The organism is Gordonia oryzae (assembly GCF_003797185.1).
In the GTDB taxonomy this organism is placed as follows: domain Bacteria; phylum Actinomycetota; class Actinomycetes; order Mycobacteriales; family Mycobacteriaceae; genus Gordonia; species Gordonia oryzae.
The window spans coordinates 115344-172443 of sequence record NZ_RKMH01000011.1; the positions used below are offsets into that span (position 1 = coordinate 115344).

Annotated in this window: 56 protein-coding genes, 1 tRNA gene, 1 other RNA gene and 1 pseudogene (2 of these 59 only partly in view); 23 read left to right on the forward strand and 36 right to left on the reverse strand. The window is 65.7% G+C overall.

Annotated elements, in window-relative coordinates; all coding sequences use genetic code 11:
- Positions 1-59, reverse strand: the 5' portion of a protein-coding gene (locus EF294_RS15200) for an SDR family NAD(P)-dependent oxidoreductase (RefSeq protein ID WP_123931560.1). 745 nt of this gene lie to the left of the window's left edge; the window shows 59 of its 804 coding nt (coding positions 1-59); its start codon is at positions 57-59; its stop codon lies beyond the left edge, outside the window.
- 196 nt (positions 60-255) lie between these two features.
- On the opposite strand from EF294_RS15200, the gene EF294_RS15205 reads away from it, so the two are divergent.
- Positions 256-876 (forward strand): TetR family transcriptional regulator, encoded by a 621-nt coding sequence (locus EF294_RS15205; protein WP_425459441.1) that lies wholly within the window; start codon positions 256-258, stop codon positions 874-876.
- Positions 877-915: 39 nt separating this feature from the next.
- Here EF294_RS15205 and EF294_RS15210 read toward each other — a convergent pair whose 3' ends face one another.
- From EF294_RS15210 to EF294_RS15235, 6 genes are all read right to left on the reverse strand, one after another.
- Positions 916-1314: a hypothetical protein gene (locus tag EF294_RS15210; RefSeq protein WP_246007891.1), complete on the reverse strand. Its 399-nt coding sequence runs from the start codon at positions 1312-1314 to the stop codon at positions 916-918.
- Positions 1315-1351: 37 nt separating this feature from the next.
- On the reverse strand, positions 1352-1957 hold the full coding sequence (locus tag EF294_RS15215) for a LemA family protein (RefSeq protein ID WP_123931564.1): 606 nt from the start codon (positions 1955-1957) through the stop codon (positions 1352-1354).
- Positions 1954-2811: a DUF3137 domain-containing protein gene (locus EF294_RS15220; RefSeq protein ID WP_123931566.1), complete on the reverse strand. Its 858-nt coding sequence runs from the start codon at positions 2809-2811 to the stop codon at positions 1954-1956. Before EF294_RS15220 ends, EF294_RS15215 begins: the two co-directional genes overlap by 4 nt.
- Positions 2812-3450: 639 nt before the next feature.
- Positions 3451-4383 (reverse strand): LLM class F420-dependent oxidoreductase, encoded by a 933-nt coding sequence (locus EF294_RS15225; RefSeq protein WP_123931568.1) that lies wholly within the window; start codon positions 4381-4383, stop codon positions 3451-3453.
- 43 nt (positions 4384-4426) lie between these two features.
- Positions 4427-5413 (reverse strand): isopenicillin N synthase family dioxygenase, encoded by a 987-nt coding sequence (locus tag EF294_RS15230; RefSeq protein ID WP_123931570.1) that lies wholly within the window; start codon positions 5411-5413, stop codon positions 4427-4429.
- Positions 5410-5913, reverse strand: coding sequence for a nucleoside deaminase (locus tag EF294_RS15235; RefSeq protein WP_123931573.1), 504 nt, complete (start codon positions 5911-5913; stop codon positions 5410-5412). The genes EF294_RS15230 and EF294_RS15235 overlap by 4 nt, the downstream gene beginning before the upstream one ends.
- A gap of 9 nt (positions 5914-5922) precedes the next feature.
- Here EF294_RS15235 and EF294_RS15240 point away from each other — a divergent pair, with 9 nt between their 5' ends.
- Complete coding sequence (locus EF294_RS15240) at positions 5923-7569, forward strand: helix-turn-helix domain-containing protein (RefSeq protein WP_123931575.1); 1647 nt, start codon at positions 5923-5925, stop codon at positions 7567-7569.
- A gap of 129 nt (positions 7570-7698) precedes the next feature.
- Here EF294_RS15240 and EF294_RS15245 read toward each other — a convergent pair whose 3' ends face one another.
- Positions 7699-9105, reverse strand: coding sequence for a purine-cytosine permease family protein (locus EF294_RS15245; RefSeq protein WP_123931577.1), 1407 nt, complete (start codon positions 9103-9105; stop codon positions 7699-7701).
- A gap of 46 nt (positions 9106-9151) precedes the next feature.
- Entirely contained in the window at positions 9152-9667 is a 516-nt protein-coding gene (locus tag EF294_RS22210; RefSeq protein ID WP_123931579.1) for an LUD domain-containing protein, read from the reverse strand.
- On the opposite strand from EF294_RS22210, the gene EF294_RS15255 reads away from it, so the two are divergent.
- Complete coding sequence (locus tag EF294_RS15255) at positions 9558-10187, forward strand: TetR/AcrR family transcriptional regulator (protein ID WP_246007893.1); 630 nt, start codon at positions 9558-9560, stop codon at positions 10185-10187. The genes EF294_RS22210 and EF294_RS15255 overlap by 110 nt on opposite strands.
- Positions 10184-12259 (forward strand): neutral/alkaline ceramidase, encoded by a 2076-nt coding sequence (locus tag EF294_RS15260; RefSeq protein ID WP_123931583.1) that lies wholly within the window; start codon positions 10184-10186, stop codon positions 12257-12259. Before EF294_RS15255 ends, EF294_RS15260 begins: the two co-directional genes overlap by 4 nt.
- A gap of 7 nt (positions 12260-12266) precedes the next feature.
- Here the strand turns inward: EF294_RS15260 and EF294_RS15265 are convergent, their stop codons facing one another.
- The 3 genes from EF294_RS15265 to EF294_RS15275 all read right to left on the reverse strand — a co-directional run bounded on the left by EF294_RS15265 (position 12267) and on the right by EF294_RS15275 (position 15901).
- A complete protein-coding gene (locus tag EF294_RS15265; protein ID WP_123931585.1) occupies positions 12267-13868 on the reverse strand; it encodes an MFS transporter in 1602 nt (533 codons plus the stop codon).
- A gap of 76 nt (positions 13869-13944) precedes the next feature.
- Positions 13945-14727 (reverse strand): enoyl-CoA hydratase, encoded by a 783-nt coding sequence (locus EF294_RS15270; RefSeq protein WP_123931587.1) that lies wholly within the window; start codon positions 14725-14727, stop codon positions 13945-13947.
- 67 nt (positions 14728-14794) lie between these two features.
- Positions 14795-15901, reverse strand: a complete 1107-nt coding sequence (locus EF294_RS15275) for an enoyl-CoA hydratase/isomerase family protein (protein WP_123931589.1) — start codon at positions 15899-15901, stop codon at positions 14795-14797.
- A gap of 423 nt (positions 15902-16324) precedes the next feature.
- Here EF294_RS15275 and EF294_RS15280 point away from each other — a divergent pair, with 423 nt between their 5' ends.
- Complete coding sequence (locus EF294_RS15280) at positions 16325-17056, forward strand: glycoside hydrolase family 25 protein (protein ID WP_123931734.1); 732 nt, start codon at positions 16325-16327, stop codon at positions 17054-17056.
- A 14-nt stretch (positions 17057-17070) separates the two neighbouring features.
- Here EF294_RS15280 and EF294_RS15285 read toward each other — a convergent pair whose 3' ends face one another.
- Positions 17071-17955, reverse strand: coding sequence for a LysR family transcriptional regulator (locus EF294_RS15285; RefSeq protein WP_123931591.1), 885 nt, complete (start codon positions 17953-17955; stop codon positions 17071-17073).
- 76 nt (positions 17956-18031) lie between these two features.
- Here EF294_RS15285 and EF294_RS15290 point away from each other — a divergent pair, with 76 nt between their 5' ends.
- The 3 genes from EF294_RS15290 to EF294_RS15300 all read left to right on the forward strand — a co-directional run bounded on the left by EF294_RS15290 (position 18032) and on the right by EF294_RS15300 (position 20536).
- Positions 18032-18439: an SRPBCC family protein gene (locus EF294_RS15290; RefSeq protein ID WP_185091106.1), complete on the forward strand. Its 408-nt coding sequence runs from the start codon at positions 18032-18034 to the stop codon at positions 18437-18439.
- 8 nt (positions 18440-18447) lie between these two features.
- Positions 18448-19470, forward strand: coding sequence for an LLM class flavin-dependent oxidoreductase (locus tag EF294_RS15295; RefSeq protein WP_123931593.1), 1023 nt, complete (start codon positions 18448-18450; stop codon positions 19468-19470).
- An 88-nt stretch (positions 19471-19558) separates the two neighbouring features.
- Positions 19559-20536 (forward strand): EamA family transporter, encoded by a 978-nt coding sequence (locus EF294_RS15300; RefSeq protein WP_123931595.1) that lies wholly within the window; start codon positions 19559-19561, stop codon positions 20534-20536.
- Here EF294_RS15300 and EF294_RS15305 read toward each other — a convergent pair.
- Positions 20475-21530, reverse strand: coding sequence for an alpha/beta hydrolase (locus EF294_RS15305; RefSeq protein ID WP_123931597.1), 1056 nt, complete (start codon positions 21528-21530; stop codon positions 20475-20477). The genes EF294_RS15300 and EF294_RS15305 overlap by 62 nt on opposite strands.
- A gap of 66 nt (positions 21531-21596) precedes the next feature.
- Between EF294_RS15305 and EF294_RS15310 the strand changes: the two genes are divergently transcribed.
- From EF294_RS15310 to EF294_RS15320, 3 genes are all read left to right on the forward strand, one after another.
- On the forward strand, positions 21597-22889 hold the full coding sequence (locus EF294_RS15310; RefSeq protein ID WP_123931599.1) for a MurT ligase domain-containing protein: 1293 nt from the start codon (positions 21597-21599) through the stop codon (positions 22887-22889).
- Positions 22886-23605 (forward strand): type 1 glutamine amidotransferase, encoded by a 720-nt coding sequence (locus EF294_RS15315; RefSeq protein WP_123931601.1) that lies wholly within the window; start codon positions 22886-22888, stop codon positions 23603-23605. Before EF294_RS15310 ends, EF294_RS15315 begins: the two co-directional genes overlap by 4 nt.
- Before the next feature lie 223 nt (positions 23606-23828).
- Positions 23829-24278 (forward strand): GNAT family N-acetyltransferase, encoded by a 450-nt coding sequence (locus tag EF294_RS15320; RefSeq protein ID WP_246007894.1) that lies wholly within the window; start codon positions 23829-23831, stop codon positions 24276-24278.
- Between the two features lie 24 nt (positions 24279-24302).
- Here the strand turns inward: EF294_RS15320 and EF294_RS15325 are convergent, their stop codons facing one another.
- The 7 genes from EF294_RS15325 to EF294_RS15355 form a co-directional block, all read right to left on the reverse strand.
- Positions 24303-25046, reverse strand: a complete 744-nt coding sequence (locus EF294_RS15325) for a uracil-DNA glycosylase (protein ID WP_123931605.1) — start codon at positions 25044-25046, stop codon at positions 24303-24305.
- 21 nt (positions 25047-25067) lie between these two features.
- Positions 25068-25625 (reverse strand): uridine kinase family protein, encoded by a 558-nt coding sequence (locus EF294_RS15330; RefSeq protein WP_123931738.1) that lies wholly within the window; start codon positions 25623-25625, stop codon positions 25068-25070.
- A 2-nt stretch (positions 25626-25627) separates the two neighbouring features.
- Positions 25628-26239, reverse strand: a complete 612-nt coding sequence (gene recR, locus EF294_RS15335; RefSeq protein WP_123931607.1) for a recombination mediator RecR — start codon at positions 26237-26239, stop codon at positions 25628-25630.
- A gap of 14 nt (positions 26240-26253) precedes the next feature.
- Entirely contained in the window at positions 26254-26622 is a 369-nt protein-coding gene (locus EF294_RS15340; RefSeq protein ID WP_006371650.1) for a YbaB/EbfC family nucleoid-associated protein, read from the reverse strand.
- A 152-nt stretch (positions 26623-26774) separates the two neighbouring features.
- A complete protein-coding gene (locus EF294_RS15345) occupies positions 26775-27110 on the reverse strand; it encodes a hypothetical protein (protein WP_123931609.1) in 336 nt (111 codons plus the stop codon).
- A gap of 30 nt (positions 27111-27140) precedes the next feature.
- On the reverse strand, positions 27141-28094 hold the full coding sequence (locus tag EF294_RS15350; RefSeq protein WP_123931611.1) for a pseudouridine synthase: 954 nt from the start codon (positions 28092-28094) through the stop codon (positions 27141-27143).
- Positions 28095-28103: 9 nt separating this feature from the next.
- Complete coding sequence (locus EF294_RS15355) at positions 28104-28580, reverse strand: SRPBCC family protein (RefSeq protein WP_123931613.1); 477 nt, start codon at positions 28578-28580, stop codon at positions 28104-28106.
- 84 nt (positions 28581-28664) lie between these two features.
- Between EF294_RS15355 and EF294_RS15360 the strand changes: the two genes are divergently transcribed.
- Both EF294_RS15360 and EF294_RS15365 read left to right on the forward strand, forming a co-directional pair.
- A complete protein-coding gene (locus EF294_RS15360) occupies positions 28665-30071 on the forward strand; it encodes an FAD-binding oxidoreductase (RefSeq protein ID WP_123931741.1) in 1407 nt (468 codons plus the stop codon).
- Positions 30068-31390 carry a class I SAM-dependent methyltransferase gene (locus EF294_RS15365; RefSeq protein WP_123931615.1) on the forward strand — a complete coding sequence of 441 codons (1323 nt, stop codon included), beginning with the start codon at positions 30068-30070 and terminating at the stop codon, positions 31388-31390. Before EF294_RS15360 ends, EF294_RS15365 begins: the two co-directional genes overlap by 4 nt.
- A gap of 113 nt (positions 31391-31503) precedes the next feature.
- Here EF294_RS15365 and EF294_RS15370 read toward each other — a convergent pair whose 3' ends face one another.
- The 5 genes from EF294_RS15370 to ffs form a co-directional block, all read right to left on the reverse strand.
- On the reverse strand, positions 31504-33810 hold the full coding sequence (locus tag EF294_RS15370; RefSeq protein ID WP_123931617.1) for a DNA polymerase III subunit gamma and tau: 2307 nt from the start codon (positions 33808-33810) through the stop codon (positions 31504-31506).
- Positions 33811-33874: 64 nt separating this feature from the next.
- Positions 33875-35401, reverse strand: a complete 1527-nt coding sequence (locus tag EF294_RS15375; protein WP_185091113.1) for an acyl-CoA synthetase — start codon at positions 35399-35401, stop codon at positions 33875-33877.
- Positions 35402-35564: 163 nt separating this feature from the next.
- Positions 35565-36875: a glycosyltransferase 87 family protein gene (locus EF294_RS15380; RefSeq protein WP_123931621.1), complete on the reverse strand. Its 1311-nt coding sequence runs from the start codon at positions 36873-36875 to the stop codon at positions 35565-35567.
- A gap of 39 nt (positions 36876-36914) precedes the next feature.
- Positions 36915-38192, reverse strand: a complete 1278-nt coding sequence (locus tag EF294_RS15385; RefSeq protein WP_123931623.1) for an aspartate aminotransferase type Ic — start codon at positions 38190-38192, stop codon at positions 36915-36917.
- Between the two features lie 28 nt (positions 38193-38220).
- Positions 38221-38315: signal recognition particle sRNA small type (gene ffs, locus EF294_RS15390), an RNA gene on the reverse strand.
- Between the two features lie 217 nt (positions 38316-38532).
- Here ffs and EF294_RS15395 point away from each other — a divergent pair.
- Positions 38533-39942, forward strand: coding sequence for an amino acid permease (locus tag EF294_RS15395; protein WP_123931625.1), 1410 nt, complete (start codon positions 38533-38535; stop codon positions 39940-39942).
- A gap of 74 nt (positions 39943-40016) precedes the next feature.
- Entirely contained in the window at positions 40017-40238 is a 222-nt protein-coding gene (locus EF294_RS15400) for a transposase (protein WP_123931627.1), read from the forward strand.
- Positions 40239-40996: 758 nt separating this feature from the next.
- Here the strand turns inward: EF294_RS15400 and EF294_RS15405 are convergent.
- Positions 40997-41278 carry a hypothetical protein gene (locus tag EF294_RS15405; RefSeq protein WP_123931629.1) on the reverse strand — a complete coding sequence of 94 codons (282 nt, stop codon included), beginning with the start codon at positions 41276-41278 and terminating at the stop codon, positions 40997-40999.
- A gap of 1603 nt (positions 41279-42881) precedes the next feature.
- Here EF294_RS15405 and EF294_RS22750 point away from each other — a divergent pair.
- Positions 42882-43160: pseudogene (locus EF294_RS22750) on the forward strand (recombinase family protein); the annotation flags it as partial.
- Here EF294_RS22750 and EF294_RS15415 read toward each other — a convergent pair.
- The 5 genes from EF294_RS15415 to EF294_RS15435 form a co-directional block, all read right to left on the reverse strand.
- Positions 43053-43535 carry a hypothetical protein gene (locus EF294_RS15415; protein WP_123931631.1) on the reverse strand — a complete coding sequence of 161 codons (483 nt, stop codon included), beginning with the start codon at positions 43533-43535 and terminating at the stop codon, positions 43053-43055. The pseudogene EF294_RS22750 and the gene EF294_RS15415 sit on opposite strands and share 108 nt — an antisense overlap.
- A 355-nt stretch (positions 43536-43890) precedes the next feature.
- Positions 43891-43979: transfer RNA gene (locus tag EF294_RS15420), tRNA-Ser, on the reverse strand.
- A 96-nt stretch (positions 43980-44075) separates the two neighbouring features.
- Positions 44076-44720 carry a trypsin-like serine protease gene (locus EF294_RS15425; RefSeq protein WP_123931633.1) on the reverse strand — a complete coding sequence of 215 codons (645 nt, stop codon included), beginning with the start codon at positions 44718-44720 and terminating at the stop codon, positions 44076-44078.
- Between the two features lie 304 nt (positions 44721-45024).
- Positions 45025-46101, reverse strand: coding sequence for a DNA polymerase domain-containing protein (locus tag EF294_RS15430; RefSeq protein ID WP_123931635.1), 1077 nt, complete (start codon positions 46099-46101; stop codon positions 45025-45027).
- Between the two features lies 1 nt (position 46102).
- Positions 46103-47155 carry an ATP-dependent DNA ligase gene (locus tag EF294_RS15435; protein WP_123931637.1) on the reverse strand — a complete coding sequence of 351 codons (1053 nt, stop codon included), beginning with the start codon at positions 47153-47155 and terminating at the stop codon, positions 46103-46105.
- 35 nt (positions 47156-47190) lie between these two features.
- Here EF294_RS15435 and gluQRS point away from each other — a divergent pair, with 35 nt between their 5' ends.
- Entirely contained in the window at positions 47191-48123 is a 933-nt protein-coding gene (gene gluQRS / locus EF294_RS15440; protein ID WP_123931639.1) for a tRNA glutamyl-Q(34) synthetase GluQRS, read from the forward strand.
- A 31-nt stretch (positions 48124-48154) separates the two neighbouring features.
- On the opposite strand, the gene EF294_RS15445 is transcribed toward gluQRS, so the two are convergent.
- The 3 genes from EF294_RS15445 to tgt all read right to left on the reverse strand — a co-directional run bounded on the left by EF294_RS15445 (position 48155) and on the right by tgt (position 52054).
- On the reverse strand, positions 48155-49156 hold the full coding sequence (locus EF294_RS15445) for a hemolysin family protein (RefSeq protein WP_123931641.1): 1002 nt from the start codon (positions 49154-49156) through the stop codon (positions 48155-48157).
- Positions 49153-50550, reverse strand: a complete 1398-nt coding sequence (locus tag EF294_RS15450) for a hemolysin family protein (RefSeq protein WP_123931643.1) — start codon at positions 50548-50550, stop codon at positions 49153-49155. Before EF294_RS15450 ends, EF294_RS15445 begins: the two co-directional genes overlap by 4 nt.
- 256 nt (positions 50551-50806) lie before the next feature.
- Positions 50807-52054 carry a tRNA guanosine(34) transglycosylase Tgt gene (gene tgt, locus EF294_RS15455; protein WP_185091107.1) on the reverse strand — a complete coding sequence of 416 codons (1248 nt, stop codon included), beginning with the start codon at positions 52052-52054 and terminating at the stop codon, positions 50807-50809.
- A 144-nt stretch (positions 52055-52198) separates the two neighbouring features.
- Here tgt and EF294_RS15460 point away from each other — a divergent pair, with 144 nt between their 5' ends.
- Positions 52199-52615: a hypothetical protein gene (locus EF294_RS15460; RefSeq protein ID WP_123931743.1), complete on the forward strand. Its 417-nt coding sequence runs from the start codon at positions 52199-52201 to the stop codon at positions 52613-52615.
- Between the two features lie 68 nt (positions 52616-52683).
- Positions 52684-53466: a MerR family transcriptional regulator gene (locus tag EF294_RS15465; protein ID WP_123931647.1), complete on the forward strand. Its 783-nt coding sequence runs from the start codon at positions 52684-52686 to the stop codon at positions 53464-53466.
- A gap of 18 nt (positions 53467-53484) precedes the next feature.
- Here the strand turns inward: EF294_RS15465 and EF294_RS15470 are convergent, their stop codons facing one another.
- Positions 53485-54804 carry a UDP-N-acetylmuramoyl-tripeptide--D-alanyl-D-alanine ligase gene (locus EF294_RS15470; protein WP_123931649.1) on the reverse strand — a complete coding sequence of 440 codons (1320 nt, stop codon included), beginning with the start codon at positions 54802-54804 and terminating at the stop codon, positions 53485-53487.
- 22 nt (positions 54805-54826) lie between these two features.
- On the opposite strand from EF294_RS15470, the gene EF294_RS15475 reads away from it, so the two are divergent.
- The 4 genes from EF294_RS15475 to EF294_RS15490 all read left to right on the forward strand — a co-directional run.
- Positions 54827-55903 (forward strand): D-alanine--D-alanine ligase family protein, encoded by a 1077-nt coding sequence (locus EF294_RS15475; RefSeq protein WP_123931651.1) that lies wholly within the window; start codon positions 54827-54829, stop codon positions 55901-55903.
- Positions 55904-55918: 15 nt separating this feature from the next.
- A complete protein-coding gene (locus EF294_RS15480) occupies positions 55919-56371 on the forward strand; it encodes a response regulator transcription factor (protein ID WP_123931654.1) in 453 nt (150 codons plus the stop codon).
- A gap of 163 nt (positions 56372-56534) precedes the next feature.
- Positions 56535-56927 (forward strand): NADH-quinone oxidoreductase subunit A, encoded by a 393-nt coding sequence (locus EF294_RS15485; protein WP_123931656.1) that lies wholly within the window; start codon positions 56535-56537, stop codon positions 56925-56927.
- Between the two features lie 100 nt (positions 56928-57027).
- A protein-coding gene (locus tag EF294_RS15490) for a NuoB/complex I 20 kDa subunit family protein (protein WP_123931658.1) crosses the window boundary here: on the forward strand, positions 57028-57100 show its beginning. The gene runs 482 nt beyond the window's last position; 73 of the gene's 555 nt are visible here — the first part of the coding sequence; the start codon lies at positions 57028-57030; its stop codon lies off the right edge, out of view.

Consider the following 57100-nt stretch of genomic DNA (forward strand, 5'->3'; position numbering starts at 1 on the left):
AGACCCTGCGCCGCGCCGGTAACCAGCGCCGTTCGGCCTGCCAAGTCACTACTCGTCATCGACGTGCTCCTCCATCTGGGTGGCTGGCCGCACCGGATGGTGAGGCCGATTCCACAAACCATGCCTGTGTCGTGTGGATCACAGTATGGAGCCATCTTGACAGCTGTCAAGACTTTCTTGGACGGTTGTCAAACAATCGCCCGCGATTGTGCGCTGATGTGCATACGACGCGAGTACCGACGTAGGATCTCGGTGGTGACCACCACTACGCGCAGCGAATCGCGCACCAGCATGCGTGGACACGACAAGTTCCAGGCCCGTCGCATCGAACTGGCAACCGCCACCCTCGTCACGCTGGCCGAGTTGGGATATGCCCGCACCAGCTTGCGTGAGATCGCCCAGAACTCCGCATTCTCCCACGGCGTTCTGCACTACTACTTTCGCGATAAGCTCGATCTGATCACCGAGGCCGTCAAGATCTTCGAGGCCATGTGCGTCACCCGCTACGACGACGCGGTGGCATCAGCAACCACCGCATCCGAACTGCGCCACGAGTTTTCCACAATGTTCTTCGCCACGCTGGCCACCGATTCCGCGCAGCACCGTCTCTGGTACGACCTGCGCAACCAGACCCGGTTCGAGTCGTCCCTCCGTGACGAGATCTGCGAGATTGAATCCCTTCGTGCGCAGATGATCTCGAAGGTCGTGGATCGGTACTGCGAGCTTCGCCGAACACCCTCGCAGATGTCGCCGCAACTTGCCTATGTCACGCTCGACGGAATCTTCCAGCGAGGCCTGGACGACCTCCTCAGCGGCACCGACACCTCGATGACAGCAGCGCGCGCTCTCCTCGATGAGGCGTTCGACGCGCTATAGCCACCCGAGCAGGCACACGAGTGAGACGCGTCGGTCGGGTCAACGGCCGCAGCTACGGTGAATGTGCCGCTGCCGCAACACCAGTCGGGATGCACGATGGACGCACCACAAAGTCCAGATGATCGAGATAGCGGCAATTATCAGCAACTCGCTTGTCAGCCACTGTAATCGGCCGCCACCGATGGCATTGGACGGATCCTGGACCATCAGCACAGTCGACATGACACCCGCGGCTGCGACCACGGCCGACGGCCACCCCGCGCGGATCTCGAGGTGGCGCTTCTCCTCGATGACCGCCGCCGCGCGTATCTCGATACCCGACGGCGACGCTTCGTTCTCAAGATCGGCCAGCGCGAGAAAGAGGTCGGGATCGCGACGCACATCGGCCGATCGGCGGTAGGACGACACCCACGCGCACACCGCGATGGCGGCGAGCATGAGTGAAACGTAGACCATTCCCCACACTAACCGACGGTCAGGGCTCCGCACGGTCCGTTCGCAGCAGATCACCGACGTCGGGCACGTCACCTACCGCCGCCGACGTCGGCTCGAAATACTCTGCGCGACCCACATGATGGGCCGCGGCCACCCACGCCGACGGCATCGATTCGATCCTGGTGTTCAGTGCGCGCACGTTGGCGTTGTAGAGCCGACGTGCGGCGGCGATCCGGTCCTCGGTGTCGGCGAGTTCACGCCTCAGCGCGTCGTATCCACGCACCGCCTGCACCTGCGGGTACTGCTCGGCCAGCGCCTGCATCCGGGTCAGCGAGGTGCTCAACAACTCCTCGGCCGCGGCGACCGCAGCGACGTCGGCGTCGTCGCGCGCCGTCAACCGTTGTGCGTCGGTGCGGGCACGCGTGACCGACTCGAGCACACCCTGCTCGAATGATGCCGCCTGACGCACGGCTGCAACGAGATTGGGTACGAGGTCATGGCGGCGCTGCAACTCGACGTCAACCTGCTTCCACGACTCGGCCACGAGGTTGCGCAGTCGGACGAAAGCGTTGAACGCCGACAGGTACCACACTCCGACACCTGCGAGCACGACCACGACCACGATCACCGCGATCCAGGTACTCATGACACGCTCCGCTCACCCGGACTGGCTGACACACCGAAGTCGGTCCAGATGAATCGCGGGATCCCGTCGGCGATCAGCGTCATCGCGGCAAACACCTCCGAGATCTGATGTGGCCGATTGCCCAGGGTCGTCACGCCGACCAGGCTGTCGCCGACGATCTCGAACCTCGTCGCGATCACCGCGCCGCTCGTGCGGCCCAGTGCGGTGAGGCGTTCGATGGTACGTGGCGTGAACACCGCGTGCGCGAAAGCCGGATTTGTCGAGTGAACGAAGAATCTCTCGTTGAAGTCCGCCGATTCGAACAGCACGCGTTCTCCGGTGGTGGTGTCGATGGTGACGCCCATCGTCAGGCGCGGTAGCGCCGCAGGCAACCCGAGGGTGAACACGTTGCGGTAGTGCGTCGTCAGACTCACCCGGTTGTTGTTGAGCCAGGTGTAATGAAAGTACGTCGCCGGATACTCGCCAATGCGACCGGTCATCGCGTCGCGCACCCGCTTACGTCGGGCACGCCCGACGGAGAACGGGGTGAAGTCCCACGGCGGCAAGGGCCATCCGGACTCGGGAAGATAGTGAAAACCATTGGCGGACGCCCACTCCCGAACCCAGCGTCGGCGCACACATTTGATGATCACCCCGGACGGCACGAAGGCCAGAAACGGGGTGCTCGGCAGGAGAACCCACGACAGGGGCCGTCCGTGACCCTGCCACCACCACACGTGAAAAGCGATCAGCGCGAGAAAGGTCAGCGCCGACAACGCATTCAGGAACGAGGTGCGCGACCACCAGGGACCCGAGACGGGCCCACTCGCGCGAGCCCCTTGGCGCCAGTCGTCGATCGCAATCATTGCGAACATAAACGAACATACTAGTCCGGGAGATCCCGTGATCACCGATCGGATCGGCCCGCAGGTCATTCGGTCGGTGGCTTGCACCGCGACGACTCCTGGGCGTGTCTCTCCACTCCGCTGCAATGGATGTGCGAGGCCGATGGTTTCCCGGCAAAGCGGCGGAGGGAGCGATAACGGAGGCATCGTGACCGACAACAACACCGTCAGCGTGCCATCTAACCGCAAAGACGCGCAGGCGAATGGGGAGACACGCCCTAGAACAACCCTAGAAGAGTCCGGCCGTGCGCAGGTCCAGTGCAATGCAGAAGGTGTTGTCGATCCCTGCGATTGTCAAGGACGTCGCGGTGGCGGAGAACTCTGCTGCCGGTGTGGGGCCGGAAGGCTGCGATGTGGGCTATCCGCAAAACCCATACCGACCACACCCCGGATCAACGTGGCATCGTCGAGTAACTCCGTCTCGATAACAGCGACCTGTACGAGGTGTACATGCTCACAGAGCACCTCGGCGATGCGATCCGCGCCACCGGGAGAAGACGGCTGGTGTTGCCGACTGCGGGCACAAGCCTGGGCCCGCGACAGTGGCATACCCGAAATCGCATCTCTGGGAAGAACGTTGGAGCCCACACCCAACCGATCTGCACAGCCCTAATTGACTTGCGGCACAACCTCCTTCGCCACGAGTTCGAGATGATCGAGATCGGCGAGGTCGAGGACCTGGAGGTAGACACGGCTCGCGCCGATGTCCCGGAAGCGACTGATCGTCTCGACGACCTCCTCGGGTGTGCCGGCGGCGCCGTTCGCACGTAGTTCGGCGACGTCGCGACCGATCGCTCGCGCGCGATGTGATAGTTCATCTTCGTCACGGCCACAACACAACACGAGGGCGACCGAGTAGGTCATGGTGTCGGAGTCGCGGCCGACGGTGGTACAGGCCGAACGTACCGTGTCGAATTGTGCGGCCACGGTGTCGAGCGACCGGAACGGGATGTTGAACTCGTCGGCGAAGCGTGCGGCGAGGGCGGGCGTCCGAGTGCGGCCCATCCCCCCGATGATGATCGGCGGCCGCGGCAACTGCGTCGGCTTGGGTAAGGCGGGGGAATTCTGCACCGTGTAGTGCGCGCCATGGTGGTCGAAGCGCTCACCGACGGGTGCCTGCCAGAGTCCGGTGATGATCTCCAAGGATTCCTCGAGCCGGTCGAACCGTTCTCCGAGCGATGGGAACGGGATACCGTAGGCGAGATGCTCCTCTTCGAACCACCCCGCGCCCAGGCCTAATTCGACACGGCCACCACTCATCTGGTCGACCTGTGCGACCGAGACCGCCAACGGTCCGGGGAGCCGGAAGGTCGCTGAGGTGACGAGCGTGCCGAGTCGGATACGGGAGGTGTCGCGGGCAAGCCCGGCCAGCGTCACCCACGCGTCTGTCGGGCCGGGTCGCCCGTCGGCGCCGCCCATAGCGAGGAAGTGATCCGACCGGAAGAACGCATCGAATCCGAGGTCCTCGGTCGCCGTTGCTACGGCGAGCAACTGGTCGTAGTCGGCGCCTTGCTGGGGTTCGGTGAAGATTCGGAAGTCCACGTCGCCAACGTACCTGGCGTCGGATGACCGGTCCGGGGACGCCTCAGCCCAAGGTGATCGCGTCCAACCGCTCCTTGATGAACTCCCCGGCAATGACATCGGGCCGGCCCGATACGCGACCCACCGGCGGCGCCAGCGGCGTCACAACGGCGTCGTGATCAAGCTCGTAGAAGAAGATCAACGACACGAGATCCTCCTCCGGACTCTCCGGCTGCGGCGGCAGCACACGATGGCGTCCGGCCGGCCAGCGTCCACCCGACCAGTACTCGAGGAGGTCACCGATGTTGATCGTCAGTGCCGCCGGATCGTACGGGGCGTCAGCCCAACCACTTTCGTCGCTGTACACCTGTAGACCGCCGGCCCCGGGCTCGCGGTCGAGGACGGTAACCGTACCGAAGTCGGTGTGCGGACCGATCCGGAACTGCCCGGGCTCGGGGTCGCCGACGACCGTCATCGGCGGATAGTGGTTGATGTTCGACGTCCAGGTGGCGTTGCCCGCCAGGTCGCGGAACGGATTGTCGTCGCCGGCTTGTCCGAGCGCCTCGGACAGCAGCGCGAGCAGATCGTCGGAGAGCGACTTCATCTGAGAAGTCCACGCGGTGAACAACTCCCGCAGTCGTGGCGTCTCGGTGGGCCAGACGTCGGGAGCGAACCAGTAATCGTCGACCTCGGGAATCCCGACCGGTGTCTGTGCGCCGGAGTTGTAGGTCTCCTTCAGGTCCGGTGGCGTTTCGGTGCCCTCCGCGTAACCGTTGGCCTCCAGACCGGGGCCGATCCAACCGCGACCACCGACGCCGACCGCATACTGTGCCTTGACCTCGGCGGGCAGGGCGAAGAATTCACGTGCCGCGGCTCGCAACGCCGCCGGAAGGAACGGATCGATCCCGTGTCCGGTCACCAGCAGGAAACCGGCCTTCTGTAGGGATTCGTCGACGGCGGCACACACCTGCGCTGCGGCGTCCCCGCCCTGCCGCCACTGCTGCAGATCGACGGTGAGGATGGGGCTGGCGGTCTGGTCCGCGGTGGTCATGCGATCTCCTCGGCTGGGTCGGACTCGACGTCGGCGACGCCGATGTCCTCGTTCCACAGGTGCACATGGTTCTCGATGAAGCCGCTCATCATCGCGATGCAGCGGTCGTCGTCAACGACAGTGACCTGCACTCCGAGCTCACGCAGCCAGTCCTGACCGCCGGAGAAGTTCGTCGTCTCGCCGATGACCACCGACCCGATCCCGAACTGTCGGATCAACCCGCTGCAATACCAGCAGGGGGCGAGGGTGGTGACCATGATCGTCGAGGAGTAGTCCCGTTGCCGGCCAGCGGCACGGAAGGCGTCGGTCTCGCCGTGCACCGACGGATCGTCGTGCTGCACGCGCCGATTGCGGCCCTGACCGAGCACTGTGCCGTCGGCAGCGAACAGGGCGGCACCGATCGGGATACCGCCCTCGGAGAGACCGGTCTGTGCCTGGTTGTAGGCGACGTCGAGCAGTGATCGCGGGTCGAGCCCAGTGTCGGCAAGGGTGGAGGTCATGCTTCGAGCGTGCCGTCGGGCGCACCCGTACTCAACCGACAATTCGTCAGGACGCGAGTGAGCCTCAACGGGCATATCGTCAGCGTCGTGTCTGAATCCTCGCTACCTGCCGCACCGTCGCTCACCCTGCGGCACATGATCGAGACGCACCTCGCTGCGGCCGGCCCACGTGTACTGACCGCGCACGACCGGCTCGACACGGCCGTCAGCTGGGTACACTCCAGCGAAATCTTCGAGATCGGCCCGTTGCTGACCGGTGGCGAACTCCTGCTCACCACCGGCCTGGGCTTGGCCGGCCTCGATGCGGGTACCCGTCGCCATTACGTGCGTGACCTGGCCGAACGCGGCGTCGCCGGGTTGGCGTTCGAGGTCGGACGCAGCTTCAACGCGGTACCCGAGGAGATGATTCGGGAGGGTTCGGCCGCGCACCTGCCGATCATCGAATTGTCGCGGATCGTGCCGTTCATCGAGGTGTGCCGGACGGCGACTACCGAGATCGTGTCCCAGGAGGTCGGCGACCTGCGGCTGCGCAGTGGACTCGACGCGACCCTGCATGACGACCTCGCCCGCGGCGCCGCGGCCGCGATGATCGAGCACATCGCCGAGGTGACCGGGACGCCGCTGGTCGTGGTGGGTAGTGGCGGCGCCCTGTTGGCGGTCCACGGAGTCGACGACGATCGTGCCGCGTGGCGCGTGGTCGACGGCGCGATCGCCGCGCAACCGATCACCCTGCGCGGCCGCGAGATCGGGCAGGTCTTTGCCGGACCAAGCGCGTCCTCGATACCCGCCGCACGTGTACAGGCGCTGCTCGGTGTCGGCGTCGGACCGTTGGCGGCGGTATTGACCCGATCCGATAGGCGGTCGTCCATCGGCGCACAACTGGTGGCCGAGCTCGTCGACCGTCGGCCGCTTCGTCGCGCGGATCTTCTTGCGCGGCTGTCGACGTCGGGGCTACCGGTGGGCGACAAGTCCGTGCTCGTGCCGGTGGCCGGCCACGCACCCGACACCCGGATGGTCGAAACGGTGTTGTCGGCGGCCACGGATCTCGGCGGACTCGTCCATGCCACCGTCGACGCGACCGTCTTCGGCCTCGTCCTCACCACCGACGCCGGATTCACCGATCCGGCCGAGCAGGTCCGCACGGCGCTGGCCGACGATCCGCGGCGCCTCGGCCGCCTCACCGTCGTCGTCGGGAACCCATGCCCGCTCGCCGACACCAGCGCGGGTCCCGGGCTTGCCCTGACGTTGGCCGACGAACTCCGTATTTGTTCGGAAAGACTCGGCGTGGCCGTCGAATTGCGCTCTGCCGGTAGTACCGCCGCTGACATCAGGGCCGCCCGTGAACTTGTCTGCGACGCCGCGGCGCGCGAGTTGTCGGACGGTCTACGCAGCGAGCTGAGCCGGATCATCGCCCCGCTGGTACGCCAGGATGCGGCGTCGTCCTCGCAACTCGTCCACACCCTCGAGGTCCACCTCACGCACGGATGCAGCGCCACCCGCTCGGCCGAGACCCTCCACATCGGGCGCCAGAGTTTGTATCAGCGCCTAGACCGTATCCGCGCCCTACTCGGCTTCGACCCTACCGCCCCGGCCATGTACGCCTCGATTCTGCTGGCCATCAACGTCTTACATTCCAGGACCGTGGATCAGCGGTGAGTTCCCGCCGACATCCGTGGGTCGAGGAGCTCCCTCCCCGAGCGACCCGCTCCCGATGGTCGAGGTGCAACCGCGAGCGGCGAGCCTGGAGACCGCCGCAGGTAGACGCATGGAACCCTACGCCTCGTGTCAGCCATACTGCTGCAACGACTTCTCGACCTGGGACCGCGCCAGGAGGAGGTAGGCGATGAAAGCGATGACGAAGCCGACGAAGGCACCGATGTCACCGAGTTCGGGTACCGCCCGGACCACGAAGCCGACGAAGCGTTCCTGGTTGCAGAACAACAGGACCGACACGACGAGAGCGATGACGAATGCGGCCAGACCACCCCAGTTGGCGTACTTGCGGTCATAGAGGAGTTCGAGTGACGGCGGCTCGCGTCGCAGGACACGGTCGGCGAAGACCACACCGAGCCAGGGACCGATCCAGTACGCGACCAGCAGCAGGAAGGCTTCATAGGAGGCCGCGGCGTCGGCCAGCGCCCACCAGGCGACGAGGAAACCGGCGACACCGAAGAACACCGACACCAGTGCTCGCTGCGCGCCGACCGGGAGCGTGAATCCCATCGTCACGAAAGCCATTGCCCCCGAGTACACATTGATGGCGTTCGCGGCGATCGCTCCCACCGCGATGGCCAGCAGAGTGAGGTCGGCGATGGCCGAGGGGAAGTTCGCGGTGAATGCGTCCGTGGGATTGTCCGACGTCCGCGCGCCGATTGTCATCGACGCAGCGCCCACAACCATCAACAGCGTGCACGAGAGGAACAGACCGGCCGAGGCGAACAATCCGGTCTGCATCTTCGACACTGTCGGAGGCAGGTAGCGGGTGTAGTCCGCGGCGTAGGGCGTCCAGCCCGCGGTGTAACCGAACGAGGCGCCCACGGCGAGCAGGAATCCCCCCATCGAGAAGCCACCGTCGGCAGATCCCGCCGACACGTCGGACTTGCTGAAGATGATGACCGCGCCGATGAGGAAGACGATCGCGAGGATCGGGGCCGCCAGGCGCTCGAAGCGCTGCACCAGATTGTGGCCGAAGAACGCAAATGCCGTCTGCGCCACCACGATCACGATGAGCCCGGCGAGCGGGGTGATACCGAGTAGGCCCGCCAGGGCAAAGGCCCCGCTGACGCTGTTGGTGGCAAACCACCCAACGCCGCACATCACCGCCATGAACGTCGCCGGCAGGATGTTCCCTTTGTGACCAAAAGCCAAACGGCCCAACACCATCTGCGGTACGCCGTGCAGCGGCCCCTCCGCGGAGAGCAGGAAGTGTGCGACCGCGCCGAGTAGGTTGCCGATCACCACGGCTCCAACGGCCTGCCAGAACGACAGACCGAAGTAGGCGACCGAAATGACGCCGACGAAGATCGTCGCGAACTCCAGGTTCGGCGCCGTCCACGTCCAGAACAGACCGCGAGGTGTGCCATGCCTGGCCTCGAGAGGGATCGGTTCATTGCCGCCGGGCTCGACGGCGAGCACCTTGCCGCCGTACTCGACGGCTGCCGAATCGGCGGAGATGTCGGGTGTAGCTGTCATGGCGATACTGTGCTGCGTGGACCTCCGCCCGGCAACCGACGATCTGTCAGTTGATCGCCGCCCATTGCGGGACAATCCGCCCACGCGGATTCTCAACCCCGATCACGCCGTGCAAGGTCCGCGGCCCGTATGCACCGTCAACAGCGACGATTTCGATGTCACTGGTGGCGCTGGGCGCGCTGATCCAGGTTTGCGGACCGATGGCCGCTCCATCGGCGATCGGCCGGGCGACGGCCTCGGGGACGTCGCTGACGGTCTGCTCGGCCTCGACGATGCAGAGGTGGACGTCGGGCAACAGCGACAACACGCCGCCCCTGCCGGGCGCGTGTCCAACACGACCTGCATGAACCACACGATCTGACGCACTCCCGCAATCCGCGCGACAGATCACCACCCCGTGATGCATAGTTGACCGAACGATCAACTGATCCGGGGGGTTCTCGATGCGCCGAATGACGTTCGACGAGCGTCGTGCGGCGCTGATCGACGCCGCAATCCGGGTCATCGCGCGCGACGGACTCGCGGCGGCGACCACGCGGGCGATCGTCGGTGAGGCCGACATGCCGCAGGGCGCACTGTTCTACATCTTCTCCTCACGCGAGTCACTGATCAGTGCGGTGATCGAGGAGATCACCAGCGCCGAACGGCTCGGCGCGCTCCTCAGTGTGGAGCTCATCGACTCCGACGCCGGACTCGCCGAGGTGCTGACCGCGGCCATGGACTCCTATGTGCGCCTTCTGGAAAGCGATCCGAGGCGAGAGCTCGCACTGCTAGAGGTCGCCACCCACGCGATGCGACACGATCCGGAAGCCGGGCGTCGCCAGTGGGAGGTCTATCGGTCGGCGGTTGCCGACGCCCTGGGCTTCATCGCCGATACCATGTCACTGCGGTGGAGGATGCCCACCGACGAGCTCGCCCACATGGTCACCTCGTCGCTCGACGGATTGACGCTGTCGTGGCTGACAGACCATGACAGCGACGCCGCACGGCGCCATATCGCCGTGTTGGCCAGCACTTTTGCCGCAATGGCGGTACCCATCGACGGTATGGGCAGGATCGGCTCGGAGGGACGAGAACAATGACGAACACCGCGAGAGCATCCGGGGTCAGTCGGCGAGGGCTACTGGCCGGAGCGGCGGTCGGCGCCACAGCATTCGGTCTGGCCGGCGTCGCCGGTACCCCCGGTCCGGCGCAGGCGGCACCACCATCGGGCGGCTACCTCGTCGGCGCCGGGCGCGGTGACATCACCGGAGCCATTGCCGGACAGGGCATGATGGGCTATTCCGACCTTTCCCAGGTCGCCACCGGACTCCTGCAACGGGTGTGGGCACGCGCCTACATCATCGCCGACGCCGCCACCGGCACCAGGATCGTCTTCGTCAACGCCGACCTCGCGTGCATCTTCCAATCCCACCGCACCGGCGTGATGAAGGCGCTGGCACATCGCTTCGGCAACGTCTACACCAATGAGAACGTCAACATCAACGCCACGCACAATCACAACTCGTGCGGCGGTACCGCCTGGGACTACGCATATGTCCTTGCCTCGCTCGGGCATCGGGAAAACTCCTATCGCGCCGAGGTCGACGGAATCGTCGAGGCCATCGTCGCCGCGCACGACAGTCTCGCTCCGGGGACGCTCGAGCTCGGCCACAGCGAGCTACACGACGCCAGCGCCAACCGCTCGCTGCAAGCGTTCGTCCGCAATCCCGCAGCCGATCAAAAGCACTTTCCCGAGCACATCGACCCGCAGGTCACCGCGTTGCGACTGCGTCAGGGCGGCACCGTGATCGGCGAAATCACCTGGTTCGCCACACACGGCACCTCGCTCACCGACGCCAACACACTTATCTCCAGTGACAACAAGGGCTACGCGTCCTATCTGGCCGAGCGCTCCAATCCCGGTGTGGTGGCGGCGTTCCCACAGACCAACGCCGGCGACATGACACCGAACCTGTGGTTGCGCAAGATGCACCCCGGCGGTCCCGCCGCCGACCACCGCACCAACCGGGTGATGATCGGCGACCGCCAATATCGTGCCGCGCAACGTGCTTTCGCTGCCGCACGGCCGTTGACCGGCGCCATCAGCTACGCCTATCGCTTCCTCGATCTCTCCGATATCCGGATCGACGGCCACTACACCCCGGACGGAAAACCCACTCGCACCACCCCGGCGATCATGGGTGCGGCCGCCGCGGCCACCAGCACCGAGGACAACACGCGGAGCCAGTTGAGTTTTCTCCAGGAAGGTGTGACGCTACCGTTCGCGCAGGCCCTCGGCGTCGACACCACCGCGACGCCGCCGGACTGGGCGGTAGCGATCCAGGCACCGAAGTTCGACCTGTTCCCACTCGGCTACCTTCCCCCGCGACCCTGGATACAGCAGGTGCTACCGATCCAGCTGATCCGGATCGGTGACCTCGTCCTGGCTTGCGGGCCTGCCGAATTCACCATCGTCGCCGGGTTGCGCATCCGCCGTATCGTCGCCGACGCACTGCACGTACCACTGGAGAACGTCCTGATGCAGGGCTACGCCAACGGCTACAGCCAGTACGTGACGACGCCGGAAGAGTTCCTGTCGCAACAGTACGAGGGCGGCGAGACACTATTCGGACGCTATACGTTGTGCGCGTACATGCAGGAGTTCGACCGGTTGGCCCGCACGATGGCCGCGGGCAGACGCAGCGACCTCGGACCGACACCATCCGACACCAGCGGACTGCAACCGAATCTCCTCGCACCGGTCCCCGCCGACACCCCGGTCCGCGGCACCACCTTCGGCGCGGTTATCGCCTCGCCCAGAACAACCTACGCTGCCGGGCAATCGGTCTCGGTGTCATTCTCCGGAGCTCATCCGAGCAATCGTGTGCGGCGTGTGCCCGCCGACGGGTCCCGGCCCACCGACGGCTACTACGTGATCGAGCGCTTCGACGGGGGCCGCTGGATCACCGCGGAGGACGACTCCGGGGCGGCAAGCGAACTCAACTGGAAACGCCCCGGCGGTCAGGATGCGGCATCGGTCGTGACCATCACATGGCAAATCCCGCAGGGCACAGCCGGTCGTCATCGCATCCGGTATTTCGGTGACCGCAAGTCCTCGACCGGTCGTCTGCGCCCGATCGTCGGCGTCAGCCCGGCATTCGAGGTGACCTGAGTACCTCTCAGTCGTCGTCGGAAGTCGATACCTCACGCTCGGAGGCGTAGCGGCGCATCGCTTCTCGTTCCTTGGCTGCCTTCGGATAGCACACGGCCACCAACAGCGCCCCGCATCCGACGATGATGGTGGCCACCGCGTTTGCGCGGGCATCACCGTGCACGAAGGCATCACGCGCGGCGGAGATGATCTCATGCGAATACTGTGGATAGCGTTGTGCCAGATCTGCGGCGCTGGCAAAGGATTTGGTGAGCACCGCCTGCGTCTCGCTGCTGACGTGGTCGGCGGCGGGTGAGGCGGAGATCGTCGCCGTCAAGGTCTTGGCGTACCCGGCGGTGAGGATCGCCCCGAGCACCGACTGCATGATCGCACCGCCGAGGTCGCGTTGTAGATCCGAGGTGCTCGATGCCATTCCCGCGCGTGAGACCGGTACCGATCCGGTCAACGAATGCGACGCCGGGGTACCGGCGAATCCGACGCCCACCCCGATCAGGACGTAGGTACCGATCACCGACCAGACGGGCGCGGTATCGTGCCACATGATCAGCGCCAGCACCAGCCCGAGGATGATGAACAGATACCCGATGAGCAGGGTGTAGCGAGATCCGATGGACTCCAAGAGTTTCGCCGACTGCGGCGCGACCACCACCATTGCCGCGGCGGCGGGTAAGGCCATCGCACCCGAGGCGAGAGTGGAGTAGCCGAGCACATTCTGTAGGTACTGCTGTCCGACGAACATCGCGCCCATCAGGGTGCCGAAGATGATGATGCCGCCGACCGCCGCCACCCAGAACGTCGGCCGAGCGGCGATTCGGAAGTCGTAGAGCGGCACCCGGATCCTAAGCTGGCGCCACACGAACACGACGATCGAGACCACCGCGATCGCGGCGAGCACCCACACCGTTGTCCGCATGGTGCTCAGCGGGGCGAAGTTGATCGCCAGCACGGTGGCACCCACCAGCACGATCGACAGGACGCCGCCGAGGTTGTCGACGGCGACGGCGGTGTCACCCCGGTCGGCGGGCACCAGGAACCACGCGCCGGCCAGCGCGAGCACGGCGAGCGGCAACGTCACCAGAAAGACCGATTGCCAAGCGAATTGCTTCAGCAACGCCCCCGACATGACGGGGCCCATCGCCGAGATCGCCGCACCGATCGCCGACCATGCCGCGATCGCTCCGGTGCGGCGGGCACCTGTCCACAGGGCCGTGATAATCGCCAGGGTCGTCGGATAGGCCAGACCGGCCGCGATCCCGCCGAGGACCCGGGCGGCGAACAAGACGTTCGGCCCCACCGCGAACCCCGCGATCAGCGACGCCGGCAACGTCAGCAACATGCCGGCAATGAGCAGCCGCCGTCGGCCGAAACGGTCACCCAGTACACCGAAGTACAGCACCGATGCCGCCAGTCCCAGCGAGTAGCCGACGGCGATCAGATTCAGTTGCGTCGAACCGGCGTCGAGGGCCTTGCCGATCTCGGGTAGTGCAACGTTGGCCACGGTCAGATTGATGTTGGCCACACCGGCCACCAGGATCAGCGCCCCTAGTACCAGGGCCGCCCGTGGCGGACTCGTCCCCTCATCGGCGTCGATGGCATCGGTCGTCGTCACGCGTCGAGCCTACGACGGAGGTGCCCGTTTCACCACGAATTGCCGCAGTCGTCACCCCGGTCGGTGACGCGATGGGTCACCGGTGGGTGAACCGCGGCTCCCGCTTCTCGACGAACGCCGCCATCCCCTCGGTCTGGTCATCGGTGGCGAATGTCGAATAGAACAACGCGCGTTCGGCACGTACACCTTCGGTCAGGCTCGATTCGAAGGCACGATTCACCGCGTCCTTGGCCAACGCTGTCGCGATGGCCGACTTCGTTGCGATGGTCGTCGCCACCTCGAGTGCGGTATCGAGCGCTTTGTCGGTGGGTACCACCCGCGACACCAGACCCATCCGTTCGGCCTCGTCGACCTTCATCTGCCGACCCGTCAGGACCATGTCCATCGCCTTGGCCTTGCCCACCGCGCGGGTCAGGCGCTGCGATCCGCCGATGCCGGGGATGACACCGAGGTTGATCTCGGGCTGCCCGAAGACGGCGTTCTCTCCGGCGATGATCGTGTCGCACAGCATCGCCAGCTCGCACCCGCCACCCAGCGCGTACCCGGTCACGGCGGCGATGATGGGGGTTCGGCTGCGCGACAGCTCATCCCACGCACCGAAGAAGGACTCGCCGACCACCTCGGCATAGGTCTTCGACGACATCTCCTTGATGTCGGCGCCGGCGGCGAACGCCTTCTGCGAGCCGGTCAGCACGATCGCCCCGATACCCGCGTCGGCGTCGAACTCCTTGACCGCGGCGACCACCTCGGTCATCAGTTCCGTGTTGAGCGCGTTGAGTGCCTTGGGACGGTTGAGGGTGATGAGGCCGACGCGGTCGCGGCGCTCGGTCAGGATCGTCTGCGGTTCGGTGGTGCTCATGATGACTCCTTCGTCGATGGCTTCATTTCGTCAGTTGCTTCGGCGGCGAGGCAGATGGTGCGAACAATCATGCGCCGGTCGCGGATTCGCCTCCGAAGGTCAGTTCGACATCATCGGGCAGCGGCGCGAAGAACGCCTCGATCGCGGCGTCGTCGATCGTCTCGGCGGGCCGCCAGGCGGGGTTGCGGTCCTTGTCGATGACCTGAGCCCGGATCCCCTCGGCGAGGTCAGGAAACAGTAACGACCGCAACGACACCCGGTATTCGCGGCGCAACGAGTCGGCCAGTGTCGCGTCGTGCTGCGCCGCACGCAGCGAACGCAACGCCACCCGCAGGGCCAGTGGGCTTTTCGCGGCGATCCGCTCAGCGGTCTTCGTCGCGAAGTCCGAGCCGATGGCGCGGCACCGCGCGATGATCTCGTCGACGTCGTCGGCGGCGAAGGCCTCGGCGATCCACGACCGCTGCTCGAGCAGCCCCGCGGCGGGTGGTTCGATCGAGAACTGGGCGAGCACTTCGGCGGCCGGCCGGCCGGCGAGCGCTACGACGAGGTCGTCGAGTGTCTCGGCGGGCACGTAGTGGTCGGCGAGACCGAGGGCAATCGCCTCGGCGCCGTCGACCGGCGCGGCCGTCAGCGCAAGATAGGTGCCGAACTGGTCGGGGACCTGCGCGAGCAGATGGGTGCCGCCGACGTCGGGCACGAATCCGATGCCGACCTCGGGCATAGCCAGTGTGGTGCGGTCGGTGACGACGCGGGTGTTGCCGTGGGCGGAGATCCCGACGCCGCCACCCATGACAATCCCGTCCATGATCGCGACGTAGGCCTTGGGGTAGTTCGCGACGTACTCGTTGAGGAGGTATTCGTCGTGCCAGAAGCGTCCGGACGGGCTCGCCGCAGCGTCGTGGTCGTCGTGGCCAACGCCTTCGGCGTCAACGCCGCTGAGTTCGACGCCGTCGCGATGGATGGCAACAATGTCGCCCCCGGCGCAGAGGCCTCGCTCACCAGCCCCGGAGATCACCACGGTCTCGATCGCGTCGTCGGTCGCCCACGCATGTAGCGCGTTGTTCATGGTCAGCGCCATCTCGTGGTCGAGTGCGTTGATCGACTTCGGGCGATTGAGCACCAGATGGGCCACCCGCCCCCGGCGTTCCGTGCGGATGGACGCGTCGTCGGCCATCGGTTCCCTTCCCTCACGCTGTCATATGCCAGGCGCTACTCGCCTTTCTGTAATAGTTGCATATCCTAGTTTCTCCCCGCACACAAGGTCCGCGCACACACGTCGGACCAGCATGGGCAACGGGCATTGATGTGCTCCACGTGGGCCCGAGGCCGTGCTCCATGAATCGGCCGATCACTTGATTCCGCCCTTCTCCATCACCCACGACCATCGATGGGCAAGCGCTCCAACCCACCCGGGATGCCCCACCCCCGATCGTCAATGTCTTCAGATCGCCGAATCCACCCGACTCGGTCAAAACCCCTGACGGACTTCACCGTTACGAGGGAGTGCGGCCACGACTGTGTTACAGAAGTGACGGATGAGGTGCAACCCGGCACGGGCATACCTATCCTGGGACACATGATGCGCCGTCGTCTTGTCATGTCCGCCACCGTCGCGACGGTGGTGGGTGTCGCCGGCTCGCTGACCGTGACGCCGGCCGCCGCGGCCCCCTCGGTCGGACCGGACGTGTCGAGTTACCAGCATCCGAACGTGTCGCTGATCAACTGGTTCGCGGTGCGCGCTGCCGGCCAGCAGATCGCCATGGTGAAGGCGACCGAATCCCTCACCTACGTCAATCCGTACTTCGTCCCCGACAGCCTTGCCATGCGTGCCGCCGGCCTCATCCGCGGCACCTATCACTACGCCGACCCCACGCAATCAGCTGCCGCGCAAGCACTTTTCTACGCCGGGGTCGTCCTCGGACAGAACGGAATGCTGGATCTCCCACCGGTTCTCGATTTGGAGAACTCCGGCGGGCTCAATCCGACGGACCTCGCCGGATGGGTGCGCGAGTTCTTCGCCACCCTGGAGGCGCTGACCGGCCGCAAGACGATCCTCTACACCTATCCGAGGTTCTGGGACACCGCGATGGGCGGAACCACCGAATTCGCCGACCACCCGCTGTGGATCGCGTCGTACAACGGCCAAGCCGCACCGGAGCTGCCGCACGGCGGTTGGAGCACCTGGACGTTCTGGCAGTACACAGATTCCGGACAGCTCCCCGGCATTCCCACGCCGGTCGATCTCAACCGATTCAACGGCACCACATCGCAATTGCAGACGATGGGCAGGGTGACCGGAACGAGTACCACCGGCACTCGAGGCAGCTGAACGGGGCGAGCAGTTCAGCGGGCTACGGCGCCGGCCACCGAACGCAGGTCGTCGACGACCGAGGTGATCGCGGCGCGCGGATGCGGCCGGGTGAATGCCTCGTATACGCGCGCCGCGCGAACTCCCTTGAGCTCCAACGCGACCACGTCGGGGTGTCGGGCCGCATGCCGCGGCATGAGGGCGATCCCGTGATCGGCGGCGACGAGCGCCTCGATCGTCGTGAAGTCCAGCATCCGCTGGGTCACCCTGGGTGCCACGCCGGTCAGTGCCGAGATCGATTGCAAGACATCGTCGACCGGGAATCCGCCCTCTACGCTGATCCAGTCACGGTCGGCGAGTTCGGCGACCGCGACCCGCCGATGATCCGCTAGGTCCGAGGTACGCGCGACGATGACGTCCAGCGGTTCGCGCATCAGTTCGGTGACCGCGACCCGCGGATCGGTCAGCGCAGGCATACGCTCGTCGCGGTGGGTGACGACGATGTCGAAATCGGCCAATCCCGGTGCGGCCTCCGGATATCCGACGTCGAGGTGGAAGGCGTGCACGTCGATTCCCGCTTCGGCAGCCCGTGTCAGCACATCGGGCAGCAGCAACGTCGCCCCCGACGGAAACATCGCCAGACGGGCCGAGGCGTGACCGGATCGGTAGGACGCCATCTCTTCCCGCGCCCGCTCCACCGCGGCGATGACGTCGTCGGCGCGCAGCACCAGCGCATGGCCCGCACCGGTCAGGCGGATGCGTCGGCCATCCGGTTCTAGCAGCGCCACACCGGCCTCTTCGGCGAGCACCTTGAGTTGTTGTGAGACCGCCGACGGCGTCATGTGCAATGCGTCGGCGACCGCGCCGATCGAGCCACGGTCGGCGAACTCGCGCAGCAACCGCAGTCGACGAACCTCCATGGCGCGATCCTATGCCGGTGAGATCCCACGCCAGGCGGCTCGGTGTATGTCGGGCCCCGGCACCCATGATGGATGAATGCGTAGTCGCCACGTGAGTCAGGTCATCGCCGCCCCGCCGGATCACGTCTACCAATTCGCGTCCGACCCGGGCAACCTGGCGCTCTGGGCGTCGGGGCTGGCGCAGGCACCGGTCACGCGCCGTGGCAGCGAGCTCCTCGTCGAATCCCCGATGGGCACCGTCTCGGTGCGCTTTGTCCCGCCCAACGATTTCGGCGTCATCGACCACGACGTGACCCTTCCGTCGGGGTCGACGGTCACCAATCCGGTTCGGGTGCTCGCCCACCCCGACGGCTCGGAAGTGGTCTTCACCCTGCGGCAACTCGACCTCACCGACGAAGAGTTCGACCGTGACGCCGCGACGGTCGCAGCGGATCTTGCCCGCCTCTCCGACCTGGTGGAACAAAGCGGACCCAAGTCCGGTTAACTGGTGTCATGAGCAAGAAGATTGGCTTCCTCTCCTTCGGGCACTGGTCTCCGTCGGGCGGTTCACAGACGCGCTCGGCCGCCGACACCCTGCTGCAATCCATCGACCTCGCGGTCGCGGCCGAAGAACTCGGCGCGGACGGCGCCTACTTCCGCGTGCACCACTTCGCGCGGCAACTCGGTTCGCCGTTTCCGCTCCTCGCCGCGATCGGCGCAAAGACCGAGACCATCGAGATCGGCACCGGCGTCATCGACATGCGCTACGAGAACCCGATGTACATGGCCGAGGACGCCGGCGCGGCCGATCTGATCTCCGGCGGACGACTCCAGCTCGGCATCAGCCGCGGGTCGCCCGAGCAAGTGATCGAGGGTTACAAGTACTTCGGCTACGTTCCCGCCGACGGCGAGACCGACGCCGACATGGCGCGCTCGCACACAGACGTGTTATTGCAGGTCATCGATGGCGCGCGCTTCGCCGAGCCGAATCCATCGCCGATGTTTCCCAACCCGCCGGGACCGCTGGGCATCGAACCCCAGTCTCCGGGCCTGCGGGATCGCATCTGGTGGGGTGCGGGCACGCGCGCGAGCGCCGAGTGGACCGCGAAGAAGGGCATGAACCTGATGTCGTCGACGCTGCTCGCCGAGGACACCGGTGTGCCGTTCCATCAACTCCAGGCCGAACAGATCCAGCGGTTCCGCGACGCCTGGAAGCTCGCCGGCCGCGAACGCGAGCCACGAGTATCGGTGAGCCGCAGTATCTTCCCGTTGGTCAACGACATGGACCGGGCCTATTTCGGTCGGGACCGGCACAGTTCCGACCAGGTCGGTCACCTCGACGGCGGGGTCGCACGGTTCGGCAAGTCCTACGCCGAAGAACCCGACAAGCTCATCGAACAGCTTCGGGAGGACGAGGCCATCGCTGCCGCCGACACCCTGCTGCTGACGGTGCCGAATCAACTCGGCGTCGAGTACAACGCACACGTCATCGAAACGATCCTGAAGGACGTGGCACCGGCACTCGGGTGGCGGTAGCCCTCCGCACCAACAATGAAGCAATAGCGAACTATAAGTCCATATAAATTCGATTGTTCTTCATCCACGTCGGGTCGACGATGAACTCATGACCACCCGTGATCGCCTGCTCGGCCTCACCGTCGTCGTCCTCTGGGGCCTCAACTTCATCGCCATCCGCGTTGGTCTCGACCACTTCCCGCCATTCTTCTTCGCTGCTCTGCGGTTTGCGGTGATGGCCGTTCCGGTGGTGCTGTTCGTGAAGTTCCCTCGCGTGCATAGGCGATGGTTCCTGCTGTACGCAGTGGGCTTCGGGTTCGGGCAGTTCGCGTTCCTGTTCCTCGCCATGAACCACGGGATGCCCACGGGGCTGGCCTCGTTGGTCCTACAGACCTCGGCGCCATTCACCGTACTGCTGGGCGTGATCTTCCTGCGTGAGCGGTTGGCGCCCGCGCAGATCTTCGGCATCACCGTCGCCGTCGCCGGAATAGTCGTCATCGGCGTCGACCGCGCCGGGCATTCGTCGATCGGTGTGGGCATCGTCATCCCGATGGTGCTGACCGTGCTGGCCGGCCTGTCGTGGGCCTTCGGCAACATCGGCAGCCGCCTGGCCCAACCCGACGACGCCGTGCGGATGACGCTGTGGATGTCGGTGGTACCGCCGATCCCGTTCCTGGCGTTAAGCTTTGCCACCGAGGGCCCCCGCGCCGATCTGACGTCGTTGACGACGTTGGGGTCGTCGTCCGGGCTGATCGCGCTGGCCGGCCTCGCCTACGTGGTGCTGCTGGGCACGATCGCCGGGTCCGGGCTCTGGACGATGCTGATGAAGCGCTACGAGGCCAGCCGGGTCGCGCCGCTCTCGCTGCTGGTACCCGTGGTCGGGATCAGCGCTTCCTGGGTACTGCTCGGTGAGGTGCCGAGCGGGATAGAGATCGCCGGTGCCGCACTGGTCATCGCCGGATGCGCCGCCGGGGTACTGGCCGCGCCGCGGTCGAGGATGCGGGTCAGCACTGGCGAGTCCTCTGTCAGAGCACCCCACGCACCACGTCGTGCATCCCCGATACCGCTTGTCGGGCAGCAGGACTGAAGCCGAGCATGTTGACGAAGCCGTGGATCATGCCCGACTCGCGTTGTAACGAGGTACGAACGCCGGCACCGGAGAGGGCATCGGCGTAGGCGATGCCCTCGTCGCGCAACGGATCGAAGCCGGCAACCACCACGTGGGCGGGCGGCAGACCGGTGAGGTCGTCGGCGAGCAGCGGCGAGATGCGCGGATCGCTGCGCTCCACGCCGGCGGGGACATAACGCTCGGTGAACCACTCGATGCGCTCGGTGGTGAGAAAGTAGCCGGTGGCGAACTCCTGTCGGGACCCCGCGGTTCGGGTCATATCGGTGACCGGGTAGAGCAGCAGCTGCAGACATGGCGTCACCTCCTCGCCGCGCACGAGGCGGGAGAGCACCGCGGCGAGGTTGCCTCCTGCGCTGTCACCGGCGACGATGAGGCGAGTGGTGTCGACACCCCAGCGCGGCGCCGTACTCACCGCGAAACGCCACGCGGCCAGGGCGTCGTCGACAGCCGCCGGGAACGGATGTTCGGGGGCGAGCCGATAGTCGACGGACAGCACATCGGCACCGGTGTCGAGCGCCAGTCGCCGACAATAGGCGTCGTGGCTGGCCCGACTGCCCAAGGAAAAACCGCCACCGTGGAAGAAGAGCACCAGCCCCCTCGAGGAGACCTCGGCGCGGTATCGAGTAGCGGGCAGGTCGCCACCCGGCCCGTCGATCACCAGATCCTCAACGACCGCCAGTGGCGGGGTGCGCTCGGCGGAGATGGCCGAATTCACCTCGAGGTTGCGTCGGGCGCGCTCGACGGTCTTTCCGCTCATGTCGCCGCCGGGCACGAGTCGCGTGGCGACACCGGCGACCAGCATCTCCGGGGCGATGTGCTCGCCGTCGGAATTCACCGGACAGATCCGGGAGGCGACACCCAGTAGACCCGGCGGAAGGTGTCCGCCGAGGCGCATCATCGAACGGACGGCGCGGAACGGAAGCGGAATCGTCAGCGTTGTGGCCCTACTCACGGCAGCGAGGGTACCCCCGCCGAGGTCCGGCGGCACCGTCGGCGCCCCTGTGCCAGACTCGTCCCCATGTCCGACCGAGTTCCACTGCGCACCTCGCTGGCCCTGGCCGCCGCCGCGTCCGCCCGCTGGGCCTCCCGCACTGCCGGGCGCGGGAAGGGCTCGATGATCGGCGGACTGGTTGCGGAGAAGATCGACCCCCAGATCATGGGCCGGCTCGCGGCCGGCAAGCGAACGGCGTTGATCACCGGTACCAACGGCAAGTCGACGACAACGCGGATGACCGCGGCGGCGCTTGCCGAACTCGGCGAGGTGGCCACCCAGGCCGACGGCGCCAACATGGACGCCGGGATCATCGCCACGCTCAGCCTCCAGCGTTCTGCACCGATCTGCGCACTCGAGGTCGACGAATTACACGTCCCGCACGTCGCCGACGCCACCGATCCCGAGGTGGTGGTGATGCTGAATCTCTCGCGCGATCAGCTCGATCGGGTCGGCGAGATCAACATGATCGAACGCGCCCTGCGTGCCGGCGTCGCCCGACATCCCGACACGATCATCGTCGCCAACTGCGATGACGTTCTGGTCACCTCCGCCGCCTTCGATGCGCCGAAGGTGGTGTGGGTGGCGGCCGGGTCGAGCTGGGTTGGCGACTCGGTGAGCTGCCCACGCACCGGCGAACCCATCGCGCGTGCCACCGCCGACTCCGGCAGCGGACCGTCGACACCACCCGGCAGTATCGCCTGGTACTCGACAGGTGACGAGAATTTCCGGCGCCCCGCCCCGGACTGGTGGGTCGACGACGACAACATCTACGGGCCCGACGGCTTCAGCGCGCCAATGACTCTCGCCGTGCCCGGCCGCGCCAACCGCGGCAACGCTGCGCAGGCCGTGGCCGCGGCCGTCGCGATGGGCGCCGACCCGGCCAAGGCCGTGGCGGCGGTGCAGACGGTCGGCGAGGTCGCCGGGCGCTACGGCATCCATCAGGTCGGCAACCACTCGGTGCGCACTTTGCTCGCCAAGAATCCGGCGGGCTGGCAAGAAGCACTGTCGATGATCGACCACGACGCCGACGGACTGGTCATCGCCGTCAACGGCCAGGTCCCCGACGGTGAGGATCTCTCCTGGCTGTGGGACGTGCGGTTTGAGGCATTCGAGACGATGGCGGTGGTCGCTGCCGGGGAACGCGCCGCCGACCTGTCGGTGCGTCTGCTCTACGCGGGCGCCGAACACACCACCATCCCCGACCCGATGAAGGCCATCGCCGCATGTCCGCCGGGACGCGTGGAGGTCCTGGCGAATTACACCGCCTTCCGCGATCTCGGCAACGCGATGGAACGCACACGGGAGGAACGCAAGTGAGCGACTCGACACTGCGCATCGGGCTGGTACTCCCCGACGTGATGGGCACCTACGGTGACGGCGGGAACGCACTGGTTTTGCGCCAGCGGGCCCGAATGCGGGACATCGACGCCGAGATCATCCCGATCACCCTCGACGACGAGGTCCCCGACTCACTCGACATCTACACCCTCGGTGGCGCCGAGGACTACGCGCAGCGGCTGGCCACCCGGCACCTCAGCCGCTATCCGGGGCTGCAGCGCGCGGCGACCGCGGGTCGTCCGGTACTGGCGATCTGCGCGGCCATCCAGGTTCTCGGCCACTGGTATGAGACGTCGGCGGGGGAGCGCGTGGACGGCATCTCGCTGTTCGACCTCACCACCGCACCGCAGCAAACCCGCAGCATCGGCGAGCTCGTCACCGACCCGGTGTTGCCCGGACTCACCCAGCCGTTGTCGGGGTTCGAAAACCACCGGGGCGGAAGCACTCTCGGGGCCGATGCCGCTCCGCTCGGGCGGGTGCGCCACGGCGTGGGCAATGGCGTGGGCGACGGCACCGAGGGTGTGGTCGCGGGCTCTGTGATCGGCACCTACCTGCACGGCCCGGCACTGGCGCGCAACCCGGAGCTAGCCGATCTTCTCCTTGCCCGGGCAATCGGGGCCGATTCGCTTGCGCCGCTGGATCTTCCAGAGGTTGACCGGCTGCGCTCCGAGCGACTCGCCGCCGCCCGACGCTGAGCCGTCGGCCGTACCAGGCGCACTCCGATGCCAGATTCGGGATCGGCGGAAGCGCGAGCAGCCCGTCGCCCCGCACAGGGTGAAGTCCCGCGCGCAGATGCTCGCGCACCGACCGCCGATGACCGCACCGGCGCACCTGACCACTACGCTGGGGCATGGCCTGGCCTGCGCAACACGACGACGTCGGCTGTCGGGAATCCGCAGCCCGACGTACTGTGTCGCCATGACCACGATCTCGCCCTGCAGCGCAGATGATCACGATGACTGGCTGAGGCTCTGGGACGGCTATCTGCGCTTCTACGAGACCGACCTCGATCCCGAGATCACCGCAATCACGTTCCGGCGCATCATCTCCGATGACGGTATCCACGGTGCGATCGCACGTGACGACCAGCGTCGCGCCGTCGGTCTGGTCCACTGGCTCGCCCATCGGTCGACCTGGAGCCGCACCGGCTACTGCTACCTCGAGGATCTGTTCGTCGCCGCCGATAGTCGCGGGTCCGGCGTCGGGCGCGCCCTGATCGGCCACGTCTGCGACGCGGCACGCGACGCCGGACTCACGACGGTCTACTGGCTGACCCAACAGCAGAATTCCACTGCGCGAAGACTGTACGACGCCGTCGCCACCGACACCGGATTCGTGCACTACGAGATCGATCTCGACGCCCAGTGATCGACAGCTCACCCGGCGGCCGGCTCACGCGAGAGTGCGGTCGTGGGCCGGCAATCCGGCGTGCCGGGCGGCCTCGACGATCACCGCCCGCAACATCGGAGGGGTGAGCCGCCCGGTGAAGGTGTTGTGCTGGCTGACGTGATAGCTGGCGAAGACCGTCAGCTCGGCGCCGTCGTCACGTCGGATGACAGTACGCGCGCCGTGTCCGAATTTCGTTCGGGGACGGTCGATCTGCCAGCCGAGTTCCTGAAATGTCCGCAGCCCCACCTGCCATCCGAAGCCGCCGAGCACCATTACCGAGCGCACTGTGGGGGCCAGGAGGTCCAGCTCGGCACGTAACCAGCGGGCGCATCTGTCGCGCTCGGCGGTGGTCGGCTTGTTCTGCGGCGGTGCGCAATGCACCGGGGCGGTCAAACGCACCCCGAACAACTCCGTCCCGTCGTCGGCGGAGACAACGGTCGGTTGCGAGGCGAGTCCGACATCGTAAAGCGCGCGAAACAGCACGTCACCACTGTGGTCGCCGGTAAACATGCGGCCGGTACGATTGGCGCCATGCGCGGCCGGCGCGAGCCCGAGGATGAGCATTCGGGAGTCATCCGGCCCGAACCCGGGGACGGGCCGACCCCAATAGTCCCGGTCGGCGAAGGCGGCACGTTTGTCCCGTGCCACCTGCTCGCGCCACGCCACCAGACGAGGGCAGGCACCGCAGTCGATCAGCGCCGCGTCGAGGTCGGCGAGATCGCGGTATCGGGACCGTCGTCGGGCCATGCGGTACTCACCGATCCGAGTTCAGTCGAGGACCTTGCAGCGTTCGCGGGTGCGATCGACGGCAAACCAGCCGCGCTCGAACTGCTGCCATCGTTGCAGCAGGGGGCGCGAAGACTCACCGTCGCGGGCGACGGCGCGTTCGAGCCGCGCGTCGGCGTCACCACCGTCGAGCCACAGCGCGTAGCTGAGCCTGTCGGCGATGCGACGCCGCGCCGACGACACTCCCTCGATCACCAGTAGCGGCTCCCACCGCACCCACACCCGACTACCGAGCTGCGGCACACCGTCGACCCACTCCCGTGGCCGATAGCGGTAATCATGTCGTCGCACAAAGGCATGCAGCACATCGGTTTCCAGCTCCGGCCACCACGCGACAGGGTTGTCCCACGTGGCAAAGTCGTCGGTGCGGACCAGCACCACCCCGGTGCCGCGGGCCCGCAAGCGGGCGACGAGGGCATCGGCGACGGTCGACTTGCCCGCGCCGGACGGGCCGTCGATGGCGACGATCCCGGAGATCATCTCGGCGGCGAGGTCGTCGAGTCGGGCGTCGAGGTCGGCCGACAGGGTGGGCGCCGTCATCGTCATGCCAAAATGCGGCGGCCCGACAGCGCACGGCTGAGGGTGAGTTCATCGGCGAACTCCAGGTCGCCGCCCATCGGTAGCCCCGAAGCCAGACGCGTCACCGACAGCCCCGGGAAATCCTTGAGCATCCGCAGCAGGTACGTCGCGGTGGCCTCGCCCTCGGTGTTGGGGTCGGTGGCCACGATGATCTCGGTGACCTCGGTGCCGTCGTCGGTGGCGGCCAGCCGCCGCAGCAACTCGCGGATACGCAACTGGTCGGGGCCGATCCCCGACAGCGGGTCGAGTGCGCCACCGAGGACGTGATAGCGGCCGTGGAACTCCTTGGTCCGCTCGATCGCGTGAACGTCCTTGGGCTCCTCGACGACGCAGATCTTGGTCGCGTCACGTCGGGAATCCGAGCAAATCCGACAGAGGTTGTTCGCCGAGACGTTACCGCACTCGGCGCAGAAGGTGACGTTGTCGCGGACCTGGATGAGAGCCGCCACCAGCCGGTCGATCTCCTTCTTCTCGCCGGCCAGCATCGCAAATGCGATGCGCTGGGCACCCTTGGGGCCGAGCCCCGGTTGCTTGGCGAGCTCGTCGATCAGATCCTGGATGGGGCCCTCATACATCGGTGTGTCCTACCTCAGCCCAGGCCGGGCAGCCCGCCGCCGAGGCCTCCGGCAAGCGGTCCCATCTTCTCGCCGGCGAGTTCCTCTCGCTTGTTCGAGAGGTCGGCGAGTGCGCCGAGCAGCAGGTCCTGCAAGGTCTCGACGTCGTCGGGGTCGACGACCTTGGGGTCGATGGTGACCGCGGTGATCTCACCGGTCCCGTTGCCGGTCACTGTCACCAAACCGTTGCCCGCGGTGCCGGTGACCTCGGTCGCCGCGATCTCGTTCTGTGCTTCGAGCAGCTTGGCCTGCATCTGCTGGGCCTGCTGTAGCAACCCGGCCATCGGGTTGTCGCCACCGGCACCGCCGCCGAAGAGTGCGCTGGGATCGAAAGGTTGATTCACGCGCCCCAGGGTAGTCGGCGTCGCCGCCGGGGCGCGCATGCCGGGCCGGACGGCACCATCACTACAGATTGCGCCGCAGCGAGCCGACACCCCGAAGAATTCGGGTCGCCCACCTGCTGACGTGGATTCTGCATTCGCCTCGCGCACCGAACTCAGCGCAACAGGCGCTCGACGTGGGCCACGAGATCGTCAACGGTGTCGTCGCCGACCGGGGTGATCTCGAAGGACAGCTCCTCGTCGCCGAAAAGCCGGCTCGCGCGCGGGGTGAGGGCGAACTCGAGGCGATTGTGCTCGACACGACGCCATTGCCGGATCGCGTCGTAGATCGGGGCGCTGGCACCGGTGGAGATGCAGTACCGGTCGCCGGCACGGTCTCCGCCGACGAGTTCGCGTTGGATCTGAAAGCACGCCATCGACTCGTCGTCGATGAACACCACCGCCTCGCAACCCAGGTCAGGGTGGCGTTCATAGGAGGCGAGGATGGTCACGGGGGATAGCCTAACCAGTTCCTGCGATGGTCAGTGCAGACCGTCGGTGAGGGTGCGCCGGGTTTCGAATCGACGACGCTGCCCGGTCAACGGGTCGACGAACGACAGACTGTGGGCGACGAGTCGTAGGGGCGCGGAGAAGTCACCGTGCTCGGGACGCCCGGCCAGGTCGGGCCGGAGCACGGGGTAGAGCGGATCGCCGACGATCGGCACGTCGAGCAGCGCCATGTGCAGGCGCAGTTGATGGGTGCGGCCGGTATGCGGGACCAGCCGATACACCGACCCGCTTGCGGTTTGCTCGATCTCGGTGATCTCACTGATCGCGTTCACCGGGCCGTCGACGACGCGTGCCCGCAGATCACCGGCAGTTTTCTCGATCCGGTTGCCGACCACCCGGGTCTCGGCGACCCCCGCTGCGGGGGCCAGCGCCCGATACTCCTTCTCGGCCGCGCGCTGCGCGAACAGATCCTGATAGGCCGAACGCACCTCGGGTCGCAGCGTGAACAGCAGCACCCCTGCGGTGAGGCGGTCGAGCCGATGTGCCGGGGCAACGAGATCGGTGCCCAGTACACGGCGCAACCGCACCAACGCGGTCTGGGTGACGTGCTGCCCGCGCGGCATCGTCGCGAGGAAGTGTGGTTTGTCGACCACGACGATGTTCTCGTCGCGATACAGGATCGGCAGATCGAAGGGAATCGAGATCTCGTCGGGCAGGTCGCGGTAGAGGTAGACCGACGTGTTGACACGCGCGGGCTGATCGAGCGTCAGCGGCCGACCGTCTGCGTCGACGATCTCGCCTCGTTGCGCGCGGTCGGCGAGGTCGGCGGCGGTCAGCTCCTGCAACGACGGCGTGGCCCGCAAACAGTCACCGACCGTCGACGTCGGCCCCGACCGCAACACCACGCGGGTGGCGTCGACGCCGTCGCGCGGCGGCAGGGGTGACGGCCGCGCGCGACCGCGTTGTCTTCCGGTCCGGCGGCCCACCGCGTCGGGCTACTTTTCCAGTCGCGTCTTGAGATTCGCGAGCAGGGCGGCCTGGATGCGGGCGAGCCCCTTGGGCGCGAAGGTCTTCTCGAAGAAGCCACCGATGCCGCTGGCGTTGCTGTTCCACGTGGTCGTGGTGGTGACCTTGCTGCCCGAGCCGGACGGCGACACCTGGTAGGTGGTCACCATCGACGAGTTCGCGTCCTTCTCGGTGATCGTGGCGGCGGCGTTCGGCCCGCTCGCTGAGCTCCCCGCGCCGGGTGACACCGAGACGGTGGCCGAGACGTCACGCTGACGTTTGGAGGTCGCCTGCAAAATCCAGTGCACGACGGTGCCGTCGCCGTTACCGCCGCTGATCACCTGGTAGTCGCGGTACTGCTCGGGCAGGATCGCCGGCCGGGTGTCGACGTAGTCGGCGAGTGCGCCGATCACGGCATCCGGGGACGCGGCCACCTCTGTCGTTTGACTGGCGGAAATCTGACCCACTGACCCAACTCCTTCACGATGTACTGATTGGCGGGCGTGCAACTCAAGTCCTAGGCTAGCCAAGTGAGCTCGGCACAGATGGAGATGGGGGCAGCGGCATTCGACGAGGGTGTGGCAACCCTGCTGGCCAGCTACCGCGCCATCCCGCCACAGGCCACGGTCCGTCTGGCGAAGAAAACCTCCAATCTCTTCCGCGCCCGGGCCAAGAACCCGCACCCCGGCCTCGACGTCTCCGGACTCGACCGGGTGATCTCGGTCGATGCGGCCGCCAAGACCGCCGATGTCGCGGGGATGTGCACGTACGAGAATCTCGTCGCCGCGACGCTGCCGTACGGGTTGGCGCCCAAGGTCGTTCCGCAACTCAAAACGATCACCCTCGGCGGCGCGGTGACCGGACTGGGCATCGAGAGCACCTCGTTCCGCAACGGTCTGCCCCATGAGTCGGTCCTCGAAATCGACATCCTTACCGGTCACGGCGAGATCATCACCGCGACCCCCACCAACGATGCTGCGGATCTCTTCTATGGATTCCCCAACTCATATGGGACGCTGGGTTATTCGGTGCGTTTGCGGATCGAGCTCGAAGAGGTCGCGCCGTACGTCGCGCTGCGGCATGTGCGGTTCACCGACCTGTCGGCGTTGCAAGAAACGATGGATGCCATCGTCACCGACCAGTCCTACGACGGCGAGCGTGTCGACTATCTCGACGGCACGGTGTTCAGCGCCGACGAGGCCTACCTGACGTTGGGTCGGCAGACAGATGAACCCGGCCCGGTCAGCGACTACACCGGGATGAACATCTATTATCGGTCCATTCAGCACGATTCGACGCACAACCCTCGGCGCGATCGGCTGACCATCCACGACTATCTGTGGCGGTGGGACACCGACTGGTTCTGGTGTTCCCGGGCGTTCGGTGCACAGGAGCCCCGTATCCGGCGGCTGTGGCCGAAAAGGTTGCTGCGCAGCAGTTTCTACTGGAAACTGATTGGCTACGACCAGCGCTTCGACATCGCCGATCGTCTCAACAAGCGCAAGGGGCTACCCGCCAACGAGCGTGTCGTACAGGATATCGAGGTGCCGATCGAGCACACCACCGACTACCTCGACTGGTTCTTGACCACCGTGCCGATCGAGCCGATCTGGTTGTGCCCGTTACGGCTTCGGGAGAAGGAAGGCGGTAGCACACCCGAGGCAGATCCGCGACGGCCGTGGCCTCTGTACCCCCTGCAGCCCGAGCGCACCTATGTCAACGTCGGCTTCTGGTCGGCGGTTCCGGTGACCCCCGGCGATCCCGGGCACACCAACACACTGATCGAACGCAAGGTGGCCGAGCTCGATGGCCACAAGTCTCTGTATTCGGAATCCTTCTACAGCCCCGAGGACTTCGATGAGCTCTACGGAGGCGAGCACTACCGACTGCTCAAGAAGCGGTACGACCCACGCGGCCGGCTACTCGACCTCTATGCGAAAGCGGTGAAACGACAATGACGACGTACAAGGACAGCGCCGGGTCGAAAACCGATGCGCAGCAAGCCAAGATGACCCTTGCCCAGGTGTTCGAGTCCCTTGTGGGCGGCAATCTCAACATCCGCGTCACCGCCTACGACGGCAGTGCTGCCGGCCCTGAGGATGCCGAGTTCGGCCTGAACCTCGTGACGCCGCGCGGCACCACCTACCTGGTGACCGCCCCCGGTGACCTCGGGTTGGCCCGCGCGTACGTCTCCGGCGACCTGGAGTTGATCGGCGCCCACCCCGGCGACCCCTACGGCGCGCTGCATGCCCTGGCTGCCGACCTCGAGTTCAAACGCCCCTCCCCGCTGGTGCTGGCGCAGGTGGCGCGGTCGCTCGGTATCGAACACTTCAAGCCGATCGCACCGCCCCCGCAGGAGGCGCTGCCTCGCTGGCGTCGATTCGCCGAGGGGTTGCGGCACAGCAAAGCTCGTGACGCCGAGGTCATCCACCACCACTACGATGTCTCGAACACCTTCTACGAGTGGGTACTCGGATCGTCGATGACCTACACCTGCGCGGTGTACCCCGACCTCGACGCATCGCTGGAAGTCGCCCAGGAGAACAAATACCGGCTGATCTTCGACAAACTGCGACTCAAGGCCGGTGATCGGCTCCTCGACATCGGTTGCGGCTGGGGCGGAATGGTCCGCTACGCCGCCCGCCGCGGAGTACACGTACTCGGCGTGACGCTTTCCGCCGAGCAGGCACAGTGGGCGCAGCAGGCCATCATCGACGAGGGGCTGTCCGAGTTTGCCGAGGTCCGCCACAGTGACTACCGCGACGTCACTGAGTCGGGATTCGACGCGGTGTCCTCGATCGGTTTGACCGAGCACATCGGCGTCCACAACTACCCGTCGTATTTCTCGTTCATGCGAGACAAGCTGCGAGACGGCGGAATGTTGTTGAACCACTGCATTACCCGTCCCGACAACGCCAAGAGTTCGCGGGCCGGGTCGTTCATCGACCGCTACGTCTTTCCCGACGGCGAGCTAACCGGGTCGGGCAAGATCATCTCCAAACTTCAGGATATCGGCGGCGTCGAGGTGCTGCACGAGGAAGACTTCCGTTACCACTATGCGATGACGCTGCGTGACTGGAATCGCAATCTCGTCGATCACTGGGACGAGGCCGTCGAGGAGGTCGGTGAGGGCACCGCGCGGCTGTGGGGCCTCTACATGGCCGGCTGCCGCATCGGCTTCGAGCGCAACATTGTTCAGCTACACCACGTACTCGGTGTCAAGCTCGACGACAAGGGTCGTCACAAGCTGCCGCTGCGGCCGTGGTGGGACGCGTAGGGCGAGTACACCTGCAGCCGACGGGGCCAGCGGACGGTCACTACCCCGCTGGTCGAGGTGCTCAGGTGCGCCGGCACCGACACCTCGAGACCCCTTGAGCCACAGCTGGGTCGCTACTCGAGCGGCCGCGCACCCAACTCGGTCTGCAGTAGGTCAAGGGCGAGTTTGTCGGGGTCGATTCGCGCGTCGGGGGTGGCATTGTGCACGTCGGCGACCATCTCCGCCCGCTCGTCGTCACTGATCTCCTCGTCGGAGCGTGGCGCTTCGGGTTCCTCGGGTTCCGGATCGGGTTCGGGCGCGGGAGAACTTCCCTGCGCGGGGTCCGAGCGGACACGGCTCGGCCGCGAGAACGTCTGCCGCTTGGATGCGGCAACCGCCTGCGGCCGCGCGGTCGCGGGCCCCGGCGTCGAGGTGTCTCGGTGGACGGTGCGGACGTCGAGATCGGTGCCGAACACCTCCTGCAATGCCTCACGAATGATCGAGACCGCGTGCGGTGCAGACAACCTGCCCACCAACACGTCGATCGGGTGAGCGAGGACGACGGCGGTGCCGTCGAGATCGTCGACGACCGCAGCCGACAGCATCGGTTCGAGGCTCTTCGACCGGGCCCGAACGGCGGTCCGCACCTCCTGGAATCGTTTGCGCACCGTATCGGTGTCAAGCCCCAATTCCGGCTCCGGTGTGGGCTCGGGTTCCGGTGCGCTGCGCGGCGCCGCAGGGACCGGCTCGTCCGGGGGAACGTCGTATTCGTCGAACGGCTCGTCGGGTAGCGGGATCTCGTCGTCGAAACCGGCGACCTCCGGTATCGGCTCGGGTTGCGGCGTGGACTCCGGCCGAGACCGTGACGATGCTTGGGGGGCAGTCGGATCCGGGGCTGACGACTGTGCCGCTGACTGTTCTGCCGCAGCTTTCTCCGCTGCCGCTCGCTCCGCTGCCGCTCGCTCCGCTGCGGCCTTCGCGACAGCAGCCTTCTCGGCCTCACGATCTGCCGCAGCCTTTTCTGCCGCAGCCTTTTCTGCCGCAGCTTTCTCCGCTGCCGCCTTCTCGGCTGCCGCGCGCTCGAGTGCCGCCCGCTCCGCCTCATCAGGCACACCACCCGACGGTGGCGTGTCCTGTTGTGCGACTGGATCGTCGATGCTCTTGCGTTGGGACGGCCGCACATACTTCGGAGGCGGCTCGTCGACGGGGGGTGCCGGGACAGGGGCCACCGGGGTCGGCCCCGACGAGACCGCCGGGGTCGGGTCCACCGATGCCACGGGTGCGGCCACGACCACCCCGGACTCGATCCGCTCGAGACGGTGCAGTAGTGACACGTCGTCAGATGAGGCGGTGGGCAGCAGCATGCGCGCGCACATCACCTCCAGTAGTAGCCGCGGTGAGGTGGTGCCGCGCATCTCGCCCAGCGCGTTGTGGACGATCTCGGCGAAACGCGTCAGACCGCCGGGGCCGAGCCGATCGATCTGACTGCGCATCCGTGCCAGCTGATCGCCGGGCGCCTCCACCAGACCACGGTCGGCGGCATCTGGAACCGCTTGCAGCAGAATCAGATCCCGGAGGCGCTCGAGTAGATCGACGGCAAAGCGACGGGGATCGTGTCCGGCGTCGACAACGTGTTCCACCACGGTGAACAGCGCGGCTCCGTCGGCGACGGCGAGAGCGTCCACTGCGGAGTCGATCAGCGCGATGTCCGTGACGCCGAGGAGGGCGAGCGCGCGGTCGTAGGTGACGCCCTCGTCGCCGGCTCCGGCGAGGAGCTGATCGAGGATCGACAGCGAGTCGCGCGGCGAACCGCCGCCGGCGCGGATCACCAGCGGATAGACGTCGGCGGCCACCTGCACGCGCTCCTTGGCGCAGATGTCCTCGAGGAGCCCGCGCATCACCGGCGGGGCGAGTAGTCGGAACGGATAGTGATGCGTGCGCGAACGGATCGTCGGCAGCACCTTCTCCGGCTCGGTGGTCGCGAACACGAAGATCAGATGCTCCGGCGGCTCCTCGACGATCTTCAACAGGGCATTGAACCCGGCGTTGGTGACCATGTGCGCCTCGTCGACGATGAACACGCGATAGCGCGACTCGGACGGGGCATAGAACGCACGATCCCGGAGTTCACGGGTGTCGTCGACACCACCGTGGCTGGCCGCGTCGAGTTCGATGACGTCGAGGTTGCCCGGCCCGCCCGGCGCGAGCGCCACGCACGACGAGCACTGACCGCACGGCGTCGATGTCGGGCCCTGCACGCAATTGAGCGAACGGGCGAGGATGCGCGCCGAGGACGTCTTGCCGCAGCCGCGAGGCCCGGAGAACAGGTAGGCATGATTGATCCGTCCGCTGTCGAGTGCGCGGCTCAAGGGGTCGGTGACGTGCTCCTGGCCCACGACTTGGGCGAACGTCGCCGGACGGTAGGTGCGATACAGGGCCACTCATCGAGAGTACCGGCGAACCCCGACACTCCGACCCGCTCCCCCACAGGTCGGATGAGGTCGATCACCCCTGGGGGACGGGTGTGGAGAACTGCTCACGAAGCTGGTACTTGAGCACCTTGCCCGAGGGGTTGCGCGGCAGGGCGTCGACGAACTCCAGACGCAGCGGCAGCTTGTAGCGGGCCAGTTGGTCCATGGCGAAGTCACGCAGTTCCTCGAGGGTGACCTCCTGGCCGGGGGCGGTGGCGATGACGGCGGTAACCGCCTCGCCCCACTTCGCGTCGGGCAGCCCGAGGATCGCGATCTCGGCGACCGCAGGATGGCTGTAGAGAACACTCTCGACCTCTGCCGGGTACACGTTCTCACCACCGGTGATCACCATGTCCTTGACGCGGTCGACGACGTAGATGTAACCGTCGTCGTCCTCGCGACCGATGTCTCCGGTGTGGAACCACCCCTGGTCGTCGATGACGGCGTCGGTAGCGGCCTGGTTGCGCCAGTACCCGACCATCACCTGCGGGCCACGGACGCAGACTTCGCCCGGGGTACCCACCGGGACAGGCAAATTGGCGGCGTCGACGAGTCGCACATCCGAGAGCGGCAACACCTTGTTGCCCGCGGCACCGATCTTGGCCGCCGACTCGTCGAGGCCCATCACGAGTGCGAGCGGGGCGGTTTCGGTGAGTCCGTATCCCTGAGCGAAGGCCAGTCCCCGCCCGGCGTATCGCCGCATCAACGGTTCGGGCACCGGCGCGCCACCGCAGATGAGGTAGCGCAGGCTGGACAGGTCCGCGGTCTCGAACTGCGGGACCTGAGACATGAACAGGAACATCGCCGGCACACCGAACATCGTTGTCACACGGTACTTTTCGATGGCATTTAGCGTCGCGACCGGATCGAATGTCGGTGCGAGCACGATGTGACCGCCCCGCTGCAGGGTAACCAGTGTCGTGACGTTGAGTCCCCCGATGTGGAACAGCGGGGCGGCGCAATAGCTGATGTCGGAGGTCTCGACGTCCAGACACAACAGCGAGTTCATGTTGTTCCAGAACAGGTTTCCGTGGGTGAGCATCGCCCCCTTGGGGCGGCCGGTGGTTCCCGAGGTGTACATGATGACCGCGATGGCGTCCGACTCCGGACGGGCGGGGTCGGCAATCGGCTCGGCGTGGGCGATGACGGCTTCAGCGGACTCCCAGCCGACGTGCTCACCGACGGCGATGCGCCGCTGCAGCGCGAGCTGATCGTCCACCTCGTCGACGACGGCCGCGAGCGCAGGATCGGCGATCAGGGTGTGGGCACCGGCGTCGTTGATGATGTAGGCGAGTTCGGCTCCGGTGAGCCGAAAGTTCAACGGCACAAACGTCGCTCCGGCGCGCGCCGAGGCGAACATGGCGACCAGGAACATCGGATGGTTCAGGCCGAGATAGGCGACGCGGTCACCGACGCCGACGCCTCCGGCGCGCAGGGTGGCGGCCAGTCGGTCGATCCGGTCGGAGAATTCCCGGAAACTCATCGTCGTGTCGTCGAAGGTGATGGCGGGGCGGTCGGGACCGATGGCGGCCCGGCGCGCGATCCACGATCCGAGATCCATCGATTCCGGGGTGCTGATACTGGGCACGGCAGTTCTCCTCACACGCGGGCCGACTGATCCAGCGGTGGTTGGCGACGATGGCGTCAGCGTAGATCGCGGCACACGGCGCCGTGTCCGATTCGGTGAATTTCGACTAACCGGGAAAGGCCTGAGCCGCCCGTGATCAGCTGGGCGGCGCGGCGGTGTCCGTCGGGGCGGTGTGGTCCTGGGTCGGGCGCGGGGGGCGGTCGAGCAGTCCGAGAACGACGAAGGTCGCGATGGTCGTACCGAGGAAGATCGCGTTGTACGGATAGACCAGGAACGCTTGCGCCCACGCCGGTCCCGTCTGCGCCTTGAAGAACAGCCCGGTGAAGTACGCGTCCGGCACGGTCCGGTTCACGAACCACATCGGATAGGCGAAGTGTGTGCGCCAGGCGAACGCCGTGAGTACCAGCGCAACGAGCCCGATGCCGGCGAACGCGCGGCGTATCGCCGACAGATCGGTCCGCAGCAACAGATTTACACAGATCACGACGATCGGCACGAACCACACCCAGTGGTGTCCCCAGGCCATCGGCGACACCGCACACGAGGTCATACCGACGATCGAGATCGCGAGCAACTCATGGCCGCGCCGATGGGCGAGCACCGCCGAGCCCATCCCGAGCGCCAGCGCGATGAGCACGAGGACCATCCACACCGCGGTGTTGGGGGCATCGGTGTGCATCAGATTGGCGATGAGCCCGCGCAACGACTGATTGCCGAGGGTCTGCGGCGCGCCCACGCGATTGGAGTCGAAGATCTTGTCGGTCCAATACGACCAGGATTCCTTGGGCAGCACCACGAATCCGACGACGACGGTCAGGAGGAATCCGCCGAGTACCCCGGCCGTCTCACGCCAGCGCCGTAGCAGCGCGAAGTAGAGGACGAAGATCAGCGGCGTCAATTTGATGCCCGCGGCGATGCCGGTGCCGACGCCCTTGAGTCGTGAACCGTCGGGTCGGACGAGGTCGGCGAGGATGATCAATAGGAGAAACACGTTGATCTGGCCGTACCAGATGGTGGTGCGCACCGGTTCCAGGAGCATCGAGACGGCGACGAGGGCGATCGCCAGACATCGCAACGGCCAGTTCACGTCTCTGCCGAGGGCCCGGAAGCACAGGACGATCACCAGATAGAGCGCGATGAGGATACCGGCGCTCCACACGATCCGGGCGGTCTCAAACGACATCCAGGCGAACGGCATCAACACGATGACCGACACCGGCGCGTAGGTGTAGTCCATCTGGCCGAGCAGTTTTGCGTCGTAGAGGCTACCGCCGTCCCACACCGTCAGTGCGCCGGCACGGTAGACGTCGAGGTCGAGTTGATAGTCGAACAAACCCCAGAACGGGGTGGACAACGGCAGGATCAGGTGCTGGCACCACAGGGCAAGTGCCACGATCGCGAGCGCAGCCACACACCAGACGAAGCGGCGCCCGCGGCCACCTGTCACGGTTGGTCACCCGCTACGCCCACCGAAGATCGGCGTCTTTCAGGAACCGTGCGCGGAGAGCAGCGTCTCCGTCGCGGCGAGCAGCACGCAGGTGGCGACACCGTCCATGGCGACCTTCAGGTCGTCGATGCTCGGGAAGGTCGGCGCCAACCGGATGTTGCGGTCGTGCGGGTCGTTCTTGTATGGGAACGTCGAACCCGCTGGTGTCAGCGCGATACCCGCGTCCTTGGCCAACGCGATGGTCCGGCTCGCCGCGCCGTCGGGCACGTCGAGGTTGATGAAGTAGCCGCCCTCGGGTTCGGACCACGACGCGACCTTCGACTCCGCGAGCCGATCCTCGAGGATGCCGAGCACGGTCGCGAACTTGGGGGCGAGGATGTCCCGGTGGCGGGCCATGTGGGCACGCACCCCGGCGGCGTCACCGAAGAACCGCGCGTGGCGCAGCTGATTCACCTTGTCGGGACCGATGGTCGCGAAGCCGATATTCTCGACGAACCAGTCGACGTTGGCCTTCGACGATCCGAAGAACGAGACCCCAGCACCGGCGAAGGTGATCTTCGACGTCGAACCGAGGACGTAGACGCGATTGGGATTGCCTGCGGCGGCGGCCATCTCGATCACCGGCAGGGGCGTCGGCGGCTCGTCGACGAGGGTGTGCACCGCGTAGGCGTTGTCCCAGTAGATACGGAAGTCGTCGGCGGCCGGCATCGACAGCAGGCCCTCGGTGACCTCCTCGGAGAAGGTGACGCCGGTCGGGTTGGAGTAAGTGGGTACCGCCCACATGCCCTTGATCGTCGGGTCGGCGGCGGTCAGTGCCGCGCACGCGTCGACGTCGGGGCCGTCGGGGTTGATCGGCACCGGCACCATCTCGATGCCGTACTGCTCGGTGATCGCGAAGTGACGGTCGTATCCGGGCACCGGGCACAGGAACTTCACCGGACCCGACGACCACGGTTGCGACGAATCCACGGTGCCGCGCAGCAGCCCGAATGTGGTCAGGTGATGCATGATCTCGAGGCTCGCGTTGCCGTAGGCGATCAGATTCGCGGGATCGACCGCGAAGATCTCCCCGAAGATCTCCCGCAGCTCCGGCAGACCACGCAGGCCGCCGTAGTTGCGCGTGTCGGTGCCGTCGGCGGCACGGAAATCCGCGCCGGGCAGTGACAGCAACTCGTTGGACAGATCAAGTTGCTCTGGCGCGGGCTTGCCGCGGGTGAGGTCGAGGGACAGCCCGGCCGCGCACAGCGCGTCGTAGAGCTTTCGGAGGTCCTCCTGGGTGGCGCGAAGCTCGTCGGCACTCTTGGAGTGATAGTTCAACGGGGGACCTCGTGTATCGGGGTGAGATGTATGGGGACCCCGCGCACCCGAGAGAGCCCGTTGACCCTTGCTGCCTTCCGGCCCTGGGGGAGTTCACAGGATGCACGCCGCGCGGGATCCGTCGACAAGTGTAGCGAGTGGGTCGGCGCATTCTGCAATCGGTCCGTGCGACCGCCCCTACCGGCGGTGATCCTCGGCCAAGGCCGCTCAGGAGCTGTGGCATATCGGACAAAGTTCGCAACCGCTGCGCGTCCGCCGCGCCGGCCGTAGATTCGGTCACCGCGCCCCCACTAGGGGCTGAATTCTATGTGAACTCTCACCACCGTAGGAGACGCAACCCATGACCTCTGTCGACCGGAAATCCTCCGAATCGACCGCCGCAGGCGGGCACGGTTCACTCGGGTCGAGCCTCAAGCCCCGACACATCACCATGATCTCCATCGCCGGCGTCATCGGCGCCGGTCTGTTCGTCGGTTCGGCGAACGCCATCGAGAAGGCCGGACCGGCGGTATTGATCTCGTACGCACTGGCAGGCGCGCTGGTCGTGCTGGTGATGCGCATGCTCGGCGAGATGGCGACCGCCAACCCCGACACCGGCTCGTTTTCGGTGTACGCCGACCGCGCCCTCGGCCGCTGGGCCGGCTTCTCCGTCGGCTGGCTGTACTGGTGGTTCTGGGTGCTCGTGATCCCCGTCGAGGCGACAGCCGCGGCGTCGATCCTCACCGATCTCATCGGTGGCGCGCAATGGATCTGGGCGCTGGCAGTCAGCATGCTATTGACCGTCACCAATCTCGTCAGCGTCGGCAACTACGGCGAGTTCGAGTTCTGGTTCGCGTTGATCAAGGTCGTCGCGATCGTGTTGTTCATCATCGTCGGTGTCGCGGCGATGCTCGGCTGGATTCCGAGTTCGCAGGTCAGCGGCATCCATCATCTGTGGCAGCCCGATGGCTTCATGCCCAACGGATTTGGCGCCGTCATCGCCGGCATGCTGATCACGATGTTCTCGTTCATGGGCACCGAGATCGTTACCATCGCCGCAGCCGAATCACCCAATCCGGAGAAGGGCATTACCAAGGCGGTCAACTCGGTGATCTGGCGGATCTCGCTGTTCTATCTCGGCTCGATCTTCGTTGTCGTGTCACTAATGCCCTACAACAAGCTGCCCGACGGCTCCTACCAGTCGGTGCTCGAGGCGATCGGCATCCCGCACGCCGCGCTGATCATGGACATCGTCATCCTCACCGCAGTCGCCTCGTGCCTGAACTCCGCGCTCTACACCGCCTCCCGCATGCTGTTCTCGCTCGGCACCCGTCACGATGCACCGTGGGCCGTGCGGCGGCTGACTCGCAACGGCGTGCCGTGGGTGTCGGTGCTGTTGTCGATGATCATCGGATTCCTGGCGGTAATCGGCAACTATGTGTTGCCGGACAAGATCTTTGCGTGGCTGCTGGCCACCAGCGGAGCGATCGCACTGTTCGTCTACCTGACCATTGCCGCGAGCCAGTTCAAACTCGGCCGCACGCTGCGTCAAGAAGCGCATCGGCCCGCGGTGACGATGTGGTTATTCCCGTACCTGACCTGTGCGGTGATGGTGTTCATCGTCGCGGTACTGGTGCTCATGGTGTTCGATGAAGGGCAGCGCCAGGCGATCATATTCTCCGCAATCTCCGCACTGATCATCGTCGCGGCCGGGGTGATCGTCCAGAAGCGCAGCACCGGACCGCACCCGGTCACAACCTCGCGGCAGTAACGCTCATCGGGGATTTCATATGCGCCGGCGACAGAGGACCATCGCTATGGACGTTCCCTCTAGAGGTCCGGATCATGGCGGGAAAGAAGCGTCACTCGGCCAAGAAGATCGTGCGCAAGTTGCACCGGGCTGATGAGTTGGCAGCGAAGGGAGAGAGCGGCGAGGAGATCGCCACCGGCCTCGAGGTGTCGGCAGTCACGTTGTACGACTGGCGCCGCCGGTACGGCGTCATGGACGGCGACGCCGCGAACGAACTCAACGAGATGCGCGATCAGAACAGTCTGCTCAAGCGGTAGCTCGCCGACGCGGAGGGCGAAGGATGCACTGCGGGAGATCGCCAAGGGGAAAGTGGTGAGCGCAACCGCCAATCGCGCCGCCATCGCCATGCTCAAAGACGTGATGACCATGTCAGAACGTATGGCGTGCAGGTTATTTGGGCCGTCCGGGACTGCGTATCGACACCTGCCGCTAGCGCAGGCGCCGGCCGATTCCGACACCGCACTGCGCGAGCTGCTGCGAGAACCGCTGCTTTCAGCAGCGGCGCAGACGCGCAGAACCACCACGACGCGGTTCCGGGATAAGCGTCCACACCCATCACCTTCGCAGCCGTCCACCGCAACAGCGAGTAAGTGAAAAGGCGTGTGACAATACCGGCTGCTCCGGAAATGATCGTCACGAGCCCGGCACTGTTAGCTGATCCCGCATAATCGCCACTCTTAGCCGTCACGCTGATAGACACCCTGCGTATGCGCACTGCCTTTCGACACTCTCGACAGACACGATAGCTCGACACCTTGAACTCATCGATGAGTAGACCGACCGTGCATTATTCTTGAATGGCGCCGTATAAAACTCTTTCGCATCCTGCTGAAGTTGCACCAAGGTTTCGTCATCAACACTTGCGCTAGCCAGAGTTAAATGACGGACTGGATAGGCTTCAGACGATGTCGAGCTGCCCCACGCTGTTAAGGAAAAGAACCACCGAATACGATCTACGCAGCAGCAACCATCGACCGAAATCTCATTGTTATCGAATCCTCCGTCCGGGATTAGCTCAACGATCTGTAGAGAACAGCTCCAATAGATACGGGAGAGATACCACGCAAACTCCGGAGATAAGTCCAATGAGACAATTATTGAGCTTTACCGAATTGACGAATAGGGCAGCAAGCATGCACAGAATGAACCCGGGCAGGTATGCCGTGAGCACCGCTTTTGCCAGGGGCGCAGCCGCTACGTCGAGCTTACCTTTAGAAAGGGTAATTCGTAGGCGCAACACCAGGTGCGCAACTAAACCGCCTGCGACAAACCCGGCGACAAAGAACAGCAGCTCCATGTCTACCTCAGCCGCCAGCTTGCGCGCTGCCAAGAGCAATCACGTACGTGTTCGTTGCGTCAACGCTCACCCCGAGGCTGCTAGCGCTGAGGGCCGAATGAAGCTGCGAACCCTCGGGAGGTGGACCAACCGCGTCAAATGCATTGGCGATTATTATGGCACACGATGCGGCCGCCACTAGGCTCGCGACGGGTCCTCCTTCAAGCGCGAGGATTCCGCAAGCCGCACCGGCAGCAAGGCTGTCGTTTTCTTTCACCATGGTGTACATATTCTGCGTTTCCTCAGGGCTCTACGTGGAATATGACTCTCGATCGCCGCCGCCTCACCGAACCACTTCCCACCGCCATGCCGTCCCCTCACCGCCTACATCCGACACCACAAGCCGCGAATGTCACATTCGCGACTGATTGTAAAAGTAGACCACACGTTCAGCCCTTCGGCAAGATTGCAATTCAGTGAACTATCGGCCAGAGGGGAAACACCGGCAGGACAGCCGACCTGCACTCTTGCAGAGCCCGGAGAATCCCCACAAAAAAGAGGAACGCGCAACACTCGTGGATTGCGGAAGACGCCCAGCGAAGCCGCCGCATGCCCAGTGGTACCACCAAACCACACTAGGGCGGGCCGCTCTACAACGCGCGAGCGACTATCGGCGCTTCTTCTGTTTGTTTCGGGGAATGTATGCACTGTTGAATCCTACGGCGATAAAGTGGAGGAATAGTTCTCCGACAAATTTCAGCGCATTTTTCCCACCTGCCGCTTCGGGGTGGCTGGGATCATTCGCGGTCGAAGGAGAAGGCGGTGGGGACTTGGGGGACCGTCCCAGGCGCTGTATTTGCTCGCTGGTGAGGCTGCGGCGTGGTGGTGTGTCGTCCATCGCCTATCAGAATATTCCGGTGACGGCGTTCCAGGAAGATTTCACGGCGCCGGCGATTGCGTGTCCGGTCGATCATGCAGCGTTGTCCATGCCGTTACGCCGGACCAAGTGAGGCGCCAACTAGGTACGAACATTGAGTCGAGTCCAACGTGGTTCCTGAACAACGGCCATCCTCACTTCCGAGTGAGCCTTGACGAGTTGGGCGAGCTGCGCTGTGGCCGCTAGAGGACACTGCAGCTGTCCTGCGTCCTGCCACGATTCAGAGAGTTCGCCGCAGGACGCAGTCGTTGGTGTTGCGGCCAGTTGCACGGCTAGTCGTGCAGTGGTGGTGTCGTTGCTACGCGGCGCGTCAAATCGACCGACGTACAGATTACCTCCTACGCCAGGATCAATCGTCTTCGTAACAATTCCACCGCTAAAGACAGCAGGGATATCAACAGAATAGTTTTGAGTGATCTCAGCCCGAGCCGCAGTGACATCGATACGCTCAGTCGTCGCGGTTGGCGTCGCGGGAAAACACCCCGCAGTCACCAACATCAGAGCTAACCCTACTCCCGCCAGTACCACACTCGCGCGATGCGCGGTCATATTTCGACCACGGGGGATCGTTGTCAAACCTGACACTACTTGTTCCGTGAGTGTTAAAGTTCTGCGCCCATCCGATGCTTCGGAGACTTGACAGCTCATCAATCACCGCACTCTTCAATGTAGTCTGAGGATCATCGGATGCTGTCCAACCCGTATTACATCGGCATCGTCGCCTACAAGGGCGTCTACCACGAAGGTAACCACCCCGCGCTCGTGTCACCCGACACATGGCTGCGCGTCCAGGAAGTGCTCGACGCCCACAACAAACCAGGCGAGAAAGACCGCCGCCACCCACACTACCTCAAAGGATCAATCGCCTGCGGCCGGTGCGGCAGCCGCATGGTGTTCTCCCGGAACACCGGCAAGACCGGGAAAAGCTACGACTACTTCTTCTACATGGGCGCCGAACGTGCCACCAATCGGTGCACCCGGCCACATGTCCGTGTCGCGACCGTCGAGAACTCGATCATCGACTTCTACACAACTCTGCGCATTCCTCACCAGCAGATCGACGCCATTCGACAGATCGTTCGTACCGAGATCGACGCCCAACAAGCCGACGCCGTCGAACGCGCACGCACTGCCGCAACCACCCTGGACAAAGTCGAACGCGAACGCGCCACACTGCTCGAAGCCCACTACGCCGGAGCAGTCCCGCTCGACCTCCTCAACAGCGAAATGACCAGACTCACCGCCACCAAGACGAACGCCGAAAAACAGGTCGCAGCCACCAAAAACACCATCACCGAACTCCGCCAACGCCTCGACGATGCGCTCGGACTTGTCGAACACTGCCACACGCTCTACACCAGAGTCGGCAACAAACACCGCAGACTGCTCAACCAAGGCTTCTTCCGCAAGATCTACATCGGCGACGACGGACAGGTGCAGTCAGCCGTCCTACACCAACCGTTCGCCGGACTACTCGCCGTCGACACCGACACCCTCATCCTCACCACCGAGATGACACAGACTCCCCACACACCAACCGCCGGATCGTATGGCGACACCGCGTTCAACCTCCGTGGCCTCACCCTCACCGAAGCCATCCTGGTAGCGACCCGAAACCTGCAGGTCAGACCCATCCGCAGGCAAAAACAAACTCGGCGCGTACTTGCGTACGCGCCGAGTTCGAATAACGACCATTTGGCGGAGGATGGGGGATTCGAACCCCCGAGGGCTGTTAACCCAACCCGCGTTCCAGGCGAGCGCCATAGGCCACTAGGCGAATCCTCCAACGACGGTCGATCATAACCGGGGATGGGCGGCCAGCCCAAACCGCGGCGTCATCACCGACCTCCGAACCCGCCGACCGGCCTCTACTAACGCCTGCTATCGCAGGTTTGCGGGCAGCAACGAGACCGGTGCGATGAGGGTGTCGGTGTCGGAGCTACCGGCCGACAGGATACCGATAACGTTGCCCTGCGCGTCGCGGATGCCTGATCCGCTATCACCCTCGGCCGAGCGAAGGAGTGCCCGAACGCTGATTGTCGTGTTCTGCAGGAGGAAGGGCGGGGCGAAGGAGTATCCGTAAGCGGTGCGCATCTTCGGCTTCGGGTCGGTAATGGTGCCGGCACTGAAACGTGTGGTCACGCCGTTCTTGGTGACACGCTCACCCTTGGTGATCGGCGCGCTCCATCCGATCGAGTCAATCTGCGCACGGGTGTTACGCCCGAGCCTGATGACCGCGATGTCGAGCCCCTTGGTGATCCGGTTGGCGGTGATGCGGCCGATCGTGACTCCGTGCTCGTCATACACCTCTTGGCCGACGTGACCACAGTGGCCGGCGGTAAGGGCCTTCGTCGGGGAGACAACCGCACCCAGCGTGCAGGACGTAGCCGTGATGATCGTCTCATCGACGTTAATCTCCATACCCGACCGCACGGTCGGAGCTGCCGCCTGAGCGGAGGCAACCGGGGCTGCCACGAGTCCTGCGGCGCTGAGCACGAACGCGGCGGCCATCAATTTGATTCGCATGTGTTCCGTCCTTCATCTGGTTGGCGACTGACCGGAGTGTATCAGGGGTCTTTGAGATAGAAAATCGGTGATTGCGCACTTGTCCCCCTTCAGGTGGAACGCCCGTGGACCCCTATGGCGCCGCCGTCACAGGTGGTCCACACGCCGCCTACACCCAGTCACACCGAACCGATCGCGGTCCTCGGCGCCACCAAAGGTCAGGGCGTCGTGGTTGATGCGCTCCGCGATCCCAGATCGTTCGGGCCGTCGTGCAGTCGGCCGGCGCATTTGGCTTGGGGCGTAGACACAACCTAGGAACTCCGGCTTACTCCGCCCGGTTGCCCTGTTCATCCCAGTGCGCGGCAACCTTTCTGCTCGGTTGGACGCGTGGCGGCTCACCGGGCATCTTCGGGTAGCTCGGCGGGTACGGCAGGTCGTGCAACCCGTTGGCATCGTCGCGCTGCACCATCTCCAGCAGAGGTTCGAGACCGACGCGATGTTCGGCGATGTGGGCCATCGGATCTCCGCGTCGGGCAACCAGATCGGGCACAGTAGCCATGGTCGCGTCGTCGGGATGTATCTCGGCGAGTTCGGCCCACGTCACCGGCGTCGACACCCGGGCGTTGGCACTGCGGCGCACCGAATACGGCGAGGCCATCGTGCGGTCCCGCGCATTCTGGTTGAAGTCGATGAAGATCCGTTCTCCGCGTTCCTCTTTCCACCATGAGGTGGTCACCGCGTCGGGATCACGACGCTCCATCTCACGCGCGATCGCGATCACCGCACGGCGGGTGGCGATGAAGTCCCACTGCGGCTCGATCGGCACGAACACGTGAATACCGCGACCGCCCGAGGTCTTGGGGAATCCGGCATATCCGAGTTCGTCGAGTAATGGGGCGAGCACATCGAGCGCCACCCGGCGGGCATCGTCGAAATCGGTGCCCGGCTGTGGATCGAGATCGATGCGCAACTGATCGGGATGATCGTTGTCACCCTCTCGGGTGGGCCAACTGTGAAAGGTGACAGTGCCGAGGTTCGCTCCCCACACGATGTCGGCAGGCACTTTAGGGCACAGCGCATCTCCGGTGCGTCCGGAGGGGAACATGATCCGGGTCGACGGCACATGCTCGGGACGCTTCTTGGCGACGTGTTTCTGGTAGATCTCCTCGCCCGCGATACCGTCGGGGAAGCGCTGCAGAAAGGTGGGCCGGTCGCGTAGCGCCGTCAAGATCGGGCCGTCGCCGCCGGCGTCGAGCAAGGCCATCTGCCGGTAGTAGCCGACGAGATCGCGCTTACGGCCACCGTTCTCGCCGAGCTCGGGGAAGTAGATCTTGTCAGGGTTGCTCATGCGTACGGCGATGCCGCCGACGTCGAGTTCTTCGGCGGGCGAGCGAGAAACCATGTCAGTCCTGACCTTCCAGCACATCGTGCAGGTCGTAGGACAGCGGCACGTCGAGCTGCTCGTAGCCACAGCTGTCGGGCTCGCGGTCGGGACGCCATCGTAGGAACTTGACGGTGTGCCGGAAGCGGCCGTTCTCCATCTGGTCATACGCAACCTCGGCGACGAGCTCGGGCCGGATCGGAATCCACTCCCCCGACTTCTCCGAACGCCACCGCGTCGGCTCCCCGGCCGAAGGCTTGTCCGGGTCGAGACGCATCGGCTCGAACATCTGCTGCAACTCGACGCGTGTGGCGTCGGTGAAAGCACCTGCACCGCCGACCATTCGCAGCTTGCCGTCGTAGAACAGCCCGAGCAGCATCGACCCCAGACCGGTACCGCTCTTGTGCACCCGGTAGCCGATCACCACGCAGTCGGCAGTCCGCTTGTGCTTGACCTTGATCATCTCGCGCTTGTTCTCCACGTACTGCCCGGCAAGGCGTTTGGCGACAACGCCGTCGAGTCCGGCACCCTCGAACGCCGAGAACCAGTCCTCGGCGACGGCCGGATCTGCGGTCACCCGACTGACATGGAATCGGCGATCGCGGCCGCCCGGTCCGATGGCCTCCACGAGCGCCTCCCGCCGGGTGAGAAAAGGCTCGTCGATGACACCGACGTTCCCGAGCGCCAGGGCGTCGAAGCCGATGAAGATCGCCGGTGTGTGCTCGGCGAGCATCGCGACCCGCGAGGCCGCCGGATGGATGCGCTGGGCCAGTGAGTCCCAATCGAGTCGATGGGTGTCGCCGATGAGCGAGGGCACACCGATCTCTCCATCGAGCACCACTTTCCGGGGCAATTCCTCGCGGGCGGCGTCAACTATTTCGGGAAAGTAGCGTGCGAGATCCTTGCCACCGCGAGAGCCGATGACGACCTCGTCGCCGTCACGAAAGATCAACGCGCGGAACCCGTCCCACTTCGGCTCGTAGGACCATTCCGGATTGTCGGCGGGTTGGGCCGGAACCACGCTCGCCGCCTTGGCGAGCATCGGCGCGACCGGAGGAGTGACGGGGAGATCCACCTCACCATCGTCACCCACTTGTAGCCTCTAGGGCAATGACCAAACACCCTGGCGTTTCCGCGGTCGGCCCGGCAGGTCGATTCGCCCCGTCGCCCTCCGGAGATCTCCACGTGGGCAACCTGCGTACCGCCGTATCGGCGTGGCTGTTCGCCCACACGACAGGACGACGGTTCTTGCTGCGCATGGAGAATCTGGACCGCACAGCCGTCGGTTCGGACGCCAGACAGATCGCCGACCTGCACGCACTCGGCCTCGCCTGGGAGGAGCCGGTGCTCTACCAAACCGATCGTCTGCCGCGCTACCGGCAGATCATCGACGATCTGACCGCGACCGGGCGGACCTTCGAGTGCTTCTGCACACGTCGCGAGATCCTCGAGGCACCCAGCGCACCGCACACACCGCCGGGCGCGTACCCGGGAACCTGCCGCACCCTGACCGCTGCGCAACGCGAGGCCAAGCGTGCGGTCGGCCGGCCACCGGCGATCCGGATCATCGCCGACCGCAGCACGTATACCGTCGACGACGTACTCCACGGCCGCTACACCGGTGCGGTCGACGATTTCGTCATCCAACGCGGTGACGGCACCCCGGCCTACAACCTGGCCGCGGTCGTCGACGACGCGGAGCAGGGAATCGATCAGGTCTGCCGCGGTGAGGACCTGTTGTCGTCGGCGCCGCGACAGGCGTATCTGGCGACGCTGCTGGGATATTCGCCGCCGACCTACGCCCATGTCCCGATGGTGCTCAACCTCGACGGCGTCCGGCTCAGCAAGCGCGACGGCGCGGTCACTCTCGCCGACCTCGCGGCCACCGGCGTGGATGCGGACACAGTCCTCGATCGCATCGCCGTATCACTCGGTCTCGCCACAGCGGGTGAGCACGTCGATATCGCCACGCTGGCAGCGCGATTCGATCCCGCGGTGCTGCCGCGCACGCCGTGGATCGTGTCGGATCTCGAGTGGCGCTGACTGCGCTTGGCGCAGTCGGTCGCGGGCGCGCTCAGCTCGCGGTGGCGAGTAGTCGGGTCAGGACGTCGTCGATGGACAGCACCCCGACGACCCGACCGTTGTCGACGACGACCGCGATGTGATTGCGGTACTGCCGCATTCGGCTCAGGGCGTCGTAAACCGGAAGTGCGGGCGTCATTTCCAGCACCGGCCGCATGAGGTCGGCGGCGCTCGCGTCGGGGGCGGCCTCGAGACAGTCTCTGACGTGAACGACACCGCTGACCCGCGACCCGTCGCGGACCACGAGACGCCGATGCCCGCTGTCGCGGGCCCGTGCCTCGATGATGGCCGCCGTCGCATCGTGGTCGACCCCGTCGGGATCGACCACAGTCACCACATCCGCCACTGTCAACGACGCGAGATCCAGTGCGCTCGAGAGGTGTTCGTGATAGCGGGCCTCGAGCGTACCGACGGTCGCCGAATGCTCGACGAGCTGGCGCAATGTCTCCGGATCCTGGCCGGAAGCAACCTGGTCGACGGCCTCCACACCGACCACCCGCAACACCCGGTTGGCCAACCTGTTGAGTTGGACGATCACCGGGCGGGTGAACCACATGAACACCCGCATCGGGATGGCCAACAACACCGCCGACCGTTCCGGGTGGGCGATTGCCCACGACTTCGGCGCCATCTCACCGACCACCAGGTGCAGGAACGTCACGATGATCAGCGCCAGGACGAATCCAGCGATGTCGGCCAACCACAGTGGCGCGCCGACGCTCTCGAATGCCGGCGTCAGCCAGTGATGGACGGCCGGTTTGGTGACCGCACCGAGCGCCAACGTGCACACGGTGATCCCCAACTGGGAACCGGCGAGCAGTACGGACAGCTCCGACGCGCTGCGCAGGGCGGCACGCGCGGAAAAGCTGGTCGCCGCAGCATCTTCGAGGCGGTGCCTGCGCGCAGCGATCAGCGCGAACTCCACGGCGACGAAGAAGGCGCTGGCCGCGATCAACGCGACCGTCACGGCGAGAACGACCCAGGGGTTGCTCATCGCTGATTCTCCTTCGGTGATTCGTCGGCGGCCGGGACGGTCTCGCGCGCCACGTGCACCATCGCGGGTACGCGGTGGGCGATCTCGACGACCGTGGCGATCAATCGCGGCGGGAGCGCCGGTTCGTCGTCGACGAGGCCGGCCGGATCGTGTTCGATCGGCAACACCACGCTGTCTCCGACGGCGGGCAGTTCCCCCGCTGTGGCGATGATCAGACCGCTCAGCGTTTCGTAATCCCCCTCGGGAAGTTCGTATTCCAGCGCGCGGGACACCTCGTCGAGGTGTGCCTCACCGCGGATCGCCCAGCCGTCGGCGAGCACCGCGATGGGTCCGGTGTCGGCGGGATCGTGCTCGTCGTCGATCTCACCGACGAGTTCCTCGGCCATGTCCTCGGTGGTGACGATGCCGGCGAATCCGCCGTATTCGTCGATGACGACCGCCATCTCGTCGCCGGCGGCGGTGATGTCGTCGAGTACCTGCGGCAGCGGCAGCGTCGTCGGGACGATCACCGCGGGGCGTGCGAGGTCGCGGGCCGTTCGCGCGGTCGGTGCCGGACTCGCCGACCAATCCAGGATGTCGGCGAGGTGGACCACCCCGACGACGTCGTCGGTGCCCGCATCGATCACGGGATAGCGTGTGTGGCCGCTTGCCATCCTGCTACGGACCGCGGCGAGATCGAGGTCGGCGGGCACGGTGCCCACGCGCGGACGCGGGATCATCGCGTGATCGGCAGCGCGAGTGGGGAATTCGAGAACTCGATCGAGAAGCTGGGAGAGTTCCGCGGGAATCTCCCCGGCCTGCGCGGACTCCGCGACGATGTGTTCGAGGTCTCGGGGCGTCGCCGAATGCTCGACGTCGTGCACCGGTTCGATGCGCAGCGCCTTGAGCAGCAGGTTGGATGCTGCGTCGAACACCGTGATGAGTGGACCGAAGATCTTGAGGTAGGTGCGTGTCGACAGCGCGAGTCGACGCGCGACAGGTTCAGGACGAGCGATGGCGAGGTTCTTCGGGAACAGTTCACCGAAGACCATCTGGATCACCGTCGAGAACAGCACCGCGAGGATCGTGCCGATGGCCACGCCGACCGACACCGGGACCCCGACGTCGCCGAGCAGGTCACCGAAGCCGCTGCCGATGAGCGGTTCGGCGACGTACCCGACGAGCAGACCGGTGACGGTGATGCCGAGCTGAGCGCCGGACAGCATGAATGATGTGCGTCGGGTCACTGCGAGCGCACGGGTTGCGGCGGTGTCGCCCGCCTCGGCGCGTGCCTTGAGGCGGGATCGGTCGACGGCCATGTAGGCGAATTCCTGGGCGACGAAGTAGCCGGTCAGCGCCGTGATCGCGAAGACCACCAGGATGCCGATGAGGATTCCGAGCAATGTCAGCAGCATGATGCCCCGCTCTCGAGGGACATGACCGCGGCTCGGTCAGGAAACGGTGCCCCCGGATGGGGGCCGGATCGTCGGGGTTTCTTGCGTTTGCGCTTCGCGCGGGTCATCGGAGCTTTCGGTCTCGGGTCGGGGGTGGTTCACAGGATACGCAAAGCCAGGGGGTCGGGCGCTCTCGGAGTTCCCGGGGGCGCTGTCGGCGGGGAGACGGGCGCTGTCGGCGGCAGGAAGAGCGCTGTCGGCGGGGAGACGGGCGCCGTCAGCGCGCGACGCGGCGGGCGTAGTAGCGACCGAGGAACTCGTCGCGGTAGTCCTCGTAGTCACCATTCTCTATGGCGAGGCGAGCCCCGTCGACCATGTCGATGACGAAGGAGACGTTGTGCAGGGTTGCCAGCGTCGCCGCGAGGCCCTCCTTGGCCTTGAACAGGTGATGCAGGTAGGCGCGGGTGTATTGCGAGGTGTAATTGGTGATGTCGGGGTCGATCGGCCCGAAGTCCTTGCGGTAGCGCGCGTTGGTGATGTTGACCCGGCCATCGCGGGTGTAGACCGCACCGTTGCGCGCGACCCGCGTCGGCGAGACGCAGTCGAAGGTGTCCGCGCCGTTCTCGATGGCGGTGAAGATGTCGTCGGGCTCGCTGATACCGAGGAGATGTTTGGGTGCGTTCTCCGGGAGCTCGGTGTTGACCCAGCCAACGATGGTGCCGAGCTTGTCTTTCTCCAACGCACCGCCGATCCCGTAGCCGCCGAATCCTTTTCCGCCGTTCTCGCGGTCGATGCGGGACAGTTCGGTCAAATCCCGCGCGGCCTTGCGCCGCAGATCCTCGTACTGCGCGCCCTGTAACACGCCCCACAGTGCTTGCTGGGGTCGGTGGCTGCGCTCGACCGAGAGCCGATTGTGTTCGGCGAGACAACGAATCGCCCAGAGCCGGGTCCGCTCCAGCGAATTCTCCTGATAGCCACGGGTGTTCATCAGGGTGGTGAGCTCGTCGAAGGCGAAGATGATGTCGGCCCCGAGCTGGTGCTGGATCTGCATCGACACCTCGGGGGTGAAGCGGTGAAACGAGCCGTCGAGATGCGACTTGAAGGTGACGCCGTCGTCGTCGACGTGGGAAAGTCGTTCGCGCCCTTCGGCGATCTTATGGTCGTCCTGCTCACCGGTCACGTCCATCGAGATGACCTTCTTGAACCCGGCACCCAGCGACATCACCTGGAAGCCGCCGCTGTCGGTATAGGTGGGGCCCCGCCAGTTCATGAACGCACCCAGCCCGCCGGCCGCGTCGATGATCTCCGGCCCCGGCTGCAGATACAGGTGATAGGCGTTGGCCAGCACCGCTTGTGCCCCGAGCGCGGCCACTGACTCCGGCAGCACGGTCTTGACCGTCGCCTTGGTCCCGACCGGCACGAACGCGGGCGTGGCGATCTGCCCGTGCGGCGTCGTGATGACACCGGTGCGCCCCAAGGTGCCGGGGAGTCGGGTGCCGATCCGGAAGGTGTCGCGCGAACTCACCGGAGCATCTTCGCAGGCCGTGAGCGTGCGGCTCAAACCGACGGTGGTCGTCTGTTCGTTCTCCCGGGCGGATTCGCTACGGTGAAGACCATGTCGCATCCCACTTTGACCCGCTGGTCGGCCCGGTCGTTGGCGGTCGGCGGTATGGCCGCACTGGCCACGGTGTCGCTGGCCGCATGCGGTGACGAACAGCAGTCCGGTGCGCAGGACTCCGCCTCCGCCCCCTCGGTCACCACACCGAGCACCAGCGTGCCGGTCGTCGCCGGCCCGAGCCCGCAGTCGCGCACCACCCAGTCGACCTCGGGCGCCGATTCGGCCTCGACCTCGTCGACGAGCAAGACCTGCGGAATCGTGGCCGGTCCCGACGGCGCGCTGCGTGTGCTCGTGCTCGCCGGCGACGTCGACTGCGAGACCGCGAAGAAGGTCGGCACCAAGTACAGCCCGAAGATCGCGACCGGCCAACAGCAGAAGGTCTCCGGTTGGACGTGTGGCCCGTCGGAGGTCCGCGGCATCCTCGCCGCCTGCCAATCGGGTGACAAGGTCCTCGGCTTCACGCCCTGACCGACCTCATCCCGATCTCACCGGCACGACTTGACCCTCACGCGACGTCAGACCCGAAGGTGTGGGGAGTGAGCGAAGGACATCCCGACGTGCTGACGGTCGGCGCCACGGCGCGACTCGTCGGCGTGAGTGTGCGGACGTTACACCATTACGACGAGATCGGTCTGGTGACGCCGTCGGCGCGCTCACATGCCGGCTACCGCGTCTACGACGACGCCGACGTCGAACGGCTCCATCAGGTCCTGACCTACCGGGAGCTGGGATTTCCTCTCGAACAGATAGCGGCCCTGCTCGACGATCCGTCAGCCGACGCGCTGGAACTCCTCGCCAACCAGCGCGATCTGCTGCACGACCGTATCGCTCACCTCACCCGAATGGTCGCGGCTGTGGAGGACATGATGACTGCGAAGAAGACCGGTATCGCGCTGACGGCTGCCGAGCAGGCCGAGATCTTCGGCGACGACTGGCTCGGCGACGAGTACGCCGACGAGGCACAGGATCGTTGGGGTGACCTTGATGCGTGGCGGCAGAGCCAACAGCGCACAGCCGGATACTCGCAGGACGATTGGCGTCGAATCAAGGAAGAGACCGACGCCTTCGAGGCACGCGCCGCTGACGCGATGGGTCGTGGCGTGACGCCTGGGTCGGCGGAGGCCGACGCCCTGGCCGAACAGCATCGGGCCGCCATCGAGAAGTTCTACGACTGCGGCTACGAGATGCAGGTGCGCCTGGCCGACATGTATGTCGCCGACCCGCGTTTCACCGAGCATTACGACGGCGTCGCGCCTGGCCTCGCCACCTACCTGCGCGAGATCATCCGGGCCAACGCCACGAAACAGCAGACGACATAGCTGCTTCTCGCGGCGGTTTCACCCCAGTGCGTCGGCGACCCGCTCGAGTGCGGCCACCCGGCTGCCCTTGACGAGCACCACATCACCCTCGGTGAGGTCGTCGAGGGCGGCGACCGCAGCCTCGACGTCGCCGACGTGCCGGGCCACCGTTCCGTACGACGGTTCATCGACGGCGATCACCTCGACCCCGAGTGACTGCGCCTGCCGCGCGATCTGCTCGTGCGCGGCCGCTGCATCGGCCCCGAGTTCGGCCATCGTGCCGAGCACCGCGATCCGACGGCGACCCTCAAGCGCGGCCAGCGACCGCAGCGCCGCGGCCATCGACGTCGGGTTGGCGTTGTAGGCGTCGTTGAGGATCGTGACGCCGGCGTCGGTGGTGTGCAGTTCCATCCGCAACCCCGACAGCGCCGCGCCGAGCAGCCCGACGGCCATGGCCTCGACGGGCACCCCCAGCCCGCCTGCGGCTGCGGCCGCAGCCAGCGCGTTGGACACCTGATGTTCGCCGCGCGCACCCAGGCTCACCTGCGTCGACCCCCACGGCGTATGCAGCCGGAACGACGCACGCAGGGCCGCGTCGACGGTGATGTCGGTGGCGCTGACGTCGGCCGACGGGGTCAGCCCGTAGCTCAGCACCTGCGCCGAGGTGCGCTCGGCCATCGCGATCACTCGGTCATGGTCGGCGTTGAGGACGGCGATGCCGTCGGTGGGCAACGACTCGACGAGTTCACCCTTGGCCCGGCCGACCGCATCGATGTCACCGAACAATTCCAGGTGGACGCCCTCGACCCGGGTCACGATCCCGACGGTCGGGCGGGCGATGGAGCACAACTCGGCGATGTGCCCGACGCCGCGCGCCCCCATCTCGACGACCACCGCTTCGGTGCCGTCGGGGGCGTTCGCCAGCGTCAGCGGCAGGCCCAGTTCGTTGTTGAAGGATTTCTCGCTGGCTGCGGTGACGAAGGTCGTCGCAAGCACACCGGCGAGCAGGTCCTTGGTGGAGGTCTTACCGACCGAACCCGTCACCCCGAGGACCCGTTCGGGCAGCCGGCGACGCACCAGCCGGCCGATGTCGGCGAGCGCGGTTGCGGTGTCGGCGCAGGTGATCGCCGCGGCAGCGACGTCGGCGCGGGGGGGTTGCGAGGTGAGGTATGCCGTGGCGCCCGCGTCGACGGCCGAACCGATGAAATCGTGTCCGTCGCGGGCGGCGACGATCGGGACGAACAGTTGCCCGACGGAGGCGGCACGCGAATCGATGGTCGCACCGTCGACCGTCACGTCCTCGCCGTTGGTCAGCTCTCCGCCGACGACGTCGGCGATCTCACTTGCCTGGATGTGCACGCCCTCACGCTATCGTGACCCCATGGCCACTCCCCTGCTGCGTCTGATCGTGCTCTACGGCGGTGTGTCCGCAGAGCACGACGTTTCCCGGGTCACCGCCGCGCACGTGATCGCCGCCGCCGACCCCGCGAAGTACGAGGTGAGCCCGATCGGCATCGCCAAGGACGGCACCTGGGTGCGCAACGACGAGGTGATCGCCGCGCTCGCCGAGGGCACCGAACTCCCCGGTGAACTCGAGATCGCCGGTACCGCCGTCGAACCGCTCGCCGAGTTGCGTCGGCAGTCCGACGACGCCATCGGGGTGGTGTTACCGCTGCTGCACGGACCGCACGGTGAGGACGGCACGATCCAGGGCATGTTGGAGCTGTTCGGGCTGCCTTATGTCGGCGCCGGGGTGCTCGGCTCCGCGGTATGCATGGACAAGGCAATGGCCAAGGTGGTTGCCGCGCAAGCCGGAATCCCGCAGTGCCGGTGGCTGGAGTTCCGCGATGGCCTCGACGATCCACACACCATCGCCCTGCGGGCGATCGAGGAGTTGGGGCTTCCACTGTTTGTCAAGCCCGCCAATATGGGCTCGTCGGTGGGGATCACCAAGGCCCACGACGCCGCCGAACTCGACGCCGCGATCACTCTCGCGCTGCGCTACGACGACGTCGTCGTCATCGAGGAAATGGTCGACGGACGTGAGGTCGAGGTGGCCGTGCTCGGCAATGCGGTGCCGGAGACATCGGTGCCCGGGGAGATCATGCCGGGCAGCGAGTTCTATGACTACGAGGACAAATACCTCACCGGTGCAGCTAAACTGGTGATCCCGGCGCCGCTGTCGGAGGGGGCCACCGCCGACGTCCGAGAGCTCGCGGCGAAGGTGTTCACGGCGATGCGTTGCGCCGGCATGGCGCGCGTGGATTTCTTCTACGAGGAGCTCGGCCGGGGCTGGCTCCTCAACGAGGTCAACACCATTCCCGGTTTCACCCCGGGCTCGATGTATCCAAAGCTCTGGGATGCCACCGGGCTGCCCTACCGCGATCTCATCGATCGCCTGGTCACGCTCGCACTCGAATCACATCGTCAACGTACCGGGTTCTCTACCGAACACTGACGTAGCATCAATCCCGTGAACGGCACCGACGACGTGGCCAGCACCGATGATGTTTTGCCCCAGCAACCTTCGGTGTTGCGGGTGTTGGTGTACTCCGATGACGCCGACACCCGTCGCCAGGTCATCGGCGCGCTGGGCACCCGACCCGTGCCCGATCTGCCGGAGTTGAGCTTCCTGGAAGTGGCGACCGGGCCGATGGTCTTCACCCAACTCGATGCCGGCAACGTCGACGTCGCCATCCTCGACGGCGAGGCCTCGCCGGAGGGTGGGCTGGGCATCGCCAAGCAGATGAGCGACGAATACGACCCGCGGCCGCCGACGATGGTGCTGATCGGTCGCGCCGCCGATCGCTGGCTGGCCGACTGGTCGCGGGCCGACGCCGTCGCGACGCGTCCCGTCGATCCGATCGAATTGCCGGCAGCCCTGGGCGACATGGTGCGCGGAAGGCTGTCGCAGCAACAGTCCTGAACGGGCATTTCGACCCTCACTCGGGACGGCCGTATCGAAAACTCTCCCAAAACTCTCGACACGACGTCGCGCGCTTGTAAGGTTGTGTTGTAGCTCACATCAGACCGTCAACTCTTGGCGGCTCACACGCGCTGGGCGAGCGTACGGAGGGAGTCGATCGGCGATGAACCCCTATGTTCCGATCCTCGTTCTCGGCGCGATCGCGCTCGGCTTCGCGGTGTTCTCGGTCGTCATCGCCTCGGTGGTGGGGCCGCACCGGTACAACCGCGCCAAACTCGATGCCTATGAGTGCGGTATCGAGCCCATTGGCGGCGGAGCGCGGACGTCCACTCTCTCTGACGCGAGAAAGACTGTGGTGCAGAGAATTCCGGTCAAGTACTACCTGACCGCGATGCTGTTCATCATCTTCGACATCGAGATCGTCTTCCTCTACCCGTGGGCGGTAGCCTTCGACACTCTCGGCTGGTTCGGTCTGGCGGCGATGGCCCTGTTCATCGTGAACGTGTCCGTCGCCTACGCCTACGAATGGCGCCGCGGCGGGTTGGGGTGGGACTGACGTGACTCAACGGCCACAAGTCGAGCACCAGGGAGCGCACCGATAGCGAGTTCGGCACACATGTGCCCATGACCCGTCCTGCGCGGCGAGGAGGTAGGCAATGGGCCTCGAAGAGAGACTGCCCAGTGGATTCCTGCTGAGCACTGTGGAGGACCTGGCGGGATTCATGCGCA

Excerpts from the sequence above, each read along its gene's own strand:
- EF294_RS15235 (WP_123931573.1), bottom strand. The coding sequence starts at position 5,913 with ATGACCTCCACCCTTGCCGACACTGGGCTCGACCCGCGATCACTGCTC.
- EF294_RS15405 (WP_123931629.1), bottom strand. The coding sequence starts at position 41,278 with ATGGAGCTGCTGTTCTTTGTCGCCGGGTTTGTCGCAGGCGGTTTAGTT.
- EF294_RS15245 (WP_123931577.1), bottom strand. The coding sequence starts at position 9,105 with ATGACAGCTACACCCGACATCTCCGCCGATTCGGCAGCCGTCGAGTAC.
- EF294_RS15230 (WP_123931570.1), bottom strand. The coding sequence starts at position 5,413 with ATGACCACCGCGGACCAGACCGCCAGCCCCATCCTCACCGTCGATCTG.
- EF294_RS15285 (WP_123931591.1), bottom strand. The coding sequence starts at position 17,955 with ATGGAGGTTCGTCGACTGCGGTTGCTGCGCGAGTTCGCCGACCGTGGC.
- EF294_RS15365 (WP_123931615.1), top strand. The coding sequence starts at position 30,068 with ATGACGACGTACAAGGACAGCGCCGGGTCGAAAACCGATGCGCAGCAA.
- EF294_RS15260 (WP_123931583.1), top strand. The coding sequence starts at position 10,184 with ATGACGAACACCGCGAGAGCATCCGGGGTCAGTCGGCGAGGGCTACTG.
- EF294_RS15400 (WP_123931627.1), top strand. The coding sequence starts at position 40,017 with ATGGCGGGAAAGAAGCGTCACTCGGCCAAGAAGATCGTGCGCAAGTTG.
- EF294_RS15320 (WP_246007894.1), top strand. The coding sequence starts at position 23,829 with ATGACCACGATCTCGCCCTGCAGCGCAGATGATCACGATGACTGGCTG.
- EF294_RS15295 (WP_123931593.1), top strand. The coding sequence starts at position 18,448 with ATGAGCAAGAAGATTGGCTTCCTCTCCTTCGGGCACTGGTCTCCGTCG.
- EF294_RS15290 (WP_185091106.1), top strand. The coding sequence starts at position 18,032 with ATGCGTAGTCGCCACGTGAGTCAGGTCATCGCCGCCCCGCCGGATCAC.
- EF294_RS15325 (WP_123931605.1), bottom strand. The coding sequence starts at position 25,046 with ATGGCCCGACGACGGTCCCGATACCGCGATCTCGCCGACCTCGACGCG.
- EF294_RS15375 (WP_185091113.1), bottom strand. The coding sequence starts at position 35,401 with ATGGATCTCGGATCGTGGATCGCGCGCCGGGCCGCCATCGGTCCCGAC.
- EF294_RS15485 (WP_123931656.1), top strand. The coding sequence starts at position 56,535 with ATGAACCCCTATGTTCCGATCCTCGTTCTCGGCGCGATCGCGCTCGGC.
- EF294_RS15275 (WP_123931589.1), bottom strand. The coding sequence starts at position 15,901 with ATGGCCGACGACGCGTCCATCCGCACGGAACGCCGGGGGCGGGTGGCC.
- EF294_RS15270 (WP_123931587.1), bottom strand. The coding sequence starts at position 14,727 with ATGAGCACCACCGAACCGCAGACGATCCTGACCGAGCGCCGCGACCGC.
- EF294_RS15460 (WP_123931743.1), top strand. The coding sequence starts at position 52,199 with ATGGCCGCACTGGCCACGGTGTCGCTGGCCGCATGCGGTGACGAACAG.
- EF294_RS15300 (WP_123931595.1), top strand. The coding sequence starts at position 19,559 with ATGACCACCCGTGATCGCCTGCTCGGCCTCACCGTCGTCGTCCTCTGG.
- EF294_RS15210 (WP_246007891.1), bottom strand. The coding sequence starts at position 1,314 with ATGCTCGCCGCCATCGCGGTGTGCGCGTGGGTGTCGTCCTACCGCCGA.
- EF294_RS15425 (WP_123931633.1), bottom strand. The coding sequence starts at position 44,720 with ATGCGAATCAAATTGATGGCCGCCGCGTTCGTGCTCAGCGCCGCAGGA.
- EF294_RS15475 (WP_123931651.1), top strand. The coding sequence starts at position 54,827 with ATGGCCACTCCCCTGCTGCGTCTGATCGTGCTCTACGGCGGTGTGTCC.
- gluQRS (WP_123931639.1), top strand. The coding sequence starts at position 47,191 with ATGACCAAACACCCTGGCGTTTCCGCGGTCGGCCCGGCAGGTCGATTC.
- recR (WP_123931607.1), bottom strand. The coding sequence starts at position 26,239 with ATGTATGAGGGCCCCATCCAGGATCTGATCGACGAGCTCGCCAAGCAA.
- EF294_RS15310 (WP_123931599.1), top strand. The coding sequence starts at position 21,597 with ATGTCCGACCGAGTTCCACTGCGCACCTCGCTGGCCCTGGCCGCCGCC.
- EF294_RS22210 (WP_123931579.1), bottom strand. The coding sequence starts at position 9,667 with ATGTCGGCCTCACCGACGATCGCCCGCGTGGTCGCCGCCGCGAGTCCG.
- EF294_RS15445 (WP_123931641.1), bottom strand. The coding sequence starts at position 49,156 with ATGAGCAACCCCTGGGTCGTTCTCGCCGTGACGGTCGCGTTGATCGCG.
- EF294_RS15395 (WP_123931625.1), top strand. The coding sequence starts at position 38,533 with ATGACCTCTGTCGACCGGAAATCCTCCGAATCGACCGCCGCAGGCGGG.
- EF294_RS15255 (WP_246007893.1), top strand. The coding sequence starts at position 9,558 with ATGACGTTCGACGAGCGTCGTGCGGCGCTGATCGACGCCGCAATCCGG.
- EF294_RS15330 (WP_123931738.1), bottom strand. The coding sequence starts at position 25,625 with ATGACGGCGCCCACCCTGTCGGCCGACCTCGACGCCCGACTCGACGAC.
- EF294_RS15360 (WP_123931741.1), top strand. The coding sequence starts at position 28,665 with ATGGGGGCAGCGGCATTCGACGAGGGTGTGGCAACCCTGCTGGCCAGC.
- EF294_RS15450 (WP_123931643.1), bottom strand. The coding sequence starts at position 50,550 with ATGCTGCTGACATTGCTCGGAATCCTCATCGGCATCCTGGTGGTCTTC.
- EF294_RS15220 (WP_123931566.1), bottom strand. The coding sequence starts at position 2,811 with ATGTTCGCAATGATTGCGATCGACGACTGGCGCCAAGGGGCTCGCGCG.
- EF294_RS15280 (WP_123931734.1), top strand. The coding sequence starts at position 16,325 with ATGTCCGCCACCGTCGCGACGGTGGTGGGTGTCGCCGGCTCGCTGACC.
- EF294_RS15430 (WP_123931635.1), bottom strand. The coding sequence starts at position 46,101 with ATGGTTTCTCGCTCGCCCGCCGAAGAACTCGACGTCGGCGGCATCGCC.
- EF294_RS15215 (WP_123931564.1), bottom strand. The coding sequence starts at position 1,957 with ATGAGTACCTGGATCGCGGTGATCGTGGTCGTGGTCGTGCTCGCAGGT.